The sequence below is a fragment of the Hellea balneolensis DSM 19091 genome, assembly GCF_000428525.1.
Classification (GTDB): domain Bacteria; phylum Pseudomonadota; class Alphaproteobacteria; order Caulobacterales; family Maricaulaceae; genus Hellea; species Hellea balneolensis.
Genome location: NZ_AUAC01000002.1, coordinates 747,576 through 805,246, shown reverse-complemented (window position 1 = coordinate 805,246; position 57,671 = coordinate 747,576). Strand labels below are relative to the sequence as shown.

The 57,671-nt window shown below is 48.0% G+C and carries 54 protein-coding genes and 1 riboswitch (2 of these 55 cut by a window edge); of the genes, 23 read left to right on the top strand and 31 right to left on the bottom strand.

Translation table 11 applies throughout. From position 1 onward, the window contains the following. A protein-coding gene (locus tag F569_RS0103990) for a YqgE/AlgH family protein (RefSeq protein ID WP_026941149.1) crosses the window boundary here: on the bottom strand, positions 1–489 show its 5' portion. The gene continues 96 nt to the left of window position 1, outside the view; the window shows 489 of its 585 coding nt (coding positions 1–489); its start codon is at positions 487–489; its stop codon lies beyond the left edge, outside the window. Positions 490–592: 103 nt separating this feature from the next. On the opposite strand from F569_RS0103990, the gene F569_RS0103985 reads away from it, so the two are divergent. Genes F569_RS0103985 through F569_RS0103960 form a run of 6 tightly spaced genes read left to right on the top strand, consistent with a single transcriptional unit; the run spans position 593 to position 4,818 of the window. Then, positions 593–1,075, top strand: coding sequence for a peroxiredoxin (locus tag F569_RS0103985; RefSeq protein WP_026941148.1), 483 nt, complete (start codon positions 593–595; stop codon positions 1,073–1,075). 50 nt (positions 1,076–1,125) lie between these two features. Beyond that, positions 1,126–2,052, top strand: a complete 927-nt coding sequence (locus F569_RS0103980) for an SPFH domain-containing protein (RefSeq protein WP_026941147.1) — start codon at positions 1,126–1,128, stop codon at positions 2,050–2,052. Positions 2,053–2,061: 9 nt separating this feature from the next. After that, positions 2,062–2,532: an NfeD family protein gene (locus tag F569_RS0103975; RefSeq protein ID WP_051279255.1), complete on the top strand. Its 471-nt coding sequence runs from the start codon at positions 2,062–2,064 to the stop codon at positions 2,530–2,532. Next, complete coding sequence (locus F569_RS0103970) at positions 2,532–3,029, top strand: hypothetical protein (RefSeq protein ID WP_026941145.1); 498 nt, start codon at positions 2,532–2,534, stop codon at positions 3,027–3,029. The genes F569_RS0103975 and F569_RS0103970 overlap by 1 nt, the downstream gene beginning before the upstream one ends. Then, complete coding sequence (locus F569_RS0103965; RefSeq protein ID WP_026941144.1) at positions 3,029–3,535, top strand: GNAT family N-acetyltransferase; 507 nt, start codon at positions 3,029–3,031, stop codon at positions 3,533–3,535. Before F569_RS0103970 ends, F569_RS0103965 begins: the two co-directional genes overlap by 1 nt. A 50-nt stretch (positions 3,536–3,585) precedes the next feature. Continuing rightward, a complete protein-coding gene (locus F569_RS0103960; protein WP_026941143.1) occupies positions 3,586–4,818 on the top strand; it encodes an MFS transporter in 1,233 nt (410 codons plus the stop codon). Here F569_RS0103960 and rnhA read toward each other — a convergent pair. Together rnhA and ispH are read right to left on the bottom strand one after the other, a co-directional pair. Continuing rightward, a complete protein-coding gene (gene rnhA / locus F569_RS0103955; protein ID WP_233353585.1) occupies positions 4,815–5,243 on the bottom strand; it encodes a ribonuclease HI in 429 nt (142 codons plus the stop codon). The genes F569_RS0103960 and rnhA overlap by 4 nt on opposite strands. Positions 5,244–5,256: 13 nt before the next feature. Beyond that, on the bottom strand, positions 5,257–6,213 hold the full coding sequence (gene ispH / locus F569_RS0103950; protein WP_026941141.1) for a 4-hydroxy-3-methylbut-2-enyl diphosphate reductase: 957 nt from the start codon (positions 6,211–6,213) through the stop codon (positions 5,257–5,259). Positions 6,214–6,351: 138 nt separating this feature from the next. Here ispH and F569_RS0103945 point away from each other — a divergent pair, with 138 nt between their 5' ends. Genes F569_RS0103945 through F569_RS16365 form a run of 3 tightly spaced genes read left to right on the top strand, consistent with a single transcriptional unit; the run spans position 6,352 to position 9,121 of the window. Beyond that, a complete protein-coding gene (locus F569_RS0103945; RefSeq protein ID WP_026941140.1) occupies positions 6,352–6,939 on the top strand; it encodes a hypothetical protein in 588 nt (195 codons plus the stop codon). Positions 6,940–6,948: 9 nt separating this feature from the next. Then, a complete protein-coding gene (gene argS, locus F569_RS0103940; protein WP_026941139.1) occupies positions 6,949–8,724 on the top strand; it encodes an arginine--tRNA ligase in 1,776 nt (591 codons plus the stop codon). A gap of 40 nt (positions 8,725–8,764) precedes the next feature. After that, positions 8,765–9,121 carry a VOC family protein gene (locus F569_RS16365; protein ID WP_034387176.1) on the top strand — a complete coding sequence of 119 codons (357 nt, stop codon included), beginning with the start codon at positions 8,765–8,767 and terminating at the stop codon, positions 9,119–9,121. Positions 9,122–9,130: 9 nt separating this feature from the next. Here F569_RS16365 and F569_RS0103930 read toward each other — a convergent pair whose 3' ends face one another. Then, positions 9,131–9,538, bottom strand: coding sequence for a hypothetical protein (locus F569_RS0103930; RefSeq protein WP_026941138.1), 408 nt, complete (start codon positions 9,536–9,538; stop codon positions 9,131–9,133). Positions 9,539–9,640: 102 nt separating this feature from the next. Further along, a riboswitch (glycine riboswitch) is annotated at positions 9,641–9,746 on the top strand. A gap of 109 nt (positions 9,747–9,855) precedes the next feature. On the opposite strand from F569_RS0103930, the gene gcvT reads away from it, so the two are divergent. The 5 genes from gcvT (at position 9,856) to gcvPB (ending at position 14,664) form a co-directional block, all read left to right on the top strand. Then, positions 9,856–10,995: a glycine cleavage system aminomethyltransferase GcvT gene (gene gcvT, locus F569_RS0103925; protein ID WP_026941137.1), complete on the top strand. Its 1,140-nt coding sequence runs from the start codon at positions 9,856–9,858 to the stop codon at positions 10,993–10,995. Between the two features lie 11 nt (positions 10,996–11,006). Then, positions 11,007–11,378, top strand: coding sequence for a glycine cleavage system protein GcvH (gene gcvH / locus F569_RS0103920; protein WP_026941136.1), 372 nt, complete (start codon positions 11,007–11,009; stop codon positions 11,376–11,378). A 108-nt stretch (positions 11,379–11,486) separates the two neighbouring features. Continuing rightward, positions 11,487–12,833, top strand: a complete 1,347-nt coding sequence (gene gcvPA / locus F569_RS0103915; protein ID WP_026941135.1) for an aminomethyl-transferring glycine dehydrogenase subunit GcvPA — start codon at positions 11,487–11,489, stop codon at positions 12,831–12,833. Then, the gene (locus F569_RS0103910) at positions 12,830–13,105 is read left to right on the top strand and encodes a hypothetical protein (RefSeq protein WP_026941134.1); all 276 of its coding nucleotides are present in this window, start codon (positions 12,830–12,832) and stop codon (positions 13,103–13,105) included. Before gcvPA ends, F569_RS0103910 begins: the two co-directional genes overlap by 4 nt. Beyond that, on the top strand, positions 13,102–14,664 hold the full coding sequence (gcvPB, locus tag F569_RS0103905; protein WP_026941133.1) for an aminomethyl-transferring glycine dehydrogenase subunit GcvPB: 1,563 nt from the start codon (positions 13,102–13,104) through the stop codon (positions 14,662–14,664). The genes F569_RS0103910 and gcvPB overlap by 4 nt, the downstream gene beginning before the upstream one ends. Before the next feature lie 87 nt (positions 14,665–14,751). Here the strand turns inward: gcvPB and F569_RS0103900 are convergent, their stop codons facing one another. The 10 genes from F569_RS0103900 to F569_RS16350 form a co-directional block, all read right to left on the bottom strand. After that, positions 14,752–15,252 carry a F0F1 ATP synthase subunit B family protein gene (locus tag F569_RS0103900; RefSeq protein WP_026941132.1) on the bottom strand — a complete coding sequence of 167 codons (501 nt, stop codon included), beginning with the start codon at positions 15,250–15,252 and terminating at the stop codon, positions 14,752–14,754. A 10-nt stretch (positions 15,253–15,262) separates the two neighbouring features. Further along, positions 15,263–15,811, bottom strand: a complete 549-nt coding sequence (locus F569_RS0103895) for a F0F1 ATP synthase subunit B family protein (RefSeq protein ID WP_084168750.1) — start codon at positions 15,809–15,811, stop codon at positions 15,263–15,265. Positions 15,812–15,838: 27 nt separating this feature from the next. Beyond that, complete coding sequence (locus tag F569_RS0103890; protein ID WP_026941130.1) at positions 15,839–16,066, bottom strand: F0F1 ATP synthase subunit C; 228 nt, start codon at positions 16,064–16,066, stop codon at positions 15,839–15,841. Positions 16,067–16,100: 34 nt separating this feature from the next. Further along, positions 16,101–16,862 (bottom strand): F0F1 ATP synthase subunit A, encoded by a 762-nt coding sequence (locus F569_RS0103885; protein ID WP_026941129.1) that lies wholly within the window; start codon positions 16,860–16,862, stop codon positions 16,101–16,103. A gap of 2 nt (positions 16,863–16,864) precedes the next feature. Further along, positions 16,865–17,209: an AtpZ/AtpI family protein gene (locus F569_RS16360; RefSeq protein ID WP_051279253.1), complete on the bottom strand. Its 345-nt coding sequence runs from the start codon at positions 17,207–17,209 to the stop codon at positions 16,865–16,867. A 204-nt stretch (positions 17,210–17,413) separates the two neighbouring features. Continuing rightward, entirely contained in the window at positions 17,414–19,183 is a 1,770-nt protein-coding gene (locus tag F569_RS0103875; protein WP_026941128.1) for a glycoside hydrolase family 15 protein, read from the bottom strand. Further along, positions 19,180–19,905, bottom strand: a complete 726-nt coding sequence (gene otsB / locus F569_RS0103870; RefSeq protein WP_051279251.1) for a trehalose-phosphatase — start codon at positions 19,903–19,905, stop codon at positions 19,180–19,182. The genes F569_RS0103875 and otsB overlap by 4 nt, the downstream gene beginning before the upstream one ends. 1 nt (position 19,906) lies before the next feature. Continuing rightward, positions 19,907–21,325, bottom strand: coding sequence for an alpha,alpha-trehalose-phosphate synthase (UDP-forming) (locus F569_RS16355; protein ID WP_051279434.1), 1,419 nt, complete (start codon positions 21,323–21,325; stop codon positions 19,907–19,909). 127 nt (positions 21,326–21,452) lie between these two features. Then, complete coding sequence (gene smc / locus F569_RS0103860) at positions 21,453–24,905, bottom strand: chromosome segregation protein SMC (RefSeq protein ID WP_051279249.1); 3,453 nt, start codon at positions 24,903–24,905, stop codon at positions 21,453–21,455. A 5-nt stretch (positions 24,906–24,910) separates the two neighbouring features. After that, entirely contained in the window at positions 24,911–25,630 is a 720-nt protein-coding gene (locus tag F569_RS16350) for a thioredoxin domain-containing protein (protein ID WP_051279247.1), read from the bottom strand. A gap of 194 nt (positions 25,631–25,824) precedes the next feature. On the opposite strand from F569_RS16350, the gene F569_RS0103850 reads away from it, so the two are divergent. Continuing rightward, on the top strand, positions 25,825–26,589 hold the full coding sequence (locus tag F569_RS0103850) for a class I SAM-dependent methyltransferase (RefSeq protein ID WP_026941125.1): 765 nt from the start codon (positions 25,825–25,827) through the stop codon (positions 26,587–26,589). A gap of 36 nt (positions 26,590–26,625) precedes the next feature. On the opposite strand, the gene F569_RS0103845 is transcribed toward F569_RS0103850, so the two are convergent. Both F569_RS0103845 and F569_RS0103840 read right to left on the bottom strand, forming a co-directional pair. Further along, positions 26,626–26,973 carry a DUF6481 family protein gene (locus F569_RS0103845; protein WP_034387172.1) on the bottom strand — a complete coding sequence of 116 codons (348 nt, stop codon included), beginning with the start codon at positions 26,971–26,973 and terminating at the stop codon, positions 26,626–26,628. Between the two features lie 130 nt (positions 26,974–27,103). Continuing rightward, a complete protein-coding gene (locus F569_RS0103840; protein ID WP_034387169.1) occupies positions 27,104–29,281 on the bottom strand; it encodes a TonB-dependent receptor in 2,178 nt (725 codons plus the stop codon). 212 nt (positions 29,282–29,493) lie between these two features. Here F569_RS0103840 and F569_RS0103835 point away from each other — a divergent pair, with 212 nt between their 5' ends. Continuing rightward, positions 29,494–30,027, top strand: coding sequence for a hypothetical protein (locus tag F569_RS0103835; RefSeq protein ID WP_026941122.1), 534 nt, complete (start codon positions 29,494–29,496; stop codon positions 30,025–30,027). A gap of 58 nt (positions 30,028–30,085) precedes the next feature. Here the strand turns inward: F569_RS0103835 and F569_RS0103830 are convergent, their stop codons facing one another. From F569_RS0103830 to F569_RS0103810, 5 genes are all read right to left on the bottom strand, one after another. After that, positions 30,086–30,733 (bottom strand): CC0125/CC1285 family lipoprotein, encoded by a 648-nt coding sequence (locus tag F569_RS0103830; RefSeq protein WP_034387166.1) that lies wholly within the window; start codon positions 30,731–30,733, stop codon positions 30,086–30,088. Positions 30,734–30,853: 120 nt separating this feature from the next. Next, the gene (locus tag F569_RS0103825; RefSeq protein WP_026941120.1) at positions 30,854–31,303 is read right to left on the bottom strand and encodes a hypothetical protein; all 450 of its coding nucleotides are present in this window, start codon (positions 31,301–31,303) and stop codon (positions 30,854–30,856) included. Positions 31,304–31,690: 387 nt separating this feature from the next. Continuing rightward, positions 31,691–33,787: a sodium-translocating pyrophosphatase gene (locus F569_RS0103820; protein ID WP_026941119.1), complete on the bottom strand. Its 2,097-nt coding sequence runs from the start codon at positions 33,785–33,787 to the stop codon at positions 31,691–31,693. A gap of 276 nt (positions 33,788–34,063) precedes the next feature. Further along, positions 34,064–34,588 (bottom strand): inorganic diphosphatase, encoded by a 525-nt coding sequence (gene ppa / locus F569_RS0103815; RefSeq protein WP_026941118.1) that lies wholly within the window; start codon positions 34,586–34,588, stop codon positions 34,064–34,066. A 62-nt stretch (positions 34,589–34,650) separates the two neighbouring features. Further along, complete coding sequence (locus F569_RS0103810) at positions 34,651–35,274, bottom strand: LysE family translocator (protein ID WP_026941117.1); 624 nt, start codon at positions 35,272–35,274, stop codon at positions 34,651–34,653. Between the two features lie 76 nt (positions 35,275–35,350). Between F569_RS0103810 and F569_RS16345 the strand changes: the two genes are divergently transcribed. Continuing rightward, complete coding sequence (locus tag F569_RS16345) at positions 35,351–35,950, top strand: exopolysaccharide biosynthesis protein (RefSeq protein ID WP_051279245.1); 600 nt, start codon at positions 35,351–35,353, stop codon at positions 35,948–35,950. Between the two features lie 245 nt (positions 35,951–36,195). Here F569_RS16345 and F569_RS0103800 read toward each other — a convergent pair whose 3' ends face one another. The 8 genes from F569_RS0103800 to cpaB form a co-directional block, all read right to left on the bottom strand. Beyond that, entirely contained in the window at positions 36,196–37,086 is an 891-nt protein-coding gene (locus tag F569_RS0103800) for a tetratricopeptide repeat protein (protein ID WP_026941116.1), read from the bottom strand. 2 nt (positions 37,087–37,088) lie between these two features. Further along, positions 37,089–38,012, bottom strand: coding sequence for a type II secretion system F family protein (locus tag F569_RS0103795; protein ID WP_034387163.1), 924 nt, complete (start codon positions 38,010–38,012; stop codon positions 37,089–37,091). A gap of 7 nt (positions 38,013–38,019) precedes the next feature. Then, entirely contained in the window at positions 38,020–38,979 is a 960-nt protein-coding gene (locus F569_RS0103790) for a type II secretion system F family protein (RefSeq protein ID WP_026941114.1), read from the bottom strand. Between the two features lie 2 nt (positions 38,980–38,981). Beyond that, the gene (locus tag F569_RS16340) at positions 38,982–40,460 is read right to left on the bottom strand and encodes a CpaF family protein (protein WP_051279241.1); all 1,479 of its coding nucleotides are present in this window, start codon (positions 40,458–40,460) and stop codon (positions 38,982–38,984) included. A 59-nt stretch (positions 40,461–40,519) separates the two neighbouring features. After that, positions 40,520–41,374 carry an AAA family ATPase gene (locus F569_RS0103780; protein WP_026941113.1) on the bottom strand — a complete coding sequence of 285 codons (855 nt, stop codon included), beginning with the start codon at positions 41,372–41,374 and terminating at the stop codon, positions 40,520–40,522. A 130-nt stretch (positions 41,375–41,504) separates the two neighbouring features. Next, entirely contained in the window at positions 41,505–41,759 is a 255-nt protein-coding gene (locus F569_RS0103775) for a hypothetical protein (RefSeq protein WP_026941112.1), read from the bottom strand. A gap of 9 nt (positions 41,760–41,768) precedes the next feature. Beyond that, positions 41,769–43,103, bottom strand: coding sequence for a type II and III secretion system protein family protein (locus F569_RS0103770; protein WP_026941111.1), 1,335 nt, complete (start codon positions 43,101–43,103; stop codon positions 41,769–41,771). Position 43,104: 1 nt separating this feature from the next. After that, positions 43,105–44,037: a Flp pilus assembly protein CpaB gene (gene cpaB, locus F569_RS16335; RefSeq protein ID WP_051279239.1), complete on the bottom strand. Its 933-nt coding sequence runs from the start codon at positions 44,035–44,037 to the stop codon at positions 43,105–43,107. Between the two features lie 231 nt (positions 44,038–44,268). Between cpaB and F569_RS16330 the strand changes: the two genes are divergently transcribed. The 4 genes from F569_RS16330 to F569_RS0103745 all read left to right on the top strand — a co-directional run bounded on the left by F569_RS16330 (position 44,269) and on the right by F569_RS0103745 (position 53,607). Beyond that, positions 44,269–44,745: a DUF11 domain-containing protein gene (locus F569_RS16330; RefSeq protein WP_051279237.1), complete on the top strand. Its 477-nt coding sequence runs from the start codon at positions 44,269–44,271 to the stop codon at positions 44,743–44,745. Positions 44,746–45,128: 383 nt separating this feature from the next. Next, complete coding sequence (locus F569_RS0103755) at positions 45,129–46,265, top strand: hypothetical protein (protein WP_026941110.1); 1,137 nt, start codon at positions 45,129–45,131, stop codon at positions 46,263–46,265. A 107-nt stretch (positions 46,266–46,372) separates the two neighbouring features. Continuing rightward, positions 46,373–52,165 carry a DUF11 domain-containing protein gene (locus tag F569_RS0103750; protein ID WP_026941109.1) on the top strand — a complete coding sequence of 1,931 codons (5,793 nt, stop codon included), beginning with the start codon at positions 46,373–46,375 and terminating at the stop codon, positions 52,163–52,165. Between the two features lie 173 nt (positions 52,166–52,338). Further along, on the top strand, positions 52,339–53,607 hold the full coding sequence (locus F569_RS0103745) for a coiled-coil domain-containing protein (RefSeq protein ID WP_026941108.1): 1,269 nt from the start codon (positions 52,339–52,341) through the stop codon (positions 53,605–53,607). 2 nt (positions 53,608–53,609) lie between these two features. Here the strand turns inward: F569_RS0103745 and F569_RS0103740 are convergent, their stop codons facing one another. Both F569_RS0103740 and fsa read right to left on the bottom strand, forming a co-directional pair. Further along, the gene (locus tag F569_RS0103740) at positions 53,610–54,227 is read right to left on the bottom strand and encodes a LysM peptidoglycan-binding domain-containing protein (protein WP_162143737.1); all 618 of its coding nucleotides are present in this window, start codon (positions 54,225–54,227) and stop codon (positions 53,610–53,612) included. Between the two features lie 150 nt (positions 54,228–54,377). Further along, complete coding sequence (gene fsa, locus F569_RS0103735; RefSeq protein ID WP_026941106.1) at positions 54,378–55,031, bottom strand: fructose-6-phosphate aldolase; 654 nt, start codon at positions 55,029–55,031, stop codon at positions 54,378–54,380. Between the two features lie 52 nt (positions 55,032–55,083). Between fsa and F569_RS0103730 the strand changes: the two genes are divergently transcribed. Continuing rightward, a complete protein-coding gene (locus F569_RS0103730; RefSeq protein WP_026941105.1) occupies positions 55,084–57,243 on the top strand; it encodes a primosomal protein N' in 2,160 nt (719 codons plus the stop codon). Between the two features lie 268 nt (positions 57,244–57,511). Continuing rightward, positions 57,512–57,671: the 5' portion of a TonB-dependent receptor domain-containing protein gene (locus F569_RS0103725; protein ID WP_233353584.1), read on the top strand. 2,681 nt of this gene lie beyond the right edge of the window; only the first 160 of its 2,841 coding nucleotides appear in the window; it begins with the start codon at positions 57,512–57,514; its stop codon lies beyond the right edge, outside the window.

Sequence of the window (57,671 nt, the reverse complement as noted above, 5' to 3'; positions counted from 1 at the left end):
TAATGTTTCATCCGCATCGGCGACAATCCACGCATTATCTTGAAGCTCGCGTTCAACTTGGCCAGCGCCCCAGCCGGAATAACCGACGGCGAGCATAGCCTTTGTCGGAGCATTGTCTTGCACAAGGGCTTCCAGCACATCTTTGGTAGACGTCAGGTGTAGTGTATCTGTTAGCTTAAGGCTAGTCTCGGTCTTGAAATAATCAGAACTGTGCAGAACAAACCCACGATCTATGTCAACTGGGCCGCCTTCAAGCACAGGTGTATCAGCGACTTTGACGTCACCTTCAATACCAATATTTGAGAGCATATCTGAGAGCTGAAATGCATTACCGGATTTCACGACTTGCTTGTTAATAACAAGCCCCATAGCGCCGCTACTATCATGGCTGCACACATATATGACTGCATCTTTAAAGCGTGGATCTCCCATTTGGGGTGTCGCAATAAGCAAGCGGTTTGTGAGTTCCATAGCGTGTGAATCGGTCATATTAAAACAATAGTATCACATCAAAATCGTTCCGCCTAATCTTGCAAAAATGTCACACTCTCCCCATATTGATTTAAACAAGAAACATGATTGAGGAGAGACCATGTCTATTAAAAAAGGGGATAAAGTCCCTGCGGCGACCTTTATGACAATGGGAGCAGACGGCCCTGAGCCTGTCGATACAGATAGCCTTTTTAACGGCAAACGCGTGGCTCTTTTTGCTGTGCCAGGTGCTTTCACGCCAACCTGTTCAGCGAAGCATTTACCGGGTTTTAAAGAGCAAGCAGAAAACTTCAAAGCCAAAGGCATTGATACGATTGCTTGTACATCGGTTAATGATGTCTTTGTGATGGGCGCTTGGGCGAAAGACCAAGGCGTCACAGATGAAATGATGATGCTCGCCGACGGAAATGGCGACTTTGCCAAAGCTATTGGTCTTGAACTTGATGGTAGCGGTTTCGGCATGGGCGGACGCTCACAGCGCTATGCCATGGTTGTCGATAACGGCACAGTTGAGAATATTTTCGTAGAGCAGGGCGGTGAGTTCAAGGTTTCATCGGCTGATTACGTCTTGGAGAATCTCTAGCGCAGGCCAAAAAACACATATAAATTCCAAATCAGAAAAGGGGATATAAAATGGAAATAGGAAGTTACTTACCGATTATATTGGTTGTCTTGGCGCTAGTCGTCATATTGAATGCGATCAAGGCTGTTCCGCAAGGTATGGAATACACAGTTGAGCAATTTGGGCGTTACACGAAAACACTCAAACCCGGCCTCTCATTCATTATCCCGTTTTTTGAAAAAGTGGGATATAAAATGAACATGCGCGAGCGCGTGATTGATATTCCGTCGCAAGATGTGATTACCAAAGACAATGCGATGGTCACGGCTGACGCGGTTGTCTTTATCCAAGTCGTTGATGCGCGGATGGCGGCCTATGAGGTCAATAATCTCGACAATGCAATTAAGAACCTTTGCTTGACGAATGTGCGTACGGTTGTCGGCTCAATGGATTTGGACGAAACATTATCAAAGCGTGATGAAATCAACGCGCGTCTCTTGGCGGTGATTGACCAAGCGACAGACCCATGGGGCACTAAGGTGACGCGGATTGAGATTAAAGATCTCTCGCCGCCGGCTGATATTACCCAAGCCATGAATAAGCAGATGAAAGCTGAGCGTGAAAAGCGGGCTGATATCTTAATGGCAGAAGGCCACAAGCAATCGCAGATTTTGAAAGCTGAAGGCGAAAAAGAAGCCGCGATCCGTGAGGCCGAAGGGCGTAAAGATGCGGCTTTCTTGGATGCTGAAGGACGTGAGCGTGAAGCCGAAGCGGAAGCCCGCGCAACCGCGATGGTGTCGGCTGCGATTGCCAAAGGTGACGTGAATGCTGTGAATTACTTTATAGCGCAGGATTATGTAAAAGCCTTTGGCGAACTTGCTAAATCATCGAACCAGAAAACCGTTATTGTTCCGGCTGAACTTTCAGGACTTGCGGCGACAGTTGGCGGGATAAGCGGATTGCTCGATGCCGGCGCGAAAAAGAACCTTAAGAAATAGGAGAGCTGTATGAATAATGATGCAAACCTCTTAGTTCAAATGCTGGAGTCCATGACGGGAACAAAATGGCTTATCTTGGGTGTGCTCTTGCTCGTCCTCGAAGTCATCACGGGAACGACATATATTCTCTGGCCCGCCGTTGCGGCTCTGATTGTTGGCGTTATCGTCTTCATATTGCCGCTCGGATGGGAAATGCAATTTTTGCTTTTCTTTATTCTCTCAGCCGTTTTGCTTGTTGCGGGACACAAATATGTACGCCCCAAAATGAAAGGCGGAGAGCCTTCAGACCTTAATGATCGTGCGCGTTCTATGATTGGTATGCGTGTTAAAGCCGTCGCAGATTTTGAGACTGGCATGGGCCGTGTTCAAGTTGGGGATACCCAATGGCGCGCGAGCATCACTGATGGCAATCCTTCATCCGGAACAGAGCTTCGCGTTGTCTCTGTAAAAGGAACAACGCTGCAGGTGGAAGCGCTTTAGTGCCAATTCTTCTGGAGTCTATTGATAGCCGCGGCAGCTTTCGGCTGCTGCGCGATAGAGAAGAACAGTTTCAGCTCAAATACCAAAATTGGTTTTCTAGCAAGGCCATGACGACATTTAATGATCAGCAGATCATGATGCTCCCAAAAAACTTCTGGATGAGTAAGTTTGATATTTTTAAAGATGGCGTCGATGTCGGCGATATCATCTTTAACTGGATGGGCCATGTCATTATTCGGCTGACCCGTGCCGATGGCAGCGGTGAAGACGAGTTTCTCCTAAAACATCGCGGAATCATGAGTACACAATATGAATTGCTAACAGAGAAAAATGAGCACCTACTGACCCTTAAGGCAGGCTTTAACTGGAAGAAATTCAAATATAATTACGAGGTTATCCGCGAGGGGCACGATTATCCGGATATTGTCTTGGATGAACTGCTAATCTATTGCGGTTTCGCAGCCAACCTGCACATGACAAATAGCGGTATGGGTTAGTGTGTCTTGAAACGGCGCGTCTGCAACTTCGTCATTGGCGAGAGGCAGATAGAGATGAGTTCGCGGCTCTTCATGCAGACCTAGAAGTTAATGCTGATTTAGGAGGTCCCTTTAGTCGTCAAAAAAGCGATAAGAAATTCGCACGTTATATTAACGCTCAAACAAAACAGGGTTATAGCCGCTGGGTTGTTGACAGCTTAAACGGTGACTTCCTCGGATATGCGGGAATTATGCGGATTTCAGAGAGCCATCCATTGGGGCTGCATAATGAAATCGGTTGGCGTTTTCACAGAGCGGCATGGGGCAAGGGTTATGCGAGCGAAGCAGCAAAGGCGGCTCTGGATGATGGCTTTAAGCGCTTAGGCTTAGAGCACATCTTATCTTATACATCCCTAAATAATCGACGCTCACAAGCCGTCATGGAACGTATTGGAATGGCTCGTGCTGAAGAAAAAGACTTTACAGCGCAATATGAGGGTTTTGGCGCATGGCAGGGAATAGTTTGAGAGTATTATAACGTGTCTTGAACCCCCTGCGACCCCGCCTATAAGCGGATATGGAAACAGACCGTTTCAGTGCCTTTCGCCATAGCTCTTTCTCCCGTTATTTCGGAGCACGCTTTCTGACGGCTATGGCCACCCAAATCACCTCCGTTGCTGTGGGGTGGCAGATTTATGACGAAACCGGCAATGCTGCGCTTTTGGGCTGGATCGGTTTAGTGCAATTCTTACCCGCCGTTTTACTGGTGCTTTTTACGGGGCTAGCATCGGATCGTTTCGGGCGGCGATTGATAATGGGGCTTTCCATTCTGCTCGAAATGAGCTGCGCTGTTATGATTTTTTATCTGGCGGTCACCCTCCAATTCGACCCTGTAATCGTGTTGATAATTTTAACTGTATTTGGTGTTGCGCGGGCCTTTCTGACGCCTGCCTCAAGCTCATTAGTTGTCAATGTCGTACCTAAAGATGACTTTGCCAATGCAATCGGGTGGATAACGTCTTCGTGGCAGCTTGCATCAATATTTGGTCCTGTTGCGGGCGGGTTGCTTTACGGTATTTCAGGGCCAACGGCCTATGCGGCTGCAGCCATTATTTTTGGTATTGCAGCAATTTTGATATTCTCAATCTCTAAAACGGCGCAAGCGCTTGAAACGGCGGCGACATCACTCGAGACGATTTTGGGCGGATTTAAATATATCTGGAACCAAAAGATTGTATTGGGCGCAATATCTCTGGATTTATTTGCGGTGCTGCTCGGCGGTGCCGTTGCCTTGATGCCGATTTATGCAAAGGATATTTTAGAGCTTGGGCCAACAGGGTTAGGACTTTTAAGGGCCGCTCCCGGAATTGGCGCTGTGATCATGATTGGATATTTGACGGCTTTTCCAATCAAAGATCATGCGGGGATTATCTTGTTTATAACGGTAGCTCTTTTTGGCCTCGCGACAGCCGTCTTTGGTGTCTCTACCTCGGCATGGTTATCGGTTATAGCGCTTATGCTGGTCGGGGCTTTCGACATGATATCGGTTTATATTCGTGAAATCCTGTTACAGCTTTGGACACCCGACAAGGTGAGGGGGCGGGTCAATGCTGTAAACGCAATTTTCTTAGGGGCCTCAAATGAGTTGGGGGAGTTTCGAGCGGGTTTCATGGCCGCTGCTTATGGCGCTGTCTTAACTGTTACGGGCGGGGGTGTTGCGGCTATGGGAATCGCTGCAGCTTGGGCAAAGATGTTCCCAAGTCTACGCACAGCTCGATATTTAGAAGCTCCGGATAAATTTGAGAGTTAATCTCTGACGGGCATACCCGCACGCGCGAGTTTATCTGCGCGCTCATTGCCCTCCACACCGGCATGGCCTTTGACCCATTTCCAAGTCACATTATGTATAGCGTTTAGAGCGTCGAGCTCTTTCCATAAGTCCACATTTACAACGGGCTTTTTATCAGATTTTTTCCAACCGCGTTTCTTCCAGCCGTGAATCCATTCTGTGATACCCTTCATAACGTAAGTGCTGTCCGTCCATAGGGTTACATTACCCCTATATTTCTCATTTATAGCTTCGAGTGCTTTGATGGCTGCCATCATTTCCATGCGGTTGTTGGTTGTATCATGCTCGCCGCCCTTTAGTGTTTTTTCCTTATCACCAAATTGCATCAACACGCCCCAACCGCCAGGGCCAGGATTGCCTGAACAGGCCCCGTCCGTATAAATCACAAGTTCCGCTTTTTTAGGCAACGTCGAGTAGCTTTCTGGGCAGCCGAAATATAACCTTTTCTTTAGTCACTTCGACTTCTTGCATGTCGATCTCATATTTTGATTTAAGGGCCGCGAGAACGCCGTCCGTGAGATATTCCGGCGCACTGGCTCCGGCGGAAAGGCCGATGACTTTCGCTTGGTCTACAATGTCCCAATTAATGCTGTCTGCGCTAGAAATTAACATGGCGTTGTCCGCGCCCGCTTTATCACCAACTTCGACAAGTCGTTTAGAATTAGACGACGTCTGAGACCCAATGACCAAAAGAAGATCACACCGCTCAGCGATAGCTTTCACAGCCATTTGGCGGTTCGTTGTCGCGTAGCAAATATCCTCTTTATAAGGCAGAGCGATGTTGGGAAAACGCGTCTTTAAGATATCGATCATGGCGGATGTATCATCAACGGATAGTGTGGTTTGCGTCACAAGGGCTAAGTTTTCAGGATCTTCAGCCGTGAATTTATGCGCGTCTTCTTCGGTTTCGATCAAGCTCATTCGGCCGACCGGAAGTTGTCCCATTGTGCCCACCACTTCGGGATGACCTTCATGACCGATTAAGAGAATATGATGCCCAGCAGCGGCATGTTTTTCGGCTTCGACATGGACTTTAGAGACAAGCGGACACGTTGCGTCAAGATAATTCATCTCTCTGGCCTGAGCGGCTGCCGGAACAGATTTCGGAACGCCATGGGCCGAAAAGACGACGGGGCGGTCATCGGGGCAGTCTTCGAGTTCCTCAACAAAAACAGCGCCCATACCCACCAAACGATCAACTACATGACGGTTATGGACTATTTCATGACGCACATAGACGGGCGCACCATATTTTGCGATGGACTTTTCTACGATCTGAATAGCGCGGTCAACGCCGGCACAAAAGCCGCGCGGGGCGGCTAAAAGCACTGTTTTTGACGTGCGTTTGGCTGACATTAAATTCTCCTCATACCGCATAGAGAGCCGATGTTCGGCGTTGCGGCGGTCTTTATACTTGTCTAAGACCTAGCAGACTCGTTTCCGCCAAGCTATAGCAGGGTGGAGAGAAATAATGACCAAATTTGGGACAAATAGATGCGGTTTACAAAATTAGTGATGGTAACGGCTTTGGTGGCGGCCACTGCAATTGCGGGATGTCGAAGTACTCAGGAAGTCCTTCAAATTGGCGCAGCGGCTGAAGCCAATCCGGGGCCATGCCCCCGCGCTTTTGCGCTTTATGACGCTTCGCGTATCGTTGAGTTTCGTGGTGATCAAGAGCGCTTTGCCAATGTCGGGTTCACGGGTGAGTTTCAAAAAGTGCGTAGTCTTTGCCGCTATTATAGTGCGCAGCCGATAGAAGGCGACCTTGAGATGGATATTAGCTTTGGCCGCGGCCCTGCCGCTTCCGGTCAAAGCACGGCTACATATGAATACTTCGTCGCTGTGACGCGCAAAAATATTGGTGTGATCAACAAAGAAACTTTCCCCATTCAAGTGACATTTCCGGCAGGGGCGGATCGCGTTACGCTAACGGAGCGCGTTGATAAAATCGTTATACCTCGCGCCAAAGAAGGCACTTCGGGCGAAAACTTTGAAATTATTGTTGGATTTGAACTCACCGAAGCTCAGCGCAACTTCAATGCTGAAGGTAAGCGCTTCCGCGTTTCTGCTGGGCAAAATTAGAGCGTCTTTATGTCGTCAATATTAGATAGGCTTGACGCGGCTTTTCGCGAAACCTTTACGGCTATGGATTTTCCTGCCCAAATTGCGGGTGTGCAAGAAAGCACACGCGGAGATGCTCCGTTTCAATGTAATGGAGCGATGGGCGCTGCGGGTATAGCCAAAAAGCGGGGTGAGAAACTCAACCCTCGTGATATTGCAGCAAGAGCGATCGAACGTTTGCAAGACCATCCTTTAATTGAAAAAATGGATATTGGTGGACCGGGGTTTATTAACATTTACCCAAGTCAAACTGCCATTTCCTTGCGCGCGGCTGAGCTTGTTGCAGATAAAAAAATGGGTATCGCGCAGCCAGATTCACTCTCTATTATTGTAGATTATGGCGGCGCAAATGTGGCTAAGCCTATGCATGTAGGACATCTGAGATCTGCCGTTATTGGCGAGGCGATTAAGCGCCTTTTACGGGTCCAGGGCCACAATGTTTTGGGTGATGTCCATATGGGCGATTGGGGCCTTCAAATGGGTCACTTGATTTCCGAATTGGAGATCGAACAGCCTAACTTACCTTATTTTGACGCCGATAAAACTGAGGATTTCCCGACTAAGTCACCTGTCACGATGGATGATTTAGCAAGGTTATATCCTCAAGCCAGTAACGCGGCCAAAAGTGATAAAGGTCGTATGGAGCGCTCACGCGTGGCAACCGCTGAATTACAGGCAGGCCGTGCAGGGTATATGGCGCTGCTTGGGCATTTCATAGACGTGTCTGTTGCCGCATTGAAAGTCGGTTATGGGAATTTAGGTGTGGAGTTTGATTTGTGGAAGGGGGAAGCCTGTGTTGATCCTCTTATCCCTGATATGATTCAAGAGCTGAAAGCCAAAGGCATTACAGAGGAAGATGACGGGGCCCTTATTATTCGGGTTGAAGAAGAAGGCGAGAAGAAAGAGATACCGCCCGTTATGCTTCTCGCGAGTTCAGGCGCCGTGCTCTATCACACCACCGATCTGGCGACTTTAGTTGACCGTAAAGCCGAAAATAATCCTGACTTGATTGTTTATGTTGTCGATCAGCGCCAAGCGCTCCACTTTGAACAAGTCTTCCGCGCGGCCGTTAAGGCAGATTGGTATAAAGCAGAGCAGCTTTATCACGTTGGTTTTGGAACCATGAATGGTAAAGACGGAAAGCCCTTTAAAACGCGCGAAGGCGGTGTTTTGCGCTTAGAGGATTTGCTGGATATCATGAATGAAGCGGCCATGAAGCGGCTAGACGAATCCGGTATTGGCGCAGATTTTGATGAGGCTGAACGGTCGGAAATTGCGCGTAAAGTTGGGTTGGCCGCCCTGAAATTTGCGGATTTGCAAAACCAACGCCTGACAAATTACGTTTTTGATCCTGAACGCTTTACCGCTTTTGAAGGCAAAACAGGGCCTTATCTGCTTTATGCAGTCGTGCGTATTAAATCCATTCTGCGTAAGGCTGAAGCGCAAGGCGCGAAAGCAGGGGACATAAATGTCGTCGCCCCAGCAGAACAGCAATTAGTCTTGGCATTGGATGGATTTGGCCGGGCAGTGTCGATATCTGCTGAAAAATATTCTCCACATATATTGTGCGATCATATATACAAAGTAGCGCAGGCTTTTTCACGATTTTACTCAGAGTGTCCAATCCTTGTGGACGGCACCCCTGCGGACGTCAAAGCGTCGCGTTTGACCTTAGCGATGTTGACGTTACGCCAACTCGAAATGGGCTTGAATATACTCGGCATAGAGGCCCCTGATAGGATGTAGCCAATGGAATTGTTAAGCAATTCTCATACCGCCCCTAAATTTGCGGCGCCCGACCCCCGGGGCTCTGGCTGAATGGTATCAGCAACATCTGGGCTTTCCGAAAAAGGCCGTTTTTGAGGGCGGTGATTATGCAATTGTGCGGCGCGGAGATTTAACGCTGCATTTTTGGAAATGCCGAGATCGTCATATCGCTGAAAACACAGCGTGTTACACAGAAGTCCGGTCCCTTGAGGCCTTGGACGCGCTTCACGCTGAATTTATTTCTAACGCGCAAAATGACGGCTTCGCCCCCGGCCGTGTTGAGGACGTCCCTAAAACACAAACAGGCCATGATATGCGAGAATTTCATGTCTGGGACCCGTCCGGAAACCTGATAGGTTTCGGCGCGCAGATATAATGTTTCGCTTTAGCCTTGCTTAAAGGCTTGGTTTAATTTTTGCTGTTGCGAATGAACCGTTTGTTGCTGGGCATCGACAGTTTGTTGCTGGCGTTGAAGAGTTTGCTGATGCCTTTGCACGGCCTGAGTTTGAGGTTGTTGTACGGGCACGGCTTGGCGCTGTGTCGTTTGCGCCGGTATTGCCGGTGCTTTACCCCCAAATTGCAAGACGGGCACATTAATACGCTCCTGCCCCTCATAAGCGCGCAGGCCTTTGGCTGCGTCCAGGCATTCGGCATACATATCCAATATTGCGCTTATATTACGCTCACCCCAGACTCCTTGGCCTTTTAGCTTGCTTAATAGGTCAAATGCGACCTCGGCTTCGGATTTGCCCGACCCTAATGCGGTTAATTCGGGAGCATCTGTATCTGACATAGTCAATTCCTTTATTTTATCCACGGCCTAGCAGAGAAGTATGAAAAAATGATGAGTGGAGTTGATTGACTTTTTTTCGGACTCGCGTCATGCGACAAGTAAGACTTTCTAATGGGAGAGAGCTTTTAGGATTGTGAAAACAATCATATAGGCCACCGAAGGCGCAACCGCCCCGGAAACGCTCAGGTCAAAGGACCATTTGAAAGGTAAAATGCTGGAAAGCGGGCTATAATGGTGAAAGGCCCCGCCGACGGAGTAAATCTCTCAGGCCCATCAGGACAGCAGGCGGCACAGGACGCGAGAGCGTAAACGTGCATATGTCTGACTTACTAAAGACGAAACTCCACGCCAAACATGTCGCCCTTGGCGCGAAGATGGTGCCCTTTGCAGGCTATGATATGCCCGTACATTATCCCTTGGGGGTGATGAAAGAGCATCTACATACGCGCGATAAAGCGGGGCTCTTTGACGTCTCCCATATGGGGCAATGTTTTATATTTGCTGATGACGAGACATTTGAAACGGCAGCCAAAGCGCTGGAGCGCTTAGTGCCCGCTGATATTCAATCGCTGAAGCCCGGGCAAATTCGCTATTCGCAATTTCTCAATGATGAGGGCGGTATTTTAGATGATTTGATGATCACCCGCTTGGGCTTCGAAGGCCATACGCATAAGCTTTATCTCGTCGTTAATGCAGGCTGTAAGGCGGATGATTTTATGCATCTGGCGACTTATATGCCGCCGGGCATTACGATTGATGTGGCTGATGACACGCTCTCGCTCATCGCGCTGCAAGGCCCGAAAGCCGTGGATGTACTCGCAAGGCTTAATCCTGCCGTGAAAGATATGGTCTTTATGACCTCGCTTGATATTCCTTTGACGCCTACCATGTGGTGCCATGTCTCCCGCTCCGGCTATACGGGGGAAGACGGTTATGAAATTTCCGTCAAGCATGATGATGTTGTCGAACTGACGGAGATGATACTCTCAAATGAAGAGGTTGAGATGATTGGCCTCGGTGCGCGTGATAGCCTCCGCCTCGAAGCTGGATTATGCCTTTATGGTCACGATATTGATACCAGTGTTTCGCCTATTGAAGCGGGGCTGTTCTGGTCTATCCAGAAACACCGCCGCAGCGCAGAGGCAGGATATAAAGGCGTAGAACGCATCGTGTCTGACATCGCGGATAAATCCACCAAACGCCTCGTTGGAATTCAGCCCGAAGGCCGCGCCCCCGCACGCGAGCATACCGAGATTCAGGATATGGATGGCAATACCATTGGCGAGATTACCAGCGGCGGCTTTGGACCGACTGCGGGTGGGCCTGTTGCTATGGGTTATGTCGCGAGAAAATTTACCAAAGCGGGGACGCCTGTTCAGCTCATCGTGCGCGGCAAAGCCCGCGCCGCCACAGTCGCGAAAATGCCATTCGCGCCGCATAATTATTACAGAGGATAGAGGAGGACATCATGTCAATATATTTCACAGAAGATCATGAATGGATAAAAGTTGACGGAGATAAAGGAACGGTCGGGATCAGTCCTTATGCTGCCAAACAACTCGGCGATGTCGTCTACGTTGAATTACCGGAAATCGGCCGTGACATGGCCAAGGGCGACGAAGCTGCGGTTGTCGAATCTGTCAAGGCTGCCTCTGAAGTCTACTCCCCGGTCGGCGGCGAGGTCACCGAGGTCAACGAAAAACTTGAAGACGCCCCAGAGACAGTGAACGCTTCTGCGGATGGCGACGGCTGGTTCCTGAAGATGACAATCGCGGATAGTAGTGAGCTTGAGAGCTTGATGGATGAGGCGAAATATAAAGAATATTGCGACGGGCTTTAGGTTTTAAGGTTTTGTCCCCCGCCTTGAGCGGGGGTCTCCATCAATTTGGTACTCCCTCTTGGGAGATCCCCGCTCAGGGCGGGGAACACAAAACGAAAGATAAATTAAATGCGTTACCTCCCTTTAAATGCGAATGACCGCGCGGCTATGCTCGATGTCGTAGGCGTTAAATCTATCGATGCACTGTTCGAGGATGTGCCGAAATCGGCGCGATTGGACAGCCTCATCGATTTGCCCCTGCATCAATCCGAAGCGGCGGTTGAGGGGCATATGTCGCGTTTATCAAGCAAATCCGTCAGCGCGTCTTCCGTGCCATTTTTCTGCGGGGCCGGGGCTTATAAGCATCATATCCCTTCGACCGTGGATCATCTCATTCAGCGCTCAGAATTTCTGACGGCCTATACGCCCTATCAGCCCGAAATCAGCCAAGGCACGCTGCAAACGCTGTTTGAATTCCAAACACAAGTCGCGCTTTTGACAGGCATGGATGTCGCCAATGCATCCATGTATGACGGCTCGACTGCTTGCGCCGAAGCCGTGGTTATGGCACACCGAGTGGCCCGCGGTAAGAAACCAAAAGCTATTCTCGCGCCGGGCCTTCACCCGCATTATGCAGCCGCAACGCAAACCTTAGCGTCGACTTTGAGTATTAACGTGACCGAAGTCGCCCCCGCTATCGGCCAAGACCAAAGCGTTATTGATATGATTACGGATGAAATGTCTTGCGTCGTTGTCCAATCGCCCAATGTCTTTGGCGAGATTGTCGACCTCGCGCCGATTGCCGAGAAAGCCCATGCGCATAAGGCGCTGTTGATTGCGGTCTTTACTGAACCTGTTGCGCTTGGCCTGATTAAATCCCCTGGCGAACAAGGCGCGGATATTGTGGTTGGCGAAGGACAGGGGTTAGGCGTGGGCCTAAACTTTGGGGGGCCGCATGTCGGGCTCTTTGCTTGCCGACAAAAACTTGTGAGGCAAATGCCGGGTCGGGTCTGCGGCGAGACTGTGGATGCCAATGGCGAGCGCGGTTATGTGCTGACCCTGTCCACGCGCGAGCAACATATTCGCCGCGAAAAAGCGACCTCGAATATCTGTACTAATAGTGGTCTTTGCTGTCTGGCCTTCACCATCCATATGAGCCTACTCGGTGATGCGGGTCTGAAACGTCTCGCGACACTGAACCATGAAAACGCCTGTCACATGGCCGACATTATTGACGGCATTGACGGCGCAGAGGTGCTCAACGAAACCTTCTTTAATGAGTTCACGGTGAAGCTCTCAAAACGCGCAAGCGAAGTCGTGCAAGCGCTCGCCGACAAAGACATTCTCGGCGGTGTTCCGTTCTCGCGCATTAGCGGGGGACAGCATGAAGACTTGCTCCTCGTTTGCGCTACAGAAGTCGTCAGTGACGATGATATCCACGCCTTTGGTCATGCTCTTGAGGAGGTTTTGTCATGAAAACACTTAATCGTTTGACGGATGTGTATCCTTACTCTCGCGATAATGCGGAAACACTAATTAAAGCTACGAAAGACTTTTTGGAGGCTAATAGAGGTTACAAAATCTTGGCTAATTCTTTTGTGAAGCCTGGAGATGAATTAAAATTTACAGTCTATGTTGAAGATTTATTGGTTGGTGAATTAACAGATGAAATCGACAATATAATCACAAAGAGCTTTCCCGAGTTACTGCCTGTTGAATGGGATGCTTATTTGGAGGCAAAATCATGAAAACCGAAGGACGCCCCACTAGCCCCGTCGCGGCTAACTCCAATGACGTGAAAACCGTCTCCGGCTCTAAAGCCTTGGAGCAAGGCACCAAGCTTATCTTTGAAACGGGCACGCCGCGGCGGACGGGGATTGATTTCCCTGCTGCCAAAGGCCGCGCTTCACGTCTTGGCGCGAATAATGAGCGCCAAGGCGAGATTGGTCTGCCGGGCCTGTCAGAGCCTGAAACAATGCGCCATTATGTGCGTTTGTCGCAAAAAAATTACGCCATTGACCTTGGCGTTTATCCGCTCGGCTCTTGCACAATGAAGCATAATCCGCGCCTGAATGAAAAGGTCGCGCGTATGCCCGGCTTTGCTGACGTGCATCCTTTGCAGCCTGTCTCAACTGTGCAAGGCGCATTGGAGCTGATGTATGAGCTGTCCGATTGGATTTGCAAATTGACGGGTATGCCTGCCGTCGCTCTAACGCCTAAAGCAGGGGCCCATGGTGAGCTTTGCGGGATGATGGCGATACGGGCGCGTTTGGACGCCGATGGGCAATCACAACGCCGCCGCGTCTTAGTGCCTGAATCGGCCCACGGTACCAATCCTGCGACAGCCGTGCAGTGCGGCTTTACCGTCGATGAAATCCCCGCTTCAGGTGATGGCCGCGTGAATATTGAATCGCTTAAAGAGAAAATCAAAAGCGACCCTAATAGCGTCGCGGGTATCATGCTGACCAACCCCAATACTTGCGGCTTGTTTGAGCGTGATATTATCGAAATTGCGGACCTCATCCACGCGGCCGGGGGTTACTTTTATTGTGACGGTGCCAATTTCAATGCGCTTGTTGGCCGCGTGCGTCCGGGTGATTTGGGCGTGGATGCTATGCATTTGAATCTACATAAAACTTTCTCAACGCCGCATGGCGGTGGCGGCCCAGGTTCTGGTCCGACAGTTCTGTCCAATGCGCTGAAAGATCACGCACCTGTGCCTTATGTCACGAAAACGGAGCAGGGCTATGCGCTAGTCGAGCATAAAGACGAGGTCAGCTTTGGCCGTATGTGCGCCTTCCACGGACAGATGGGCATGTATAGCCGCGCGCTAACCTATATGATGAGCCACGGCGCAGATGGGTTGAAGCAAGCCACGGAAGACGCCGTGCTCAACGCAAATTATGTGCAGGCGTCGCTCTCTGATGTCATGAGCCCTGCCTTTGGCGGTATCTGCATGCATGAGGCTCTTTTCGACGATAGTTTTCTGAAGGACACAGGCGTGGATACGCTCGATTTTGCTAAGGCGATGATTGATGAGGGCTACCATCCGATGACCATGTATTTCCCGCTTGTTGTGCATGGCGCGATGCTGATTGAACCAACTGAATCTGAGTCAAAAGGCGAGCTTGACCGCTTTATCGGTTCTATGCGGCATTTGGCTGAGCGGGCGAGATCAGGCGATGTGGAGAGCTTTAAGCAAGCTCCGGTCTATGCGCCCATGCGCCGCCTGGATGAAACACAAGCGGCTCGTAAACCTGTCCTGCGATGGACATCTCCGAGTGAAACGGCGGAAGCGGCGGAGTAATTCTTAGGTCAAAGTTCAAGGGTCCTATAAACGTAAAAAAGCCGCTTCTAAAGAGCGGCTTTTTAAATTGTAGAATATGAATAAGGGCTAATTTAAAACTTTGCCCATCTGCGCGATACCGTCTTTCACAAGTTTCGCATGATCCTCAGATGTTGTGCCTGACCGGATGAGCTTTTCAGCTGCGTTAAGCGCCATTTCCGCAGCTTTGGCTTTTACTTCTGCCATGGCTTGCGCTTCTGCTGTTGCAATTTTAGCTTCAGCTTGTTCCGCGCGCCGTTCAAGACGTTCAGCCAAATCTTTACGGGCGTTTGTTGCCATGATTTCTGCATCATGACGCGCCTGTTTAACGATGCTGTCAGCTTGTTCTTCGGCTTCTTTCTGCTTGCGCTGATAAGAGGCCAAGAGAGCTTGAGCTTCTTCGCGAAGAGATCTGGCTTCATCAAGTTCCGCGCGAATTTTATCAGCACGTGCATCAAGAGATCCTGCTATCTTTTTGTGAATACCAAAATAGCCAAGCACGAGCAGAAAAAGAACAAGGGCAAAGAAAACCCATATCGTAGGACTGTTGAGGGCAAAATCAAAATACATAGTCTTGCTCCTAATTCAGCGCTTTTTTGACAGTCGCCAATGTTGGTTTTTTGCCTGTTAAAGCTTCGATAGTCGCTTGAGCTGCCTCGGAGGCCACGGACTCAATATTGGCGAGGGCTTTGGCCCGAACGCCTCGAATGCGGGTCTCCGCAGCTTCAGCCGCTTTCGACGCCTCAGCATCTGCGGCATCCATTTCAACCTTAATTTCAGCATCTACGGATTGGCGCGTGGTCTCGGCAACGTTATGGGCCTTGGCTTTAGCATCGGCTAGAGCACGCTCATAAGATTTTTCAGCTTCTTCGGCCTCTTTTTGCATGCGGGAAGCCGCATCCAAATCATCAGCAATACGTGAACTGCGTTCCTCTATCGTTTGGCCTATACGCGGCAAAAAGATACGGGACAGTAGGAAATACAATATGCCGAATGTTAGCAAGAGCCAGAAAACTTGGGTTGCAAAATAGTCTGGGTTGAAGGGCGGAAAGACTTTCTCCGCCGCATTCTCGCCGCCCGCAGGTGCAGCGGCGAGTTTCAGACCCATGAGTGTCATCGCGTTAATCATTGCGATACCTTCGTTAGTTTCGCCGTCTTAGACAACGAAAAGGAGTAGAATAGCGACGAGCAATGAGAAGATGCCCATAGCTTCTGTAACAGCGAAGCCGAAGATGAGGTTTGAGAACTGACCTTGGGCAGCGGACGGGTTGCGAAGAGCGCCCGACAGATACTGACCAAAGAGGTTACCCACACCGATACCGGCACCCGCCATACCAAAACAGGCAAGACCTGCGCCGATGTATTTTGCTGCTTCTGCTTCCATGATAATCTCCTAAGAAAAGCGTTTATTATTGCAGTTAGTGTCCCGGATGCAAGGCATCCGAAAGATAGATACATGTCAAAAGCGCAAAGACATAGGCTTGCACAAAGGACACAAGAAACTCGAGTGGAGTTAGGGCGAAGGTCATTAGGAAAGGTAAGATACCTGCCAATGAGCCGCCGACAACGCCGAATGCGCCGACAAGCATGATACAAAAGCCAGCAAAGACCTTTAGCATGATGTGACCCGCCATCATATTTGCCCAAAGACGGACGGAATGGCTTAAGGGGCGCGAGATAAAGGATATAATTTCAAGTAGGCATACAAATGGTTTGATCGCAATCGGAACTCCTGCTGGCCAGAAGAGCTTTAGGAAGCTTAAGCCATTTTTCCAAACGCCATACACGATCACGATAGCAAAAACCATGAGAGCCAAAACGGCTGTCACAACGATATGGCTTGTTGTCGTGAAGAAAAAAGGCACCATGCCGAGCATGTTGGCGAAAAGGATAAAGATGAAGAGCGTGAAGACAAACGGAAAGAACTTCATTCCGTCCTTTCCAGCAGAGGAGCGCAGCATATCTGCGATAAATTCATAAGAGACTTCAGCAATTGATTGTGCGCGTCCGGGTATGAGAGATTTTTTTGTCGAGAGCAGTAACCAGAGTGAAACAGTGGCCACGCAGATAACCATCATCAAAGATGAGTTGGTGAAGCTGATATCGAAATTACCGATTTTCAGCTCAGCCAGTTTCTTAATTTCGAACTGACCAATAGGGTCTAGACCTGCAGCGATCATCTTTAATCCTCGTCTGGTTCCGGCGGCAAATCTGTGCCTGAACCATCCATTCCTTCTTTCGCGGCGCGAACAACGTTTAGAACGCCTGCGCCGAATCCTAATAGTAGCCCAGCTATCATTCCCCAAGGTCCGCTATCAGTGAGTTTATCGACACCATAGCCGAGAAAAGCACCAACTATAACAGCCGCAGAAAATTCGCTGGCATATTTTAAGCCCGCTCCGATGCCTGACCTGTCATTTTGGAACACCTTCGGCTCGTGGGATTTTTTGGTCGCTTCGAGCTTGTCGCTAAAAGTTTTCAAATCATCTGCATCAGAGTTTGAGGAATTTCCATTCGGGTTAGACATAATTACCAGCTCAAGCCCTCTAAAGATTCCCAGTTTTGAAAACTCTCCGAAAGCGCGCGGAACCTAGCTATTAGGGGGGTAGAAGTCAACACTCGTCACGGATTGGCTAAGATATTGAAATATATATGATTTTCCTGTTTTTCATCAAGTGCGACAATCTGTGCATATATCCGTATGAAAATCTGCTGATGTGGCTTATTTGCGCTAGATAATATCCGTCCAACGGCGACTCATCAGGTTAGCTGAATTGATAATCCCGACCATAGAATAAGTTTGCGGGAAATTTCCCCATAACTCATCTGTTTTTGGGTCCACATCCTCTGATAACAAGCCCAGATGATTTCTCTGATTGAGAATAGAGGTGAACATGTCTTTGGCCTCGTCAGTGCGTCCAATACGGTACAAGGCGTCAATGTGCCAGAAGGTGCAGGCTGTGAACGCGGTTTCAGGCCGCCCGAAATCATCTTCCGTCTTGTAGCGATAAATATGATTGCCTTCACGTAGATCGCGATCAACAGCTTCAACAGTACCAACATATCGGGGATCGCTCGCGGGCAGAAACCCAATTTCAGCCATGAGCAGCACAGAGGCATCCAAAGTGTCTCCATTATATGACGCTGTAAAAGCATTCATGTCGATGTTGAACGCATTGTCCAATACAGTTTTGTGAATTATCTGCGCCCGTTCCGCCCAATAGAGCGCACGGTCCTCTAGCCCTAAATGCTTAGCGATTTTGCTTAAGCGGTCACAGGCGGCCCAACACATAATAGCGGATGAGGTATGAACATGGGCAATGGTACGAAATTCCCAAATGCCGGCATCAGGCGTATCGTGCATCGCATAAGCACGCTCTCCGACAGGCTCTAACTGCTCAAATTCTGCAATACCGGGTTTGGTCAGAAGACGCTCATCAAAAAAGGCTTGTGTAATCGCCAGAACAACCTGTCCATAAACATCGTGTTGAATATGTTCCGCAGCTTGATTGCCTTTACGCACGGGGCCGTAACCGCGATATCCGGGTAAGCTTTCTACAATTTCTTCGGATAATTCTGCTTCAAGCCCAATGCCGAAAAGCGGCTGAATATGACCGCCTTTGGACATCGCCACAATATTACGAACATAACGCATATAGTGCTCAAGCGTCCCCATAGAGGCAAGGCGGTTAAGGGCGGTGACAGAAAAATAGGCATCACGAATCCAACAATAGCGGTAATCCCAATTACGCATTGACCCTTGATGTTCAGGCACAGAGGTTGTGAGCGCCGCAACCACACCGCCCGTCTCTTCATAAACACAAAGTTTCAAAGTAATGGCCGCGCGAATAACAGCTTCCTGCCAATCCGGAGGGATCGCTAGACTCCGAACCCAACCCTGCCAATAAGTCTTAGTGCGTTCATACCAATCTGCAGCAAGGTGATCGATATTCTCCGCCACAGTTTCGTCCGGGCCGCAAATAAAGCTAATATCACGGTCAATAATGAAGCTGGTTTCAGAGAGCAGGTAAGAGACGGGCGCATTCGTCGTGATACGAAACCCTAAATTATCGTGGCGATAGCTTATGTGATTAACGCCGCGAATAGGTGTGGGGGGGTTTTCCCCCCAATCAGCTTGGGGCGAGATATCAATACGAATTCGGGGAGCCCCAGAGATAACTTTGAACTGCCGCACGAATGAAGTCGGACGGAATGTACGCCCCCGCTTTTCAAAATGTGGAGCGAAGTCTATAATCTCGAGCGCGCTGCCATCCTCTGAGATTAGCTTTGTGCGCAGTATCGCAGTATTAGGTTCATAGGATTGCTCACGGCTTTTCAGGTCTTCCATCCAAACACCAAAACTACCTTTGCCGCCTAAAAGTGAGTCAAATATCGGGTCTCCATCCAACCGAGGAAGACATAGCCATTGGTAACGCGCTTGTGCATCAATCAGGCCAGCAATAGTGGAATTGCCGATGATGCCGAGGTCAAGTGTGCTCATAAGGCACTCCTTAGTAGTAAATATACATCAGAAATTTCAGGGGCGCGGTAATTCGCGCAACTTTCGCCGTCTCCAACTTTCACGGCTATACCGCCCATGTTTTGTACGGCTTGAAAAGCATCTTCATCCGTGGTGTCATCACCAATCATAACTGGAATGCGTCCACTAAAACTCCGGCGGGTCATTTGGTTTTGTATGAAGTAACCTTTATTGGCGGCTAGAGGTTTGGCTTCTATGATCTTATTGCCGTGCTGAATTTTATAACCAGAGAAACGCTTCAAGATTGTTTCTACACTATTTAAGATATCATCTTCATATTGCGGCGCAGCTCGAAAATGGATGGCGGCCACAGGTCCTTTTTTCTCGACCCAGACACCTTCCATATGAGAAATGAAACGCTCAAGAGATGTGAGTAACCCGCTAGGCAGTGCCGGTAAATCGGTTGGCACAATTTTATGCGGCGGGGCGACGTATAGTCCATGATTTCCACTACGCCAAAGTGCAGCCGGAACGCGTGTGCTCAAATCGCGCAAGTCACGTCCACTTATTATAGCAACTGCGCTGCTAAGATGCTCTGAAAGACTAACTAGAAGATCTGTTTGCATGTCGGATAGGGTGACCGAGTCGGGATCATCACATATCGGAGCCAAAGTTCCGTCGAAATCAAGAAATAAGGCATGTCTTTCTGTAAGCAGAATATCTGAGGAAGGCTTAGGTCGCATTTTACTTAGTCGCAGCAATTTCAGAGGTGATGGTTTTAACAGGTGCAAAAAAACGTTTTCGCCACCAGACAATATCCTCTTCGCAAATATTTTTATAAAGGGCAGCCCAGCGTGTTTTTCGCTCGTCAATAGGCATTTTCAAAGCTTGGCTTATAGCGTCGGCGACACTGTCAGTATCATGAGGATTTACGATCAAGGCGTCGTTCATTTGTTCGGACGCACCAGCAAATTGAGAAAGAACTAGCACGCCGGGATCGTTTGGGTCCTGCGCGGCAATAAATTCCTTAGCCACTAGATTCATACCGTCTTGCAAGGGGGTTACCAGACAAACATCCGCCATTTTGTAGAGCCCTGCAATTTCCTCCCGCGAGTAGCTACGGGCCAGATAGCGGATAGGAATCCAGTCCAAGTCACCATAATCACCATTTATTCGTCCTGCGAGCTGATCCAAGGTTTCCCGTAGATGCGCATATTCATCTACAATAGATCTTGAAGGCGGCGCTATCTGAGTGAAAGAGACATTGCCATGCGTTTTAGGGTAGCTGTCAAACAGTCGGCCAACCGCTTCAAATCGTTGTGGCAGGCCTTTGGAATAATCCATGCGGTCAACGCCTATAATGAGCTGCCGTCCTCCTAAAAAGCGGTTCAGACTTTCTGCGGCATCCTTGGCCATTTTAGAGTTTGCCGTCTCAGAAAATTCAGGCGCGTTCATACCAATCGGACAATGGCGGATCGTAATGATACGGTCGCCGACTTTCATCTGCTCGTCACTTATGACTTCTCCGTTATGATCTTCAGATAGAAAACGTTTGAAATTACGCACGTCATTGTCAGTTTGAAGTCCTATAACATCATAGTCACATAATGCGCGGCCAATGATATCGTGTTGCGGGAGGGCACGGAAAATTTCAGGCGCTGGAAATGGGATATGTAAGAAAAAACCGGTCTTTGCTTCAAGATTTTTTTGCCTGAAATAACTGGCTAAGAGAAAGAAGTGATAATCATGCACCCAGATGAAATCGTCTTTACCGGATATGCCGCTTATAATTTCAGCGAATTTTTCATTTATCTCGCAATAGGCTTCGTAGAATTTATTATCTAAAACAGCCAAGTCTAATCGGTTGTGAAGAAGCGGCCATAGAACACTGTTGGAATAGCCAAGGTAAAACTCCTCATATTGTATTTTGGACATATCACAGAGGGCGAATTCAACGCCATCATCCAGCTTTGTCTGAAGTTTATTTCCTGCATAGTCTTTAACACGGCCGCTCCAACCTACCCAAACCCCCTTTGTTTCAACAAGCGTATCCCAGAGTGCAACAGCGAGTCCGCCAGCACGTGCATTCGGATCCACGGCTGTGCGATTGGAAACAGCAATTAAGCGGCCTTTTTTCGGATCGAATAGCGGTGTCTCTGGCATGATATTACCATAAGAGATGTCTAATAAAACGCCAGTAAAAGCCAGAATTATGGATAAGTTGCTAGTAAAGCACATATATTGTGCGGTGATACTCTACGTTTTGAGCTCTGAGAGGGTAAAGCGATAATTATTCGGCTGCGACCAATTTTTCTGCGGCGCCCAATTCAATTGACAGAAGTTGGGAAACGCCTTGCTCTGCCATTGTAACACCAAACAGTCGGTCCATCCGGCTCATGGTGACAGCGTTATGGGTTATGGTAATGAACTTCGTATTAGTTTGTTCTGTCATTGTATCAAGAAGATTACAATAACGCGCAACATTGGCGTCATCTAGGGGCGCGTCAACTTCGTCGAGTACGCATATCGGTGCTGGGTTTGATAGGAAGACTGCAAAGATAAGCGCTGTGGCCGTCAAAGCCTGCTCACCGCCTGACATAAGGGACATAGAACCAAGCTTTTTACCGGGAGGGCTGACCATAACTTCAAGGCCGGCTTCGAGCGGGTCATCCGACTCTGTTAGCGCTAGGGAGGCTTCACCGCCGCCAAAAAGTGTTGTGAAGAGACGTCCAAAATGACCATTTACGATATCAAAGGCGTTAAGAAGACGTTGGCGACCTTCGGAATTCAGCTCGTCAATGCCCTCGCGCAAACGCGCTATCGCCGCTTCGAGGTCTTGGCGCTCATCATTCATGGCTGATAGGCGCTCTTCTTGTTCGGCTGCCTCTTCATCAGCGCGAAGATTCACGCCGCCCATCTTTTCACGCTCTTTCGATAGGCGTTCCAATTTGCGTTCGATATCATGCTCTGAAAGCCCGCTCTCAGCAGAAAGCTCTCCGAGGTGTGATTTTAGCTCGGACGGTTCGCACTGAAGAGTTTCATTTATACGGGCTTTGGTTTCTCCAATTCGCTCCTCTGCAGCTGTTAACCTTGCTTGCGCGGCGGCCCGAGCCTCACGTGATTCTCCTGCCGCAGTTTCCGCTTCTCTTGCTGCATGGTCGGCTTCGCGGAAGGCGCTTTCAGCTTGGGCGAGAACATCAGCGGCTGTGCTGCGGCGGTTTTCCGCTATTTCCAACTCGCGGAATAATTTATTACGGCGTTCTTCAAACTGATCAGGGCCATCAGTTGCTGCTGTCAGAGATAGCTTAGCGGCGTCTTGACGGCCCTGTAGAGAGGTTACTCTGGATGTGGCTGTTTCTGAACGACGGGTCCAGTCTGCTCGCTCTTTTTCAACAGATGCCAAACGTTGCGCTCTTGCTTCAGCTTCATTTTTTAAGCTTCGATATTGCCCTGTGGCTTCGTCGGCGCGGGCGCGGGCTTCGCTAAGTTTCTCAGAAAGCTCTTCTTGTTGAGCCGATACATCTTCGCCGCCGGCCAATTCATCATTGAGCTTTAGGGAGGTCTCACGCTGAGCTGTAAGTTCTTTGATCTCGCGTTCAAGCCGCTCTAGGCGCTCTTCTAAAGACCGCTTTTGTGCAGACTCCCGGGCGACATCTGTTTCATATTGGGCGAGGGCGGCTTGAGCGGCGCGATCGCGGCGCTCTAAATCAGGAAGGGCTTGGCGCGCAGTTCGAGCCGCTTCATTAGCGGCATTTCGAGCTTCGCGGGCTGTTTCAAATGCGCCTTGGTTTTTTGCGACTTCAGCTTCAGCGAGTTTAATCTCAGCGGCCAATTCGGTGAGGCGGGTTTGCTGCTTTAATTTTATCGCCGCTGAAGTTTCTGCCCCTGCCGCGATTTCAAATCCATCCCAGCGTGCGACATGACCATCTGTCGTGACAAGGCGCTGTCCTGGGCCAAGAGTGCGGGCAAGTGTGACAATGTAATTGGCGTCCACAACACCGATTTGGGAGAGCCGCGCGGCTAATTCCTTAGGCGCTTTAACAAAATCTGCGAGAGGTTTAGCCCCGACAGGTAAGTTTTGAGGCGGAGCCTCCGCGCCAGTCCAGCGCAGCTGTGCCTCCCCGCCAATAGCGGCATCAAGGTCTTCACCCAAAGCAGCAGCTAGAGCTTGCTCATATCCTTTTTTGACATCAAGAGCTGAAAGGGCTGGAGTCCAATCGGCATTTTCTCCGCGAGATACAACGCGTTCTAGGGCCGATTGTTCAGCTGTTAGAGTGGAGAGCGCCTGTTTGGCATCTGACAAGGCTTCTCTTGCACTTTGATCGTGTGTCTCAGCTTCAGCTTTATTGGCAGCAAGGTTTTGTTCTTTCTCTCTCGCAGCCTCAAGCGCGGTAAGAGCCTCCGTTGCGCCAGCTGCAAACAGGTTACCCGTGGAACCGCCGCTTTTTTGCATAGATGCTAATTTATCTCCTGTATCAGCCTCTTCAGATGTCAGGCGTTCGAGACGATGTTCTATCTGGGATAATTCACGGGCTGCGGAATCGCGCCGGGCATTTTGGTCCGCGGCGCGGCGTGTAAGTTCATTGTAGTCTGTCTCAAGAGAGGAGCGCGATGCAATCGCGGCTTCTGCTTCATCCGCCGCTGCGTCCAGAGCAGCACTGGTGTCTTTTACGGCCTTTAACTTTTCAAACTCTTCGGTCAGCCGGGCTTCAGCCGCGGCGGCATCTTCAACAATCCCTGTCTCGCGGGCCAGGTCAGCGGCAAGTTGTTCAATTTGGTTTTCAAGTTTGCGAATTTCCGTATTTGCCGCATGCTCGTCTTGTTCTAGCGCATCTTTTGCGGCGTTTAAGCGTCCAAGCACAGCCGCGGCAATGATTTGCTCTTCGCGTTTTGGTTCAAGTAAACCGTTTAGCTCGGCGGCTTTCCGAGTTAACTCAGAGGCCTTTGTTGCAGTATCTGCGACTTGGCTTTCACAAGCCTTAAGTGCGTCTTGAGCGCCTGATAATGTATCAAGCGCAGAGACCCAACGTTTTAACCATAGAAGTGCTTTATATTCGTGGATTTCACCCGCGAGCCTTTTATATCTCGCGGCTTGGCGGGATTGGCGGCGCAAAGATAAGAGCTGGCTCTCAATTTGTCCTAAAATATCATCGAGGCGTGAAAGGTTTGTTTCTGCAGCCCGTAAACGTAATTCGGCTTCGTGACGGCGCGTATGTAACCCTGAAATTCCGGCGGCTTCCTCAAGAATACGGCGGCGATTGGACGGCTTGGCCGCAATAAGTTCATTGATCTGGCCTTGACGGACAAGAGCAGGGGAATTTGCACCTGTACTTGCATCTGCAAAAAGAAGCTGAACATCTTTGGCTCTTACGGTCTTATTATTGACCTTATAGGTAGAGCCTTTGCCTTTGGTGATGATACGTGTGATTTCCAAGGTCTCTTCATCATTGAACATAGGCGGCGCGATACGTGCGGAGTTATCGATCGTCAGCGTAACATGAGCTTGATTTCGGCCGGGGCGCTGCTTTGTTCCTGAAAAGATAACATCTTCCATGGCTGAGCCGCGCATAGCCTTGGCTGAGTTTGCGCCCATAACCCAACGAATGGCTTCGAGCAGGTTAGATTTGCCGCAACCATTAGGGCCGACAATACCCGTTAGGCCCGGCTGAATAATAAAATCAGTAGGCTCGACAAAGGATTTAAATCCAGTCAGCTTTATTTGATTGAATGCCAGCGAACCCATCGTGATTACTCAGCTTTAGTCTCAGGCGCTTCGGCGTCAGTTTCTGCCGTTCTGTCAGGGATAGGTTCTCCAAGGAGAGGTAGGATTACGTCTTCAATGGTCTCTAATGTATAGACTTTTTCTTTCTTGCCATTGATGAAAAAAGCTGGTGTTGCGGTAACGCCCATATCCACGCCCGTTTGCATCTTGGCTTTATATTGGTCACGCAGTTCTTGATTTTGCATGCAAGTCACGAATTCATCTTCTGAAAGCCCTGCGGACTTCGCGATTCCAATATAGGCATCGCGCGCTTTCCCTTGTTGACCCATTTTCATGATCTGATTGAAACGCTTGAATTGAAAAGCAATATTCTTGAAGTAGTTTTCGTCAGCGGCACAGAGGGCAATCATGAAGCCTGCATCCGCATATTCAGGTACGCCTGTAACATATTCGCGAAACACATAGCGCACTTTACCTGTATCGACATATTTTTTCTTGAATTCAGGATAAACTTGATTGTGCCAACCTGCGCATGCACCGCAAGCGACCGAGGCATATTCAACGACTGTCACAGGCGCGTCAGGGCTACCTGTGACATGGTCATTGGGAACAAGATATTCAGAATTGCTGCCGGTTGCGGAGGTCGGCTTGGCTGAGTCTCCGCCGCTACACGCAGTTAGTGTCAAGGCTGCTAGGCCGACTATAAGGGCACGTTTAAGCGAATCGATTTTAAAATAATCAGTCATATCAAATACTCTCAATTTCCAATAAGATAGCAAGGGCGCGTTAAGTGTTTGTTAATATCTTAAGGCGGTTTAAATAGAGCAAAGATGTGGATAAAAAAGCCTCTTATGCAGTGCTATTACGCCCTTCATTGAAAAGCGGCTCTGCGCTTCTCTGTCATATGGATAAAATGCGATATCTATGCCAGGCGTAGTTTATGACAACAAATACGATAGATTTTGGCTTTGAAGAGGTTCCTGTTGAGGAGAAACAATCACGCGTGCGCGGTGTTTTCGACTCGGTCGCGCAAAATTATGACCTGATGAATGATGCCATGTCGTTGGGCATCCACCGCGTTTGGAAAAACCTTACGATTACCAAGTTAAACCCTCAACCTGGTGAAGTGCTGATTGATGTCGCGGGCGGGACAGGAGATCTTGCACGCCGCTTTATAAAGAAAGCTGATGAGGTGCGTCTTCGCAGGGGCGGGGATTCAGTTAGAGCTTACATATGTGATATAAATGCTGAGATGTTATTAGCAGGAATTGATCCTAAAAAAGATGATGGCATGGACTTGAATCGAGTGTGCGGTAATGCACAATGCTTACCGTTTCCTGATAATTATGCAGACGCTATAACAATAGCCTTTGGCATTCGAAATGTAACCGATCGCGACATGGCTCTGCGTGATTTTCTTAGAGTCCTAAAGCCTGGCGGGCGTCTCTTTGTGTTAGAATTCTCTACACCACCAGAGAAAGTGTTGCGCAGCATATATGATGCCTATTCATTCAATGTCATACCCAAGCTTGGCGGTTTACTTGCGGGCGATGCGCCGAGTTATCAATATTTGGTTGAGTCTATTCGTAAGTTTCCTCGGCAAGATACATTTACAGACATGATAAAAGACGCCGGGTTTGCCCGCGTCAGCTATCATGATTTCACAGGCGGTATTGCCGCCCTGCATTGGGGTTGGAAAGTTTAAATCCTTTCCAACGATTGGGACTGGTAGGTTTAAAGCTTAGCGGCGCGAGTTTTTGGCTTTACGCGCGGCATATTTAGCATCGCGGCGAGCTTTTGCAGCACGTTCCATTTCGATTTTGGCTTTTTGTGCAGCTTCTTGAGCGAGTTTATGTTTACGCTCTTTTTCAGCCTTCTCTTCAGCAGCTTTTTTAAGCTTGGCTTTGCGCGCAACCTCTTTTTCGGCTTCACGTTTGGCGCGTTCTTCATTGCGCTTAGCACGCTCTTCCATGAGTTTCGCTTTTTCCTCAGGGTCCAGCTCTTTTGCTTTCGCGCGTTTGAGCATAGCTAACTTAGCTTCTTTTTGCTCTTTCAAGCGATCGTTGAATGTAGAACCCGTAAAACTCATAAAGATAAATCCTCAATAAAATAATGGCTGCCGCGATATGGCTCAGCTCGATATGAGCGCTATATCGCGGTTAACGTTTGAGAAATCAAGGGTTAGCTCTGTGAAAAACTTTCTCAGAAGCAAGTCTGGTTTAGAAACGTCCAGAAACCGTAAAGCGGGCATTGAGCGGTGCGCCAACGGTGGCTTGATGGGTGCTGTGCGAGGACGGGAAATAAACTGTGTCCGTCAGATTTTCGATATTTACTTGTATACGCATATCATCGTTCACATCATAATATGCCGCCGCATCTAAACGTGTAAAAGAGGGAAGCGTCGGATGACTAGAGGATGGTGCGCCTATATCCAAATCGCTAATGAACGCTTCGTCCTGATAGGTTGCGCCTAGACCGAGTCCAAACCGGTCTGTGACTTGGAAATTTGACCAGATTGAAAATGTGTTTTCAGGTAACTCTCGCGGTAACTCTTGGGCCACACCTATATCATTAAAATCTGTTTTGCCTTTTAGATTGGCATACCCTGCTCTGACATATAGACGCTCTGTAAATTGTCCTTCGAGTTGAAGTTCAAATCCATCAACTTCCAAGCCGCGTCTTTCAAGATCTTCTGGTGCTCCGTCAATAGCAGCATCGATCGTTTGCTCATTTTGAAAATAAGCGGCTGTGAAGCTAAGGCCTGAAACAATATCCCACTTTAGACCTGCCTCCAAGCTTTCAAAGACATCTGGTTCAAAAAGTTGTGTGGTATTGCTGACAGATGCAAATTGTCCGCCGGAGCGCGGCAAGAAACTTTGGCTAAAACTGCCGTAAAAAGAGACGTTCTCTTGGGGTTTTAAAACAAGTCCTAGGCGAGGGGAAATCTCTTCATCTTTACGTCCGCGCTGTTCACTGGTTTTGAGGTCATCGACTTCGAAGTCAAAGCTATCAAAGCGAGCTCCGATAACGATATCTAGCTTATCAGACAAAGCAATCTCATCTTGGATAAAGGCTGAAAAGACTTTTACGTCAGCTTCAGTGTTGTCATTTACATTACCGAATCCGACTGTGAACGCGTTGCCGTCGGAGTCAACACCACTGCCGCCGAAAAAGTTTAAAGGACGCGCAATAATAAAGTCTTCACGGTCATCACCAGCGCCATCTGCGCCAAAAGGAAACTCTGGGTTAAAGCGATCATTATTATTTGATGTGTCTCTATATTCGAGGCCCGTCACAATTGTATGCTCGATTCTGCCCGTGGCGAATTCGCCGATGAGGTTTCCGGAGAGGTTAAAGCTCTTGCGTTGTGTTGTGTCCACGTAACCATCAAGGCGCACGACACCGCTTGTTCCATCAGCCGTCAATGAACGAAGGTCTTGCGCATAAAAATTCTGATATAATTTATCAAAATCGCTATAGCTCGCATTGAAGACACCTTTGAGATTGTTTGAAAACTCTTGTGTGAGTGTCGCCCGCAGGACGTGAGCTTTGTTCTGAGCAGTATTAAGCTCGGGATCGCCAAAGACTATATCTTTAAAGGCTTTGACGGGCTCGCCGTCACCTCCTGTCAGATCATTTACCGGGATGCCTCGGTCAATAAAGCGTTGATTGTCGATATATTCATATGAGAGATCGACGATTGTTTGTGGGGAAAGTTCGAAACGGGCTGTCGGGTTTATCGCGAAGCGATCTCCATCATAAAAATCGCGATGATTGTTCAAATTCTCATACATCCCATTGATGCGGATTGCAGAGTTATCGCTAGTCGCAAAATTACTGTCCAGTTCAAGACCAAAGGCGCCGAATGTATCTAGCGAAGCTTTATAGCCTGTGAATTGTTCTCCTAACTGTCCCTTTTTCGTCACGCGGTTTACGAGGCCACCCGTTCCGCCACGACCGAAAAGAAGGGCATTCGCACCGCGTAAGATTTCGACCTGTTCAATATTATATAGTCCGCGGTAATATTGAACGTCATCCCGCACGCCATCTACAAAGAAATCAGCTGTCGATCTGACACCGCGAAAAACAACAGCGTCTCGGTGGCCTTCGCCTTGTGTATTTGTAACGCCCGGGATGTAGTTGATGATATCACCAACGCTATCAAAGCCCTGATTCGTGATTTGGTCAGCCGTCACAATGGATAAGGATTGCGGTACATCGATAATCGGGGTTGGACTTTTAAGAGCGTTAATTTGATCAACATAGAGATACTTACCCGTGACGACGATTTCGTCCTGTGATTGGGATTGTGCCGATGCATTCACGGCTGTGACGAGGCCTATCGCAGAGCCTAAAAGGAGTTTCAGAAATGTGGATGTGTTCGTCGTGATAGCCATTTACTTCGGTGCCCTTCGGAGTTTTTGTAAGTTGCAATTCAATTTGAGAATAATTCTTAATTACAAGATTGTTAGTGTTCTTGCGAGTGAGTTGCAAGTGAAAAGTGTCTGTTTTTCTAAGGATAATAAATATAAAAAGTTATTACTTGTGAATCATTCTCAATTATGAAAACACTGCATATGAGAATGAGTCGCAATTATAGGAATTAGCAATGCACCCCTTTGTAGAGAATAAATGTATCACCGATCTCGGTTTTGGAAGTGGGTTTGCTTTATGGGGATTTCGCGCGATTGCATCGGGTAAGACAGGGTGTTGTCATTTTACAGCGGGATTTAACCGCGCTTTCTCAATGGATAATGATGCTCTTAAATCCCAACATGGCGGTACAGCTGGACGGCTGGCCATGAACGCTCTTAAAAGTTTTTCCTATCAGTTAGGTGTATTAGGCACGCGAAAGATCACATTGTCTTCTCCCGGAACCTTTCGTGTTACGGCTGATGAGCTTTCTATCGTCGCGGCATTAGCGGCAGCGCAAGAGGGGAGAGATGATCTTTGTCATTTACACCTGACATGGTTATTGGCTCAGCATGATACGGTTTACGCCCGCCATGCGGCTGTGACTTATGGTATTATTTGCGCCCAAGCGGATATAAATATTGAAAGCCTTGCATCCGAAGGTGTCAGGCCTCCCTCAAAACAGTCTCATCCGATAAAAGCACAACAAGTTATTGGAGCTTTATATTGAGCCATAAAAAACCGTCCAAAAGGACGGTTTAGTAATTTTTCGGGACAAGGATGAACATCTATCCTTCTTTTTGCTCTGGATATGAGATGGTTGGCGCGAGGTTCTTTAAAACCTCTCTGGCATTGAATGCATTATCTTTATTGGCAGGTTTCGCACCGCGTCCAAACTTGACTTCAGCTGTTGCGCGATATTTGGTAATTTCGCGCACGTCATAATCGTCAAAGAACGGATCATATCCAAAGGACGGTCCAAACCCAAATCCTCTCTGCCCGAAACCCCTGCGTCCATAGCCACGTCCGCGAGGGCCATAAAAACCACCAAATCGAGAAAACGCATAGCCGCGGCTCCATCCATAACGGGGGCGATAAAAGCTATAGCCAAAGTAAGGGTCATAAAGTCCGCGGCTTATACCCGGACTAGCTCGAAGGCGTGTCTTTTGTTCAGTTTCGCGCTCAGCTAGGGTGAAATGGTCAAACCCACGTTCTGTAGCAATCTCGGCCGCGCGGTAGAGAAGATAATTCTCAACAGTTTCACGTTCCGTCAGGGAATTTCCACCAAATGTCACGCGGGCGCGATCATTTTCTATCATCGTTTGACTAAACCCGTCAAATCCGCCGGCTTTTGAAGCGGGTTGATAAGGGGTTGAGGTGGCGCATGCCGCAAGAATTGCAGCGGAAGCGGCCATTAAGAGGTGACGTAATTTCATCTGGGTGTCTCCTATATTACGAACTTCAATAGCGCGCAGTCCCTGAACGCACGATGAAAATCTAATTCATTTAAGGGTATTTTACAATATTAGGCGCTGCACAAAGGCGTGATGACAACGCTATCGTTTGTGTAAATTTCGTAATGAAATCAGGGCCCAAGCCGTTAAGAGGGTGACTGTAATTAAAGTTGGCGCGCTATAAATGACAGCCATATCACTGACAAAGAACAGCGCAAGACTCAAGCAAATCCAAGGTAGAAGCAACAGGATTGCCCATAATAGTGGTTTCTTTTCAGCCCCTTTTTTATAGGCCTTCCACGCAATCAGACCTGTGAGAGTTGCTGGAATATAGGCAAATGCGCCTACCCCAAAGCAAAGTAGAAAAGCGGATAGAATGCCCCAAATATGCGTATCATTTTCCAGAAAACTGAAGAAAAAAACCGTAGAATATATGAAGACTGTTATTGCGGCCATACTGGCTAGAACTGTAGCAATCGCATCTGCCAAGGTGCCACGTGCGGGACTTCGCTGTTGATGTGCTGTTTCTATTATGGGGGCAATAGGTTCCATGTCTCTGCTTAATCCCATCGAGTTTAACAGCTTATGAATTCACCCGTGCGAGTTCCGCCGTAGTCCATCAAGACTTCATCGCGCGATATGTCTTAATAAGGCCGATGGCTGACAGACTTAGATAAATACCAATTATTGTGCCTTTGGTACTATTTGAAAATGTTGATGCCTCAAAAGCGGGGCGTAGTAATTCCAGTATGATTATGGGGGCGAAAACTAAGACCAAATTTGAACCCCTCATGGGAACCTCCGACTACAATCAGAGAGCCTTGCAAGAGATGTGCCTTGTTGGCATTAAAAAGCCCCGCACAAGGCGAGGCTTAGAGTTACTTGTATCATCATAACCACGAGAGCCCGCCGCTTCGCGGCGAGTGGGTTATGTTGATATTAGTGCGCAATAACTGCCAATAGAAGCAACGCGATGATATTTGTAATCTTGATCATCGGGTTGACGGCCGGGCCGGCTGTGTCCTTATAAGGATCGCCAACTGTATCACCAGTTACGGAGGCTTTGTGAGCTTCAGAACCTTTACCGCCATGGTGACCGTCTTCGATATACTTCTTGGCATTATCCCAAGCGCCGCCACCCGCTGTCATAGACAGAGCCACGAAGAGACCTGTCACGATAACGCCGAGAAGCATCGCGCCGAGAGCTGACACTGCCGCCGCGTTACCTGCTGTGAATTTCACAGCGAAGAACAGCACAATAGGCGCGAGGATGGGCAGAAGTGATGGCTTGATCATTTCTTTAATCGCTGCACCCGTCAGAAGGTCAACCGCTTTGGCGTAATCTGGACGAGATGTTCCCGCCATGATGCCGGGATCCGCTTTGAACTGACGGCGGACTTCTTCCACAATTGCACCTGCCGCACGGCCAACAGATTGCATAGCCCATGCGCCAAAGAGATATGGGAGCATGCCGCCAATGAAGAGACCGACGATAACGTAAGGGTCGGTCAGGCTAAAGGTTAGCGCGCCAAGACCGTCAAAGAATGAGCCAGGTTTTGCGATGGAGGCAAAATACTCAACGTCTTTGTAATAAGCCGCAAAAAGCACAAGCGCGCCGAGACCCGCTGATGCAATCGCGTAACCTTTGGTCACAGCTTTTGTGGTGTTACCAACCGCGTCGAGAGCGTCTGTTGTATTGCGGACTTCAGATGGCAGTTCAGCCATTTCCGCAATGCCGCCCGCATTATCAGTCACAGGACCGAAAGCGTCGAGCGCAACAATCATACCGGCAACGCCAAGCATGGCCGTCACAGCAATCGCGATGCCGTAAAGACCCGCAAGGCTGAATGTCGCGATAATACCGAATACAATGATGAGAACAGGAACAGCTGTCGCTTCCATAGAGACCGCAAGGCCTTGAATAACATTTGTGCCGTGCCCAGATTCAGAGGCTGCAGCAACAGATTGAACAGGCTTATATTTTGTCCCTGTATAATATTCGGTTACAACAACAATCGCGCCTGTAATCATAAGTCCGATAAGCGAGCAGATAAAGAGCGCTTTACCTGTCATGCCTGTATCTTCAATAGCGCCGAAGCCAACCATGTGATGCGTGACAGCACCAATCGCGAGAGCAGACAGAACACCCGTTGCGATGAGGCCTTTATAAAGAGCGCCCATAACATTGGTTGACCCTTTGCCGAGGCGGACAAAGTAAGTGCCGATGATGGATGTGATAATACACACAGCGGCAATCGCCATTGGATACAGCGCAAGTGAACCCACTGCGCCAAACATGATAGAGCCAAGAACCATTGTGGCCGCGATAGTCACGACATAGGTCTCAAATAGGTCAGCCGCCATACCTGCACAGTCACCAACATTGTCGCCAACATTGTCAGCGATAGTAGCTGGGTTACGCGGATCATCCTCTGGGATGCCTGCTTCGACTTTACCAACCAAGTCACCGCCAACGTCAGCACCTTTGGTAAAGATACCACCTCCGAGACGCGCAAAGACTGAAATCAAAGACGCGCCGAGTGACAGAGACACAAGCCCGTCAATGATTTCGCGAGAATCCGCGCCCATAACTTGGGTTAGGATGAGGTAATAGCCAGCTAAGCCGAGCAGGGCGAAACCTGCGACCAGCATTCCTGTAATAGCGCCGGCTTTAAAAGCGACGTTAAGGCCTTTGCCAAGGCTTTCGCGTGAGGCTTCAGTTGTCCGTACATTGGCTTGGACTGATACGAGCATGCCGACATAGCCCGCAATGCCCGAGAGTACCGCACCTAGCACAAAGCCGACAGGGGCAATGGCATTACGGAAAAGTACTAAGAGCAGGATGGTGACCACGACGCCAACAATGGCAATGGTCTTGTATTGCTTGTTTAGATAGGCTTTCGCGCCTTCTTGAATCGCGCCTGCGATTTCGTTCATGCGTTCATTGCCGGTTGAAGCCTTCATCAGGCTGGCACGGGTGATGATCCCGTAAAGCACGGCTATCAAGCCTGCTGCTATGATAAGATAAAGAGTCATTTGTGATCTCTCCTCATAATTTGAGCCGCTTACCTCCTTTTAAAGAGGTATGGGCTTCGGTGTTATGAAGTTGGCCGCATCTCTATCGGACGCGCTTCCCCTCGCTTAAGTGAAGTTGGCCGTATAGTCCTCCCAGACATACGCTTCCCCTCGCGGTTAATAGGATGTTGATAGCGGATTTACGAGTTTAATCAAGAGGCAGAGTTGATAGCAAAATACCCGCTTGATTTCTTATCAAACGGGTATTTTTAATTTGAGTAATTTAGACTGAGGATTTTAAATCGCGGCTTTGATGCCTTGGTTTATAAGTTGACCTGCTTTTTCTCTGGACTCCCATCCCAAAATTTTGACCCATTTATCGGGTTCAAGGTCTTTGTAGTGTGCGAAGAAGTGCGGAATACGGTCTTGCAGTACTTGGGGCAGATCAGTGTAGTCCTGAATCTGGTCATAATATTGCGTAAGCTTATTATGTGGAACCGCCACAATTTTTTCGTCTATTCCAGCTTCGTCTTCCATCATAAGAACGCCGACGGGGCGGGCCCGAATGACAGCCCCCGGCACAAGGGCGCGATTACCAACAACTAAAACATCAGTTGGGTCTCCGTCATCTGATAATGTGTGCGGGATGAAACCATAATTACAGGGATAACGCATGGAAGTGTAGAGGAACCGGTCCACAAACATAGCTCCAGATTCTTTATCAAGTTCATATTTTATGGGCTCTCCGCCAAGGGGAACCTCAATAATGACATTGACGTCATAGGGAGGGTTTTCACCGACAGAAATTTTGGACATATCCATGTGTTTATCTCATATATTTTAAGTCGGGCGCGTCTTAGCGCGGCTGATTGCGAATGCAAGGCTTAATGGCTGCTCGTGGACCAAATAGCCCATAATCCTGAAGCAATCATGACCAAGCCTATAAAAATGTTAAAAGCCCGTGCTTGTCTTTCATTATTGAGCCAGCGCCTGATTTTTTGCGCGCCATAAGCATATGCGCCTAAGCCCAGTAACTCAGTCGCTGTTACAGTGACAAACATAATAAAAACTTGTTGAGGAATAGAATAGGACGGATCAAAATAATTGGGTAGTAACAGGCCAAAATAGACAAGCGGCATTGGACTTGAGAGCTGCAAGGCAAGACCTCTTGAATATAGCTTCCCCCGAGGCGGCGCCTCTGCGGCCTGAGCATTGGGGTCGTGGAGGGGGCCGAACATCGCAGACAGGGCTAAATAAAGAATCACCAAAACGCCTGCGACTTTGAGTGCTAAAAAAGCCTTGGGAAAAGTTGTAGCAAGGGCCGCCGCGCCTGAGGCTGCTAGCAATAACCAAATCACATTTGCGCTGGCAATTCCGAGTGCAGGTAACATGGCCGGCCTGAAGCCGTAGCGAAAAGACGACGCCATCACGAGCATAACTGCGGGGCCGGGGGTAAGACCGCCAATACCAAACAGAGCGACTAGCGCCAGCCAGAGTTCCAAAGACATAACGCCCCTTAAAAAGCTTAGCAGATATGTGCAATCCTTTTATGGCATGCTTTAAATTTTATGCTATCGGCAGAGTATGAATGCCGCGGATACACCAGATAAACCCTTAGAGGATATCCTCAAAAGAGCGCGAGAAGCCGCAGGTGGGGAAAAAGTTGACTTAGTGGATTTGGTCAAAGCCTTTGGCGATCGTGCTTTTGGCCCTGTCATGATACTTTGCAGTTTATTCCTTATGACGCCCATAGGAGCAATCCCGGGTTTACCTGCAGCTTTTGGCTTGGTTGTTATCATTTTTGCTTTGCAGCTTTTGTTTAGACGGCCACATCCTTGGATGCCGTCAATATTGCGAAAAGTTAAAATTTCAGACTCTGCGCTAGAGAAAACTCAGGATAAAGTGTCTCCCTTTTTGCGCAAAATTGATAGCGTGATCAGGCCAAGACTACCTTGGGTTACTAGCGGGCCTATGCAAGCATTTACGGCCTTGCTCGCGATTATTCTGGCCGCGACTTTACTTCCTTTGGGAATGGTACCTTTTGGTGTTGTTGCACCCGCTTTTATTATTGGTTTATTGGGATTGGGCATCACGGCTCGTGATGGAGTTTTGATTATAATGGGTTTTTTGCTGAGCGTTGGTGTAGCGTTTGGCGTAACGAACCTCATCATGTCTGGCTTCTAGGGTCTGTGGAAAATTAAGGTTAAGATTAAGATATGAGGCAAAATCACATAATTTTAGAAGAAAATTCGAAGGCGTGCGTCCGCACGGCGAGGCTTTTCGACGACGAAATAGGTGATTTTGTCCATACCGCGAAGCGGCGCGGCGCTTTTGAACGACTTCTGCGTTGCAAATCCTCGGTGGTGCAAACACCACCTTGCGGTCTGCGCCTCAAATTCGTTCAAAATCGCGCCCGTCTTAACTCAACCTTAATTGTCCACAGACCCTAGTATCTCAAGATTGCGAACCGCTTGTTCATTGTATCGCGGACTGACCTCTATAGATTTTTCCAAAAGAATTCTGGCCAAGAGATACTCCTCACGTTGAAGCGCGATAAATCCAGCATCACTCAGGATAAGTCCGGCCTGTGCGGAGGCGAGATTCTTCAGAGCCCGATTATACTTACCCTGCATTAGCAGTGAAAAGCGGTGATTATTCTCAAACTGAACCTGATTTGGATTAGCTATACGAGCTCTATGAAAGTAGGCTTCTGCGATTTTATATTTTTTTTGAGCTAAATATGACATCCCAATATTGTTATTAAGACCTGCCAAGGAAAAACCTGCTAAATGCGCTTCTCCGTATGCCGTTTTGCTCTCATCCCATCGGTTTTGTGAATCATAAAACTGCCCTAAAGCATTCCACAATCTGTGATCATTAGGCGTAATTTTTATGGCTTGTTTTAATCTCGCTTCAGGGTTTTCTAATGTTCCTGCGGCGGTCTCAGCTAAAACTAACCCAGCAAATTGTTCAAGGGCCTGACCAGGTTTTAAGTCATATTTTGAGAGCCGTATAAAAGCTTTTACAGCGATATCATTTTTTCCAATTTTCAAAGCTGAGCGTGCTAAGCCAAAAAGAACATCTATGTTATCCGGATCATGCAAGAAAACTGCTGAGTAACTTTGATAACTTTCTTCGAATTGTCCATTTTCATAAAAGTTCCGAGCTTCAATTAAGGGGGCAAGCAGATCAAAAACGCTATTAGACGAACGCTCTATTGGCGAAATTTCTGGCGTAGGGACATCGGTTGCCTCTTCTGCAAATGCGCTACAGGAGAGGCTGGCTACAAAAACGAGAATTAGAAACAGACTTCGCTTCATATCTAACTCAATGTCTCAGCCAAACGAATGCCTGCAGGCAGTAACAGCATGACCATTAGGGTCGGAAAAATAAAGACTATCAGAGGAATTGTTAGTTTTGCGGATAGTGCCATGGCTTTCTCTTCGGCAAGCAACATGCGTTTTGTGCGCATATCATCTGAGAACGTACGTAGCGCCGCTCCCATTGATGAACCCATCTCTTCAGCTTGTCTTAGCATTATGGCGAGTGCCTTCGCTTCCTCTAAACCTATCCGTTCTGCAAAGTTCATCATCGCTTTATGACGCTCTCGACCCGCTCGTAACTCGAGGTTCATAATTTCAAGATTAACTTTCAAGGCCGGATATCTTCCGCCGAGTTCATTACTCACGCGCATAAGTGCTGCGTCCAACCCAAGACCTGCTTCAATACAGGCGACCATAAGGTCGGTCATATCTGGAAAGCCTTCTTTGCATCTCAGTGTGCGGCGCTTTTGTTTCCAGCGGATAAACATATTTGGTCCGAGAAGACCTGATACCGCCAAGGTCGAAGCTAAAAGAATAATCTTCTTCGCTCCCATATTCTCCCAAACAAGGCTCCAACAAAGCAGTAATATGAGTTGCGGGCCGAAGAGCGATATCACTCTTATTGCATAGAATGTTTTCACAGCTGCTTCATCGTAATACCCGGCCTTGGCAAGTTCTGAGCGGATTCGTGTTATTTCTTCAGCTCCGGGTAAAGTTAAATGGTCGCCCATGCGGGAGAGCCATTTTCTTTTTGGTTTGAGACCAATGTTTTCAATGTCAGCGTCATTGCTGCTTACAAGACGCTTATTCAGCTGTCGATTATGATTAAATGCGTTACGCGCAGCAAGAAACATTAAGCCAATGGATATAGCCAAGAAACTTAAGGCGACGATAATTGTGAGAGAATTTGTAAAACTAAGCATGGCGCGACTAAATTCTGAAATTTATCATTTTGCGCATGACAAGATTACCGATAGTCATCCAGATCGCCACACCAATAAAAGCAGGCTTTATAAGGTCGCTATCAGATACGTCGCCGTAAAAGTCAGGAGATGTAAATTTGATCAACATAAATAGAGCGATAGGCGCAATGTTGAGGATCATTGCAGACATTCGGCCCTCTGCGGAGCAAGCCTTAATACGGAGGCGCATTTTTTGTCTGTCTCGGGTGGTTTTTGCGTTGGCACGCAATAGTTCTGCAAGGTTACCACCCGTGCGTTCTTGAAGGCGTATCATTGCAGAGAAAAGTTCAAAATCATCATGGCCTATACGGTCTGAAAGGCGCTGTATTGCGGTACTTACTTTTGATCCAAATGAGACTTCATCACTGGCAATACCGAATTCAGACCCTATAGGGTCTGACATTTCTCGTGCTACAAGAGCCATCGCAACAGGTACGGGATGCCCTGCTGAAAGAGATCGAACAATAACGTCTAAGGCCTCAGGTAATTGGCTAACTGCCTTATTACGGCGACGTTTGACCAAAAATTTTAGACCTAGAATTGGTATGATTAGTCCTGAAATCGCGCCTATTCCTACCCAAATTAAAGTTCCTTTAAGGAGAAATAGCATGAGGCCCAAACTGACCGCCATTCCAGCCAATATGTAATAGATGTTATTGGCACCCAAGCGAAGGCCTGACTGCAAGACTAAATTATTGAGCCAGATAAGGGCTCCTTTTAAGTCTCCTGACTCCGTAAGGCTGCGTGATTTTCTGATTTTTGCGACCACATCCGCTTGTGTTTCTTCTGTCTGCATGCGGCGAAGCCTGTCGTTCGCCATTTTGACTTTAACAGCCGCTTGACGCCCAGCCCCCATGAAGGCTTGTAGAGCTAAAAAGCCTCCACAAAACACCATAAGATAAATGAGCCATATTGGGTAAGTGTTCACGACTAACCCACACGTTCTTTGATCGTTTTTTCCGTAATTTTACCAGCGGGTAAAACTTTAGGTTCGAACAGACCTTCAGGTAAAGGAATATCCCGGGTTTTGATCTCTTCAAGGCAACGTGGCCGAATACCGGTCGACCGGAACTCCCCAATGACTTCGTGCTTTGGACCCGTTCCAGTACGCGTGTAATTGAAAATTTCCTGCATTTGAATAATTGCGCCTTCCATACCCGTAATTTCAGATATGGACGTTATTTTGCGCTGTCCGTCAGACAATCGCACGGCTTGCACAATAATGCCAACCGCTGATGCGATTTGTCCGGCGACAGCTTCGGGCGTAATTTTCATATCGCCCATCGCAACCATCTGCTCTAGCCTTGTAATCGCATCGCGTGGGGTATTGGCATGAAGGGTCGCCATTGACCCCTCGTGACCCGTATTCATGGCTTGGAGCATGTCAAAAGCTTCCTCGCCACGAACTTCACCAAGAATTACGCGGTCAGGACGCATGCGCAATGCGTTCTTTACTAGTCCGCGCTGACGAATTTCGCCTTTGCCCTCAATATTCGGAGGGCGTGTTTCCATGCGTGCGACATGAGGCTGTTGCAATTGGAGTTCGGCGGCGTCTTCAATCGTAATCAATCTTTCTTTGTGAGAAATTGATTGTGATAATGCGTTTAAAAGTGTCGTTTTTCCCGAACCTGTACCACCTGAAATGAGAATTGTTACGCGTGCTTTACACGCTGCCCATAAAAATTGAGCCACAACATCCGGGATTGCATTGAATTCTACAAGTTTGTCGAGCGTTAAAGGAGACTTTGAAAATTTCCGAATAGAAACAAGAGGACCGTCTACAGCCACAGGTGCAATCGCAACATTAACGCGGGAGCCGTCGAGCAACCGGGCATCACAAAGCGGCTGGCTTTCGTCCACGCGCCGCCCGACTGTAGAAACAATTCGGTTAATAATACGCAAGAGGTGGGCTTCGTCGGCAAAGCGAACTTTTGAAAGCTCTAACTCGCCGCGCCGTTCAATATAAACCTGCTCATGGGTGTTTATCAAAATATCAGAAATGGTTTCATCCTGAAGTATGGGTTCAAGGGGGCCCAAGCCAGTCATTTCGTCGAATATGCCGGAGGCTAAATCATCAATTTCGCTTGAGTTTAGTTTTAGCTTATCCTCATGCACCATCTCTTTTACAACAGCATGAACTTTTTCGCGCAAAACAGGTGTTTCCATGCCGTCAAGCGCAGCCAAGTCAATTTCATCAATTAAGCGGCTATGCATTTTTATTTTAATATCCAGCCACTCATCTTCTTTTGAAGATGCTTTGCTGGGCGCAGTGGATTCTTTGATCGGTTCAACAGTTTTGACAGCTGAGATCAGATCTTGAGGTGAGCTTTGGGCTACCGTCTTTAGCGGTGCTGAAACAGGTGTTTCAGATGGCGTTACATTACTTAAAATATTTGAAAATCGACCCATGCGTTCGACTTAACAAATGGGCAATAATTCCGCGTTTAAAAATACGATTAAAGAGAGGTTTACGCGGCGGAGCGTTTGCTTTTAATTTGCTCTGGCTGAAGCAATTTATAAACTTTGCGGCTGTCTTTCACGTAACGACTTTCCGGACGCACAACACCTGCTGGTTCGCCGCAATTAATCGCGTCTCGCAGTGTATCAGTGTCAATACAAATTGTTGCTGTGATGTCTCTATTTAAAGCCGTTTCAGCATCTTTCTGACGCAAGGCATTTCGGAAAGATCGGCGCTCAAATTTATTGATTATGACTTCTGCACGAATATGTTCACCGAGTTTTTCTTCTACAGCATTCATTCTCATCCGCGCCAAATGCAAAGCAGGTATCGTCAGCTCCGTAAGAATAATAAACCTGTCAGACGCGCCTATAGCTGCGATATTCCAAGGTCTCCAATAACGCGGAACATCGATCACAATGTGGTCATACATCTGAGAAACGATATCCAATAAAGAGACGATGGTTGACGGGTTTACCATATCATTTCCGCCCAAGCTGTTGGGCGTTGCAATGAGATCAATACCTGAAGAATGGGTTGAAGTTAAAGCTGAAACGAAGGCCCGGTCAATACCATCCGTGGAGACTGTTAAATCGGACACAGACATATTCGGCGCAAGATCTAGATGATGCGAACAGGCTCCGCCTTCAAAATCTAAATCAATAAGACATATACGCGGTTCTTTTGTGCGTTCTTTTCGGTTTGTGTTTTTCTGACTTTCCATCGCAATATTATGCGCAATTTGAACGCATAGGCTAGTTGCGCCAACACCGCCTGCCGCGCCCATAATGGATATGCAGTGCACGTGATTTTCAGTCTCAGGGATGTCAAGCATGTCATTATTGACCATAATTGATGCTGTCATAACCACTCCTAAGCGCCCGTATTCGGGTTTTCGCCCCGGATAATAACTGGCCCTATTTTACATTTTGCGAAGGATTTAAAAAATGTCGAAATGGTCATTATTAGCCTTCCTTCTGATGGGTTTCTTTGAATTAATCTGTTGTTGTTATGGGTGTGGGCTCGGGCGTTTCGCCATTGCGGTAGCTCTCGCGCGCTTTAGCCCGCTTGGTTGCATCTGCAGGGATATAAGTATCGGCTTTTTGCCTCGCTGTCGGGGCTACAGCTTGAGCAGCTATATTTTGTCGTACGGCCACGCCAAACTCTGAAGACCCACTTTGAAGGGCTGGCTGCGTTGTCGCGCAAGCGGATAGACTGGCAAGACAGGTTATTGTCAAAATTGATTTCATCTTATTTTCCTATTCTTGTGCATATCCATAGCTTCCCGATAGACCGCCTTGCTCTGCAACTGGCCCCTCCAAAGCTCCACTTAAAAAACTCTCCACATCGCCTGGAATAGAGAGGCTGTCGAGTGGTGACGCGAGCTTTGAAATATCAGAGGCCGGTTGCACGAGGCGTGGGGTAACAATGATAACGAGTTCAGTTTCCGCTTTCTGGTAACGTGTAGAGCGAAAGAGCGAACCTAATACAGGGATGTCCCCAATCCACGGCGTTTGGGTTTTACGATTACTGCTCTCATTTTGCAAAAGACCTGCGATAGCAAAACTTTGTGAGTTTCTGAGTTCAATTGTTGTATTCGCGCGGCGCACACGTAGGGCAGGGACTTGAATATCTCCGACGCGTACAGAGTTTGTATTATCGAGTTGGCTGACTTCTGGAGCGACTTTCAAGTTGATAATTCCGTCATCTAAAACCGTTGGTGTAAAGGCGAGTCCCACACCAAATTGACGAAACTCGATAGTTATCCGGCCTTGGTCGGCTTGAACAGGTATTGGAAATTCACCGCCAGCAAGAAAGCTAGCTGTTTCACCAGACATTGAGACGAGGTTTGGCTCGGCCATGGTGCGAATTACACCTTTTTCTTCCAAGGCCTCAATAGACGTGTCCAATGTAGTGCGCCCAAAGGTGTTTCGCAAAACACCAGATAAAACGGGATTGGCTAAGGCTGAACCATTTTGAAACGCGAAATCGCCAGCGCGTTGCGTTAAGAGCCCAATGCCTAGTTCTTTTACAGCATCGCGAGTGGCTTCGACAAACCTGACCTCAAGCATAACTTGGTGAGAATCCTTAATTGATAATCCATTTGTAACGCGGTCAGGGGCGTAAGCTTGCGCAATTTTTTCAGCTTGCCGCGCAACGGAGTCAGTGGACACATTGCCCGACAAATATACGCCGCCCGCCATGTTGCGAACTTCGATTTTGTCATTTGGAAATGTTTCGAAAAGCGATTTTTTAAGCCCTGCCATATCAAACCCGACTGTGACATCGACAATATCGACCAAGCGTTTATCCGCATCATATAACATGACATTTGTCTTGCCGCGGGCTTTGCCCATGACCTGAAAAGACTTATCGGTTAAGACCACAACGTCGGCAATCTCAGCATTCGCGACGCGAACTTCTTTGAAAGCCGACTCAGTCCGCATGAGCACCATATCATCTTTGACGACTTTAGCGGCCACCCGCGTTTTTGATGAACTACTATCGACCCAGGATTTGGCATTTGCGGGCGCGGCTATCATTGCGGCGGCACTTAGTGCAAAACAAACCGTGTTTATGAGGTTGCGTTTCATCTTATCCACCAGCCATTTCTAATTTTGTATCCTCTCGCAAGACAGATACTTCGTCCCGTGTTTCGCCTCTAATGATTGTGACTTGTGCCACATTGGGTCTCTCGGCTTTGGAGGTAACGATTTTGGGTTTGCCTAGCTGCCGCTTTATTGATTTGGCAGGCACTTTTCCAAGTTGAGACGCTTTAACTGTAAGTGAGGATTCAAGAGCCGTTTCCCCAGCTGAGCGAAGTGTCAATGATAACGTGCCGCTTTCCAGTGCCAAATGTAAACTCTGTGCGTCGGCAGTTTTTACTTCAACTGTAACAGTTCGAGCAACATCTGCCGTGCTTGAGTTTTCATTCAAGTTTTGGTCAATGCCTAAGACTTTTATATTCTGTAACAAAACGTCAGCTATAAGGTCGGGTTGATCACCTTGTCTTTGAGTGTTTTGTGGATTGTCGCGAGTGAATATTACATCAACGAAGTCGCCGGGGACTATAAATCCTGCGACTCCGCTTACATCATCGACACGGATGGCTGCGGCGCGGTAACCCTCTGAAATTCGTGCTGAGAGAGAGCTTTTGCCGCCTGGTCCGCTTATTTTATAATTCATGAGAGGTTCGTTCAAACGCATCTGGTTCAGAACGACTGTGCGTTTTGTGATATCTGTAAAAATTTCATTGATTGAAGTATATGAACCTTGAGGAACAGCATCTTCCGGATATTCAACGACACGCAAGGAGTCCTCAGTTAAGGTATCGCCAAAATTCAAATCATTCGCTGCGATGACAACTGGGAACGTATTTTGTACTTTTGGCGCCGATGTCATAGATATTGGACGGCTGTCTCGAAATTCACTTTCAATAGCCTCATTGATCCAGCCGCGGGCTAAGATGACGGCCATTACGCCAAATGCAGCGGACGCTCCGAGTGTTACAACAGTATTGAGGCGCATGCCTATTCCTTCATCTAAGTCTTCTCCCGGAGGACGTTATTCATGCTATTAGGGTAAGGGTTCAAAATTTCTGTCAAGAAACAGCGTTTAGATATAGCTTAAATGAAGGCTTAATAATAGGTGAATGAGCATTAACTAAATTGCTTTAAAAAAATACAGCTCTCTTAGATTTCTATTAAGCATAGACATGTATGATGTTAGCAAGTTCAACTAACTCCGACGGAGAATCTTATGCGTCATCTTACACTTGCAATAATCGCTGCAACGTCACTTTTGGCTTCTGCCTCAGCTTCGGCTCTTACTGCTAAGCAAATTGTCGAAAAAGAAGTCGTGGTACAAATGCCTGACGGAACAGAAAATATAACGCGAGGTCCTGCTGAAATGGTCGTCCCCGGTGAGCGAATTGTCTACACGCTTAACTTCACAAATGATGATGCAGCCCCCGCTTCAGATCTTGTTCTGACAATGCCTGTACCGAGCGAAATTAAATTTATGGATGGTAGTGCCGATAAGGCAGGCGCAAAGACTGTGTACTCTGTAGATGGCGGTCAGTCCTTTGCTGAACGTTCCGTTCTTCGCAAGGTTGGCGCAGATGGCAATGTAAGGTTCGCAGCTGACGAAGATATCACGCATATAAGATGGACAGTGACAGGGCCCATTGAGGTAGGCGAAACAGGAAACCTCTCTTTCAAGGGTATTTTGAAATAAAAATACTAAGCTATATAGTTATGAGTCTGGAACCCGCCGATTGGCGGGTTTTTTGTTTTTGGTTATAAGTCTAGTATTGATATTCAATATTTTCTTGAGCCAATAATAAATCTAACCGCAGCGAAAAACCTATGGGCTAAAGGCCTAAATTCTTTTGAATTTTCAAGTTGTTTTGCCGTAACGTTAAGTTCGAAAACAGCTAATAAAACATAAATGTAACAAGCTGATATATATTTAAGTCGTTGTATTTGTTATATAAAATATTATTTTATAGTTTTAATAACAACAAATTTAAGGCCTTTATTAACTACGCCTCTAAGCACTGATTTAACCAACAGATGCTAGAAGACATCCATTAACTAACATAGGAAGTGGGTTATATAATGACTAAAACAACAATCTTGAAAGGGCTGCTGGGAGCAACCGCTCTTACAGTCTTCACGGCAGGTAGTGCACACGCACAATTAACGCCAGCCGGAACAAATGTGCAAAACACATTTACTCTAACATATGATGTGGGCGGCGTAACGCAGCCTGTCATCGACACAAGCGATCCAGCTGATCCGAATGGACCAACTGAATTTACAGTTGACCGTTTAATCGACCTTACAGTTGCTTCAAATGGTGACAATACAACAGCACCGGGTTCTACAGACGAAGAACTCGTCTTCTCTGTCACAAACGATGGTAACGATACGCAAGCTTATGCTTTGAGCGTAGTTGAAGAAGGCGGAGACGACTTTGATACCGATGATCCGGCAGGCGCAACACCTGTTCTTGTCTATTATATAGACGATGGTGACGGGGTTTATGAGCCGGGCGCAGGAGATGGCGCGCCGATCACTTATGATCCGGCCAATCCGCCAGAGCTTGGACCTGATGAAGTCCTTTGGGTCGTTGTCACGCAGGATATTCCTGTTGGTTCAACAGATGGCACAACTGCCGATCTTACGCTCGTTGCTGACACATTAGAGCCATCTACATCACCAAATGCAGGTGACCCTGTCACAGGTGACGGCGATGGTAATACACTGACAGGCGCGGCTGAAAATGTCCTCGCAGACGGTTCAGGAACAGCCAATGAAGGCGCAAATGCAGGTGACCACTCTGCAACAGGGACTTACATTGTTGCTGCAGCGGACGTAAACGCGTCCAAAGCTGTAACAGTTCATTCTGAAGACGGAACAGGTTGTTCAGTCATTCCAGGATCAGCTTCAGGCGGATATAGTATCCCTGGAGCATGTGTCGAGTATGTGATTACTGTTGAAAACACAGGGTCTGCAGGTGCAACTGATATCGTCATTAATGACGTATTGGCTGACGAGCTGGATTTTGCAGGCGCTGTCTTTGGCGGTGACTTCACAGGTGGATCTTTCTCATCTCCGGCTCTTCCGGCGGCGAACACAGATTGTACAGGCGGTGCTTGTGTTATCAATCTGACCGGCGCGTCGCTTCCGGCACCCGTGGCACCTGCTGTTTCGACAACAGGTACTGTGACAATTCGTGCGTTTGTTAAATAACGCATAAATCAACACACATTTGGTCTGCCGCCTTTTAGGGCGGCAGACCTCGCTAAGAAAAGCAGCTTTTGCGAGCTGGCTCATTCTTCATGGCTGTGGATAGGTAATTGAACCCAACATTTAAACATAACTTTGGCGCGATAGCTCTTGCCGCGACTGCATGGATTGCAGGAAGCGAAGGTGCTCAGGCTCAGGACTTCGGTGCGGAAGTCGTCAATATCGCCTCCGTCAGCTATGATACAAATGGTGTATCTGAGCGGGTTGTAACAAACCGTGCTGTCTTTACTGTTCGTCCTGCGCCAACCCCTGCTGTTATTGAGTTCTTCCGTAACTCCCCCACAGCACCATCACCCATTCTTCGCAATATTAACGGGTCTGATTTCAGCCCATCTGGAGACCTGACGGGTGAATATACGAGTGTAGGTGACCCTGTGACTACAGGCGGTGACCTTGTAAAACTAAATGATGAAATCCCGCTTATTCCTGCAACGACTTACCTAGCTGGTGAGCTCATGTTCGTGCGCGTCACAGATATGGGGCAGAACCTTAATTCCGGCGCTATTGATACACTTAATATCACAATAACTTCTGATATTGGGGATGTTATTGTCCTACGTCTATATGAGTCGGATCCTAACTCCGGCGAATTTTGGGCTTACGTTCCCTCGACGCTTGGAACTGCTGCGCCTAATGATAATGAGTTAAGTGTTGGCGCGAACACACAGCTTACAGCGACTTATATTGATACATTTGATGCGACCGACGTGACTGTCGATACCGCTATCGTAAATCCCCTAAACCGTGTCTTTAGTTCAGTCTCGGGTGAATTTATCGATGGCGCGAAAGTCACGCTAATAGATTTGGGAACAAATACTGATGCCAATGTTCGCGGTGTGGATGGTTTTTCGTCCTTTCCGGCTGAAGTCATCAGCGGCAGTGAAGTACAAGATGGCGGCGGACTGACATATGAAATGGGAACAGGTGAGTTCCGCTACCCAATCGTTGACTCTGGCAACTATGCCATTTTGGTTGACCCACCGGAAGGATATCGTTTCTCGTCAGTGCTCCCGCCGGAAAGTTTTACACAATATGCAGATGGCAGTTTTGTTATAACTGACGCCTCATATGGCGAGAACTTTAGTCTGGGTGAGGCCGGCCCTCTACGGTTTGATATCCCGCTCGACCCCGACACAGATTTGGTTGTCAACAAAACGGCAGACCGTAGCTTTGGTGATGTTGGCGATTTCGTAAATTATACTGTAACAATTGAGAACCGTGGCCAGGTTGCAGCCCCAGTAATGCTTTATGATACATTGCCAGTTGGGTTCCGCTATGTGCCGGGAACATCTCGAGTGGTCCAGAACACAATTTCAGATCCTGAAGTTTCGGCTAATGCAACGCTTTTGACATTCCCAATGGGCCTTGTTGAGCCCGGTGAGACACTCTCCCTTGATTATGCTCTAGAAATTGGTCCGGGCGCTCCTATGGGTGACGCCGTAAATGAGGCTGTAATCGTTGACCGAAACGGAGACCAACTTTCAAATATCGCCCGTGCAGGGATTAGATTGCGTGAAGACCTCATTCGTTCACGTTCGACAATAGTAGGCCGCATCTCCGAGCAAAGCTGTGATGGCGATGAAGATTGGGCGCGTGAAATTAAAAGAGGCGTCGGTGTGGAAGGCGTTCGTCTTTACATGGAAACAGGCGCATATGTCGTTTCTGACCCAGACGGCCTGTTCCATTTTGAGGGCGTCAGTAAAGGTACTCACGTCGTCCAAGTCGATGAAGAAACTTTGCCGCAAGGCTTTGAGTTGATGAAATGCGAAGAAAACACGCGCTATGCTGGTGCCGTGAACTCAAAATTCATTGATGTTCAAGGCGGCGGTATCTGGCGGGCTAACTTCTATCTAAAACAGACAGGTCAGCGCGAAACCCTCATTGAGGATGAAGTCTTTAACGACGCTAAAGAATATAAAGATTACGATGTTACGTGGCTTGAGGAGCAAAATGGCGATATTGATTGGGTTTATCCTGATACAAATCGTACGCCGTCAAAACCGTCAACGAACATTGGTATTAAACACGGTGCTGATCATGTCGTAAAACTGACCGTAAATGGCAATCTCGTCTCAGACATGAATTTTGCTGGCAAAGATGGCAATTCTGACCGGAGCGTTATGATCAGCCGTTGGCGCGGTGTGGACCTTCTTGAAGGCCGCAATGAAATTATCGCGACCGTCAGAGATAAGAATGGCACAGTTTTAAAAACGCTGCGCGAAGAGATTTCTTTTGTAAAAACTATCGCACGCGCCATTCCCATGCCTGACCAATCGACCTTGGTGGCTGATGGCCGCACCGTCCCAGTTGTTGCTATTCGCATGGAAGACGAAGCAGGGCGCCCCGTTCATGCGGGCCGCATCACAACTATCGATGTTGAGCCGCCTTACAGGCTTTACGATGAAACAGGTGAAAATCGCCTCATTGAGCAGACCCAGGATCTTATAGCGCCGTTGTCAGCGCGTCAGGACTTTTCAATTGGCGCGGATGGCGTCCTTAAGGTCAAGTTAGAGCCCACACTGCGAACAGGTAAAGTCACTGTCATCGCCACGCTCGATAATGGCCGCAAAGTTCCGATCTATATGTATATGGAACCTGAAAAGCGCGACTGGATTCTTGTTGGTTTGGCAGAAGGCTCATTAGGATACGATAATATAAGCGGCAATGCCGTTGCGCTTGGCGAGACTGAGGGCAAAGATGTTATCAAAGATGGCCGTTTGGCCTTCTTTGCCAAAGGTATGATCAAGGGCAACTGGCTCATGACTATGTCTGTCGATACATCAAAACATAAAGAGACCGGAAATATTGACGGAGACTTCTTAGGCGAGATTGACCCAAATGCTTATTATACGCTTTATGGCGACAGGTCTTACCAAGAATTTGAGGGCGTTAGCCGTTACCCTGTTTATGTAAAGCTTGAGAAGCGTCAGGCTTACGCCATGTTTGGCGATTATGACACCAACATCACTGAAGGTCGTCTGACGTCTTATAACCGCCGTCTTTCCGGCCTAAAAGCTGAATATCTTGGCGATAATCTGCAAGTCTTAGGGTTTGCGGCAGAGACAAACCAAGGCTTTGCAAAAGATGAAATTGCGGCAGATGGCACGAGCGGAACCTATCAACTTTCCAGTCAGCGTATCCTCGCGCAATCTGAAGAGATTGTTGTTGAGACTCGCGACCGTTTCCGCCCAGATGTCATTTTAGAGCGCAAAGTTATGGTGCGTTACCTTGATTACACGCTTGATTACACGCTTGATTATTACACCGGTCAATTGATCTTCCGCCTACCCGTAGATGTATCTGACGCAGAGTTTAACCCCAATGTCATTGTCGTGGATTACGAAACGGCTGAAGACGCGGAACGTAACATTACATTTGGTGGCCGCGTACAAGCACAAGTTCTGAACGATAAGGTTCAAATCGGATCTACATTCGTGCATGAAGACGGTTCAAGTCTGCAAGGCGGCATTGAGCAAAACCAAGTTGGCGTGGATGTGATTGCACAAATCACAGATAATACTCAGCTTCGCGCCGAATATGCGATCACAGAAAACAAAGGGTCCTCAAATGACGGGACAGCCTCTGCGATTTTGGCGGAAGTCATCCATACGTCTGAAAACTTCTCCGGCGAAGCTTATTACCGAGAAGAAGAGGCGGGTTACGGTGTTGGACAATTGAATTCAAACACAGCAGGCGTTCGCCGTTATGGGGCCAAGGGTAGCTATAAGTTTGATGAGTTTGAAGATGAGGACACAGGTCGCCGCGGGAACCGCAGCGTTGAGGCTCAGGCTTTCCGCGAAGAAAACCTGACATCAGGAAACTCGCGCAACACGGCTGAGGTCGTAGCGACCCACCAAGGTGAACTATTGACGTTAAGCGGGGGCTTTAGAGCCAGTAAGGATGAGATCGTCGGCTCTGAGGATCGTCAGTCTCTACTTGCGATTGGCCGTGCTGCCGTTCGCGTACCCAAACTTGATGCAACCATTCAGGTCAGTCATGAGCAACCTCTTGGCGGCAAAGATGAAGTCAGTGCTTATCCGCAGCGCACAACAATTGGCGTAGATAAAAACTTAAAAGACAAAGCCACTTTGTCAGTGCGCCATGAAATGCTCAATGGAGCAGATACAAAAAGCAATAACACGATTGTTGGCGTTGCAGTGACACCTTGGAAGGGCACCACTGTCTCGGCCAATTCCGATCTTTTGACAAATGATGGCGGACGCCGCTTAGGCGCAACCATTGGCTTGGATCAACAAGTCCAGATCAATGAGAACTGGTCGGCTTCAGGTGGTTTGCGAAACCGCAATGTCATCGACCAAAAAGGAAGCTTTATTGAAATAGCTCCCGACGCCGCTGTGTCCCCGCTTGAAGTGAATGAGGATTTCACTTCTGCATATGTCGGTGCAGCCTATCGCGATGACGTTATGAGCGGCTCTGCACGAGTTGAGGGCCGCAAGTCTTCGATTGGCGACACATATACGGCGACCGCCGGTGTTGCACGGGAGCTCTCTGAAGAATTGTCTCTCGCAGGTTCTGCAAGAGCGCTCTTTACGAATCCTGATGATCAATCACAAAATACAAGTCAATTAGACGTTCGGATCGGTGGTGCGTGGCGTCCTCGTAATGAAGACACAATTATCTTTGATCGCTTCGATATTAGTCATGATAAAAATGCGCGCGGGGAGACTGAAACTAAAGTCGTCAATAACTTGGCTGTTAATCAGATGATCACGGACCGCCTTCAAGCCACGGCTAATTATGGCGTGAAACATGTCAGCACAGAACTTGCTGGAAAGAAATTGAAAAGCTGGAACCATCTCGTGGGCGGCGAAGCGCGTTTTGATGTAACCGAGAAAATCGATATTGGTGTTCGCGGTAGTTATATGACCTCTAAGGGCACAAACACGTCACAATATAGTTTTGGTCCTTCGATAGGCGTTAGCCCAGCTAAGAATATTTGGGTGTCGGCAGGCTATAACATTGAAGGTTTTAAGGATGATGATTTTGAGGCGGCTGAGTATTCTCGAAAAGGGGCTTATCTGCAGATGCGCCTCAAATTTGACCAGAATACAGCAAGCGGTTTATTGCGCCGGATCTCGCCAAATAATGTGCAGCCTTACACGCCTAAGCAGGTTTACACAGTTCAAAAAGAGGCGGCTCCTAAAAACGTAAAGCAGAGCTTGCTTTGTTCTGATGGCCAAACACAGGTTTTCAATTTAAGTGCTTGTCCAGTTGTTCCGATGCCAGCACCAGTGGAAATCGTACCGGCTGAGGTGGTCGCGCCTAAAACAGAGCTAACAGCATATGTGTGTGATGATGGTGCTACGAAGGTTTTTGACTTGGCTGAATGTCCTGTAGCCACTCCTGAGCCTGTGATTATGACAAAAGCAGCTGAGATCGCTCGTCCAAATTTAAATATGTGCGGAACTTCCAATGTCGCAATTTTTAGCATCCCGGCTAATGAGGCGCCTAAGCAGGTTACGCGTTTAGGCACGATGCCCGAATTTGGAAATTCTCACGGCTTAACGCCAACAGCTTTCTTTGAAAAACTTCAAGCCCGCTACGCCGATAATGAAACGGACCGTAAGTATTTGGATTATCTCTTTACGTCTATGGGCTACGAAAATGGATTTGCTGATGCGGATGCCTCTTTATTTTCCGAAGACATCCTGCCTGTAGGAACGTCCGGCTTGCTTGGATTGGGAAAACAACATCACTTTGAATATTCTGTATTGCCATCTCAACAAGAAGATCGTGAGGCCTTCCGTATCCTATCAGCCAATGGTAGTGTCGTGCACTTCATGAAAACATGCGGGAATTATTTCTACGGATGTGAGGGATAGGCACTCTCAGCATGTCGTTTCGGAGCTGAAACGATATCCGACTGCCGCATTCACCATTTTTATAGGTTACAGCTGTTCTGGCTTGTTGGAATCACGCGTTTATGGTTCGTTAACTTATTGATTCGTCCCATGGGGGGGCGTTATCGCAAGTCATCAGCCTTCCGGGGGGAACTATGAACTTCTTTAAGCGCGAAAAAATAACAGCAGAACGACCAAAAGAAATAGGGTTATCACCCGTATACACGCCCTCAGCCTCACTAACCGGCAAAACGGCCTCAGCAGATGACATTACGCAAGCGCGTGAGTCGGTTGACTTTATAGTTGGTGAACTCAAAGCAAATGCAGAGCAGCAGCAGCTTGCGGCCAAACGGATGAGCTCTCTCAATAAAACGATTGCAAAAATGGAAACGGGTCTTCGCCACGTTGCAAGGCTTGAAACTGAAACAGCAAAATTGAGCAATGATCTCGAAGCGACAGCAAAGAAATTAGAGCAAAAGACTGAGTGGGCTTCAGAGCAAGAGAACAAGCTTATCAATTTAGAGCGTCAGCACAATGACATGCGCCAAAAATTAGAAAACACAAAAGCCGATATCGCTCAGCGCAAAGACCGAGAGGTTGCAGACCGTGAGAAGTTGATTAAGCAAGGTCGTGATATTGAAACACTCTCAAGTCAACTGACACAGAAAGATGAAAAGCTCGCGACTATCCAAATGACGAACCAGAACCTTCAAGACGAAGTTGCGCAACAAGCTGGTAGTCTTTCAACGCAAAATCACCGCGTTATTGAACTGTCAAAAAGTGTTGAAGAGTTATCCAACCGCTTAGATACAAAGACCAAAGCGGCTGATAGTGCGGAAGTAGAGCTTAAAAACTTGCGGCTTGATTTCAACGAGATGAAAGCAAAATATTTCGAGTCTAATAGTGCCCTTGAAAATGCTAGATATGATCTTAAAGCGCAAAAGAATGTATATGAGGACACACTTAAGCGGCGCGATGATGAAACACTCGCCTTAAAGAGCCGTATTGATCAGCTTAATACGCAAGTACGTATTAAAGATAATATGTCTTCGCATTTTGATGAAGAGATCATAACTCTTCGTAATCAACTTGAGTCTGAACGCGAGAGAAACGACCGAAATGAAACACGTTTCCGCGGTAAAGCTGATGAAGTCGAGCGCAATGCCCGTGCATTAGCGCGTTCGAAAGTCGAGTTTGAAAACTTAAACGCCAAATTCACGGCAGCTATGGAAGACATTGACACGCTTCGCAAAATCAATTTGGTGCAGAAGCAAAAGCTCGAGCGCTATGCAGCCATTGGCGGCGTAAGTGTCGGGTCAAGTATGGTAGCGGCAGACGCGGCGCGTGCGGATGCAGCCTCAAAATATCCTGTTTTACCAAAAGAAGAAAAAGTAGCGACGCCGCGCTTAAAGGCTATCAAATAAAATTATTTTAGCGCATTGCATTTTTGTGCGGGCAAGCGAATGATCTGATGAACTTCAATTTTTGTTGGATCAGCTATTCCGTTAAGTGAGGAAATGTCACTCACTGATGAACAGTTTTCACGGGCGATACGATATAAAGTATCGCCCCTTTTTATGGAATAATAATAACCGTCAGCCGCTATTACGCTTGTAGAGGCTTTAACTATTTTTGCTTTTTGCAGCGGCGCAACTTTAGGAGCTGGCGATGTTGCATAAGTGGAGTTTTGCCGGATGTAAGTTGGGGAGGCTACTGTTTGAACATTCGTGTAAGCTCGAACAAGTTGGGCGGCTTTTGAGTTTTGACTCTCAAAGTAATCACGGCAATTAACTTCAACATCCGCTATTATATTTGATGAGCGCCCGGCTTCTTCTAGGATAAGCACGCGCGCCATGTCATTTTTCATATTTCGATCAGCCGCGCGCTGGCGCATATTGTCATTCTCGCAAACCATGGCAGCTTCGGCTTTTTGAACTTTTGGTGCTTCATAGCGGGCGGTTTGGACCACCGCAGGGGTAGTCACGGATTTAACCTTCTTGGCTTTCTTGCGTTCAATTTTCACGGTTGGAATATTATCTGACACGGTCGAGCAAGCAGCGAGACCACTCGAAGCCAAGATTATAAATGAAGATACAATAAGCCCACAACGCAACATACTTAGCCCTATAAATAGGGCCTTATACTTGCAGTTTATGGTTTACGAAGGGTTAAACCAATATCCAAAGCGTAAGATTTAGAGAATTGTCTGCCCGGTTTTTTCCCAATCTTTCATGAAGGCCGCGAGACCTTTATCGGTCAGGGCATGATTGGAGAGCCCTTTGATTACATTTGGAGGGGCCGTCATGACATCTGCGCCTACTAACGCACAGTCTTTGACATGATTGGCATTACGAATTGAGGCCGCGAGTATTTCAGTCTCAAAGCCGTAATTATCATAAATGATGCGGATATCTTGAATCAGCTCCATCCCATCTAGCGAGAGGTCATCCAGACGTCCGATAAAGGGCGAAATATATGTTGCGCCGCATTTAGCTGCGAGCAGAGCTTGGTTAGGAGAAAAGCAAAGCGTGACATTTGTGGGCGTGCCTTCGCGAGATAAGATACTGCAAGCTTTCAAGCCATCCATTGTGAGGGGCAGTTTCACGCAGACATTTGATGCGATTTTGCGAAGGGCGCGTCCTTCCTCAATCATCTTATCAGCTTCCATCGCGACAACTTCGGCGCTGACATGACCTTCAGTAATTTTGCATATTTCAGCAATGACCTCTTTAAAGTCGCGGCCGGACTTTGCAATTATGGATGGGTTAGTCGTTACGCCGTCAACAAGGCCAATATCATTTAGCTCGGTAATGGCGTCGAGATCTGCACTATCAACAAAAAACTTCATGGGAGGCTCCAAAAGGGGGACGATTCTAGTTGAATGTCTGCTATCACGAATTATGGCCGCACAAAATGCCCAAATCCTTTTTCCTGTGAATGTTCCAGGTGCATTTGATTATCGCATTCCACATGGCGTGAACATTAAGCGTGGCGACTTCGTATTTGCCCCAATCGGCAAGCAAATGAAGCTTGGCGTTGTCTTTGATATATTAGAGGATGACGGAGGCCGTACACTCAAAGATATTGCCCAAGTCAAAGCGACACAGCCTCTTTCGGTAGAGATGCTCAGATTTATCGAATGGACAGCTCGATATAATTGTGTCTCGCCTGGCCTTGTTTTGCGGATGGTTGTGCGAAGTTATAAAGCGCTTGATCCTAGTCCCATGGTCACGCAATTTTCGCCAAGCGAATCTTTGCCTTCTAAAATGACGGCATCCCGGCAATCTATTCTAGAGCATGGAGGGCCTTTTCCTGCGCGCGCCTCAGAAATTTCAGAACGGGCTGGGGTGAGCTCGGGCGTTGTGAGAGGGTTTGAAGCTGCAGGCGGATTGATCGCTCAAAACCTGCCTGTCGATGGCCCCTTTGGCGTGCCAAATTCAGAGCATGGCGGGATTGCTCTCACATTCGCGCAAAGGCGTGCCTCTGACGAACTCATCGCGCAAGTCGCTAAGCGTGATTATAATGTTAGTCTGCTTGATGGTGTGACGGGGTCGGGTAAAACAGAAGTCTACTTTGAAGCTGTTGCCGAAGCTCTGAAAAAAGGAGGACAAGCGCTCATTCTCGTGCCAGAAATTGCGCTTACGCAAGCAGGTATGTCGCGTTTTGAAGCGCGTTTTGGCGTGGCACCGGCGCCTTGGCATTCACAACTTGGAGACGCTTCGCGGCGGCGGGTTTGGCGCGAAGTAGCTCAGGGGAGGGCACAGTTAGTCGTAGGGGCGCGGTCAGCGCTTTATCTACCATTCCCAAATTTGCGTCTGATCGTAGTCGATGAGGAGCATGACACGTCTTACAAGCAAGAAGAGGGCGTCATCTATAATGCCCGTGATATGGCGGTTGTGAGGGCTAAAATCGCCAAGCACTCAGTTGTGTTGGCCTCGGCCACACCCTCTCTTGAGAGTTTGGTCAATGCGCGAACAGGCCGATATGCCCATGTAATTTTGCCAGAGCGTCCGGGCGTAGTAACGCTTCCCGAAATCGACCTGGTAGATTTGAAGGATCACCCACCTGAGAAGGGGGACTTTATCTCTGCGCCTTTAATAGAGGCGACGAATGCCGTCTTGGCCCGCGGCGAGCAGGCCATGCTTTATCTCAACCGCCGGGGCTACGCCCCGCTTATTATCTGCCGCAATTGCGGGCAGAAACTCAAAAGTCCCGACACTGATAGTTGGTTAGTAGAGCACCGTGCAACAGGCCGCGCGATGTGTCATCAGACAGGCTTTTCTATGCGCATGCCTACCGCGTGTCTCGAATGCAAAGCTGAGGACAGCCTAAACGCTGTTGGCCCTGGTGTTGAACGCGTAGCTGAAGAAGCCGCAAAGCATTTCCCGGATGCTAAAATCGAAATTTTCTCCTCTGATACAGCTGGTAACCCCGCCGAAATCGCCGCCCGTATGACACGGATGGAGCAGGGCGATATTGATATCCTTGTCGGAACGCAAATGGTTGTTAAAGGGCATAACTTTCCCAAGCTGACTTTTGTCGGTGTTGTCGATGGCGACTTGGCACTCGCAGGCGGTGATCCTCGCGCAGGGGAGCGGACTTACCAAACCTTGGTGCAGGTCGCGGGCCGAGCAGGTAGGGCGGATAAGCCGGGCCATGCCCTTATTCAGACGCATCAACCTGATCACGAAGCTCTGGCGGCATTAGCCGCAGGCGACCGCGAGCGCTTTATATCAGCAGAACTGGGCCTGCGCGAGGCATTGCTATTGCCGCCTTTCGGGAAATTAGCCGGGGTTATTATATCAGGTGAAGATTTGAAAAAAACCGAGGCTCTCGCCAAAAAATTTGTATCATTGGCACCCAGAGCCGATGGTGTTGAGATATTAGGCCCAAGCGAGCCGCCTATAGGCCGCATCCGAGGCCGCTATCGCCGCCGCCTACTTGTTCAAGCCGAAATGACTGTAAACCTCCCCAAATATATGAAAACATGGCGTGCAAGGGTAAAACCACCCTCAAAATACAAACTCCAAATCGATATAGATCCACAGAGTTTTATGTGAGTTTGAGATAATGCAATGCAATTTTTGTTAGTGCGACATATGATAGCCATTTTAGGTGGTGGTCGAGGTGCATTTTTGCAACACCTAGGCATAATTTTATGAGCTTTTGATGTAAGATGTTGCAGTTCGTTAAGATTTCTCTTATCGGAAAAGCCAGACACTATGAATTTAGTGCAAAATAATGCAAAACTTTACTCCTCGAAGGGATATCCGAATGAAGTTCAATAAAGATAAGTTGTTATTGTCCACGATGCTTGTCGCATCTGCCATGACACTAGCCCCAGCCACCGCCCATGCTCAGGACTCCGATGATGAAGAAATCATCGTTACGGGTTCACGTATTGCGAAGAAAGATTTTATATCAAACTCGCCTGTTGCAACAGTCGACGCTATTCAATTTGAGCGCACAGGTGCAATTAACGTTGAGA

Excerpts from the sequence above, each read along its gene's own strand:
- F569_RS0103810 (WP_026941117.1), bottom strand. The coding sequence starts at position 35,274 with ATGTCTTTGGAACTCTGGCTGGCGCTAGTCGCTCTGTTTGGTATTGGC.
- F569_RS0103985 (WP_026941148.1), top strand. The coding sequence starts at position 593 with ATGTCTATTAAAAAAGGGGATAAAGTCCCTGCGGCGACCTTTATGACA.
- cpaB (WP_051279239.1), bottom strand. The coding sequence starts at position 44,037 with ATGCGCCTCAATACTGTTGTAACACTCGGAGCGTCCGCTGCATTTGGC.
- F569_RS0103780 (WP_026941113.1), bottom strand. The coding sequence starts at position 41,374 with ATGACAGCATCAATTATGGTCAATAATGACATGCTTGACATCCCTGAG.
- F569_RS0103840 (WP_034387169.1), bottom strand. The coding sequence starts at position 29,281 with ATGGCTATCACGACGAACACATCCACATTTCTGAAACTCCTTTTAGGC.
- F569_RS0103800 (WP_026941116.1), bottom strand. The coding sequence starts at position 37,086 with ATGAAGCGAAGTCTGTTTCTAATTCTCGTTTTTGTAGCCAGCCTCTCC.
- F569_RS0103850 (WP_026941125.1), top strand. The coding sequence starts at position 25,825 with ATGACAACAAATACGATAGATTTTGGCTTTGAAGAGGTTCCTGTTGAG.
- F569_RS0103825 (WP_026941120.1), bottom strand. The coding sequence starts at position 31,303 with ATGGAACCTATTGCCCCCATAATAGAAACAGCACATCAACAGCGAAGT.
- F569_RS16360 (WP_051279253.1), bottom strand. The coding sequence starts at position 17,209 with ATGTCTAACCCGAATGGAAATTCCTCAAACTCTGATGCAGATGATTTG.
- F569_RS0103945 (WP_026941140.1), top strand. The coding sequence starts at position 6,352 with ATGCGGTTTACAAAATTAGTGATGGTAACGGCTTTGGTGGCGGCCACT.
- F569_RS0103980 (WP_026941147.1), top strand. The coding sequence starts at position 1,126 with ATGGAAATAGGAAGTTACTTACCGATTATATTGGTTGTCTTGGCGCTA.
- F569_RS0103730 (WP_026941105.1), top strand. The coding sequence starts at position 55,084 with ATGGCCGCACAAAATGCCCAAATCCTTTTTCCTGTGAATGTTCCAGGT.
- F569_RS0103745 (WP_026941108.1), top strand. The coding sequence starts at position 52,339 with ATGAACTTCTTTAAGCGCGAAAAAATAACAGCAGAACGACCAAAAGAA.
- ppa (WP_026941118.1), bottom strand. The coding sequence starts at position 34,588 with ATGGATATGTCCAAAATTTCTGTCGGTGAAAACCCTCCCTATGACGTC.
- F569_RS0103875 (WP_026941128.1), bottom strand. The coding sequence starts at position 19,183 with ATGAGCACACTTGACCTCGGCATCATCGGCAATTCCACTATTGCTGGC.
- fsa (WP_026941106.1), bottom strand. The coding sequence starts at position 55,031 with ATGAAGTTTTTTGTTGATAGTGCAGATCTCGACGCCATTACCGAGCTA.
- F569_RS0103775 (WP_026941112.1), bottom strand. The coding sequence starts at position 41,759 with ATGAAATCAATTTTGACAATAACCTGTCTTGCCAGTCTATCCGCTTGC.
- F569_RS16340 (WP_051279241.1), bottom strand. The coding sequence starts at position 40,460 with ATGGGTCGATTTTCAAATATTTTAAGTAATGTAACGCCATCTGAAACA.
- gcvPA (WP_026941135.1), top strand. The coding sequence starts at position 11,487 with ATGCGTTACCTCCCTTTAAATGCGAATGACCGCGCGGCTATGCTCGAT.
- F569_RS0103930 (WP_026941138.1), bottom strand. The coding sequence starts at position 9,538 with ATGTCAGATACAGATGCTCCCGAATTAACCGCATTAGGGTCGGGCAAA.
- F569_RS0103830 (WP_034387166.1), bottom strand. The coding sequence starts at position 30,733 with ATGAAATTACGTCACCTCTTAATGGCCGCTTCCGCTGCAATTCTTGCG.
- F569_RS0103795 (WP_034387163.1), bottom strand. The coding sequence starts at position 38,012 with ATGCTTAGTTTTACAAATTCTCTCACAATTATCGTCGCCTTAAGTTTC.
- F569_RS16350 (WP_051279247.1), bottom strand. The coding sequence starts at position 25,630 with ATGACTGATTATTTTAAAATCGATTCGCTTAAACGTGCCCTTATAGTC.
- F569_RS0103835 (WP_026941122.1), top strand. The coding sequence starts at position 29,494 with ATGCACCCCTTTGTAGAGAATAAATGTATCACCGATCTCGGTTTTGGA.
- F569_RS0103770 (WP_026941111.1), bottom strand. The coding sequence starts at position 43,103 with ATGAAACGCAACCTCATAAACACGGTTTGTTTTGCACTAAGTGCCGCC.
- F569_RS0103885 (WP_026941129.1), bottom strand. The coding sequence starts at position 16,862 with ATGATCGCTGCAGGTCTAGACCCTATTGGTCAGTTCGAAATTAAGAAA.
- ispH (WP_026941141.1), bottom strand. The coding sequence starts at position 6,213 with ATGTCAGCCAAACGCACGTCAAAAACAGTGCTTTTAGCCGCCCCGCGC.
- F569_RS0103820 (WP_026941119.1), bottom strand. The coding sequence starts at position 33,787 with ATGACTCTTTATCTTATCATAGCAGCAGGCTTGATAGCCGTGCTTTAC.
- gcvT (WP_026941137.1), top strand. The coding sequence starts at position 9,856 with ATGTCTGACTTACTAAAGACGAAACTCCACGCCAAACATGTCGCCCTT.
- F569_RS0103755 (WP_026941110.1), top strand. The coding sequence starts at position 45,129 with ATGACTAAAACAACAATCTTGAAAGGGCTGCTGGGAGCAACCGCTCTT.
- F569_RS0103890 (WP_026941130.1), bottom strand. The coding sequence starts at position 16,066 with ATGGAAGCAGAAGCAGCAAAATACATCGGCGCAGGTCTTGCCTGTTTT.
- argS (WP_026941139.1), top strand. The coding sequence starts at position 6,949 with ATGTCGTCAATATTAGATAGGCTTGACGCGGCTTTTCGCGAAACCTTT.
- F569_RS0103960 (WP_026941143.1), top strand. The coding sequence starts at position 3,586 with ATGGAAACAGACCGTTTCAGTGCCTTTCGCCATAGCTCTTTCTCCCGT.
- gcvPB (WP_026941133.1), top strand. The coding sequence starts at position 13,102 with ATGAAAACCGAAGGACGCCCCACTAGCCCCGTCGCGGCTAACTCCAAT.
- F569_RS0103845 (WP_034387172.1), bottom strand. The coding sequence starts at position 26,973 with ATGAGTTTTACGGGTTCTACATTCAACGATCGCTTGAAAGAGCAAAAA.
- F569_RS0103910 (WP_026941134.1), top strand. The coding sequence starts at position 12,830 with ATGAAAACACTTAATCGTTTGACGGATGTGTATCCTTACTCTCGCGAT.
- gcvH (WP_026941136.1), top strand. The coding sequence starts at position 11,007 with ATGTCAATATATTTCACAGAAGATCATGAATGGATAAAAGTTGACGGA.
- F569_RS0103900 (WP_026941132.1), bottom strand. The coding sequence starts at position 15,252 with ATGTATTTTGATTTTGCCCTCAACAGTCCTACGATATGGGTTTTCTTT.
- otsB (WP_051279251.1), bottom strand. The coding sequence starts at position 19,905 with ATGCGACCTAAGCCTTCCTCAGATATTCTGCTTACAGAAAGACATGCC.
- F569_RS16345 (WP_051279245.1), top strand. The coding sequence starts at position 35,351 with ATGAATGCCGCGGATACACCAGATAAACCCTTAGAGGATATCCTCAAA.
- F569_RS16355 (WP_051279434.1), bottom strand. The coding sequence starts at position 21,325 with ATGCCAGAGACACCGCTATTCGATCCGAAAAAAGGCCGCTTAATTGCT.
- F569_RS0103975 (WP_051279255.1), top strand. The coding sequence starts at position 2,062 with ATGAATAATGATGCAAACCTCTTAGTTCAAATGCTGGAGTCCATGACG.
- F569_RS16330 (WP_051279237.1), top strand. The coding sequence starts at position 44,269 with ATGCGTCATCTTACACTTGCAATAATCGCTGCAACGTCACTTTTGGCT.
- F569_RS0103895 (WP_084168750.1), bottom strand. The coding sequence starts at position 15,811 with ATGATTAACGCGATGACACTCATGGGTCTGAAACTCGCCGCTGCACCT.
- smc (WP_051279249.1), bottom strand. The coding sequence starts at position 24,905 with ATGGGTTCGCTGGCATTCAATCAAATAAAGCTGACTGGATTTAAATCC.